Genomic DNA, 57138 nt, shown 5'->3' on the forward strand with positions numbered 1-57138 from the left:
CGTCGGCTGCAGCGATTTTCTCATCCTCGAACGCGCGGCCATCGAAGGCATGGGCATAGCGCTGCTGCCCGACCATATTTGCGAGCGCGCCTTCCGAACCGGCGCCCTCGTTCCGGTCCTGCCGGAGTGGACCTCCGGCAACGTCATGGTCCACCTCGTCTTCCCCTCGCGCCACGGCCTGCTGCCCGCGACCCGCGCCCTCATCGACTTTCTGGCGGAAAATCTGATCAAGGCGCTGGAGCGCTGCCGCGAGGTCGATCCGAGGCCAGCGGCATCGTTTGAGATTTGATGATGTTGCTTCGTACCTCCCGCCCGTATCCGCCTCGAAGCCAAGGCATTCTCAAGGCGCAGAGGGCGCCGGTGATCGGTATGGGGAGGCATTTGGGAAACCCGGAGACTTCAAGATGAGTAACGCGCTTGTGCCAGAGTTCGCTGTCTCCGATTGGCAGGCTTCCAAAGAATTCTACTGTAATATCCTCGGTTTCTCGTGCGACCACGAACGGCCGGAAGAGGGCTTTTGTTATCTAAGTCTGGACGGCGCGGAACTCATGATTGATCAGATCGGCACGGGGCGTACCTTCGAGGACGGCCACCTTCCGCAAAGTTATCCCTTTGGAAAGGGGCTGAACGTCCAAATTCGGGTTGCCTCAGCCGACGCCCTGGTCCGAGCATTGACCGACAGGGGAATCGCGCTCTACCTCCCCCTCGAAGAACGCTGGTATCGAAGGGGTGAGGAAGAGGTCGGCAATCGCCAGTTCGTGGTCGCGGATCCCGACGGATACTTGCTACGGTTCTATGAGCCTTTGGGGCGCCGCCCCCGAACTTCATGAGGCTGCTTCTCATCTTGGCCCGCTGAAGCGGAGTTCAGCAGGGCCATATGAGAGCCTGTTGGCCCTAGTACGCTGCCGAACCAGACAAATCGGCGAAACGATTTGCCGCATCTCCAATTCCGAGTGCGGGATCAACACCAAAACCGAAGCAAAAATAACCGCGAAAAAGAGATATGGTGCCCCCAGAGAGACTCGAACTCCCGACCTACTGATTACAAATCAGCCGCTCTACCAACTGAGCTATAAGGGCATATTAGCGCTGGGAGTTACCATATTCTCCCCCGGTGTAAAGCAAAAATGCAGCTTCTCCCAATTTTTCGGATGCGTTCGCGCCGAGGCCGTGCCAGAAAAAGCGACCGTGGCGTCTACAGCGCCGCCCGCCTAAATTGATGTGAAAACAAGCGGAAGCGCCCCGCCCCCGCAATGACAGACGGACTGAGTTCATGGCCCGCAAGTTCAACTCCCTTGCCTTCATCGCATCGCCGGCGGAGGAAGCGCAGAAGGCGGCCGAGGATCTCCGGGCCGTCTATGGGGATCATGATCCGGACAAGGCCGACGTGATCGTTGCGCTGGGCGGCGACGGCTTCATGCTGCACACGCTGCACAGGACGATGAATACCGGCAAGCTCGTCTACGGGATGAACCGCGGCTCGGTCGGGTTCCTGATGAACCGCTACAGCACCGAGAACCTGCATCAGCGAATCGCCAATGCCGACGAAAACGCATTTCATCCGCTCGAAATGCGCACAACGGACGTCAACGGCGATAAGTTCACCGCGCTTGCCATCAACGAGGTTTACCTTTTTCGCCAGTCCTACCAGGCCGCGAAGCTGAAGGTCATGGTGGACGGAAAGACGCGGCTCGACGAATTGACCTGCGACGGGCTGCTTCTGGCAACGCCTGCGGGCTCCACCGCCTATAATCTTTCTGCGCACGGGCCGATCCTGCCGTTGGAAGCGCCGCTTCTGGCGCTGACGCCCGTCAGCCCCTTCCGGCCGCGGCGCTGGCGCGGGGCGCTGTTGCCGAATCACGTAACAGTGGACATCGAAATCCTCGAGGCCGACAAGCGACCGGTCAACGCCGTGGCCGATCACCAGGAAGTCAAGTCCGTCGTGCATGTCCGCATCGCCGAATCGGAGAAGCTCACTGCGCGGATCCTTTCGGATCCGGACCATTCCTGGTCCGATCGAATCCTGGCCGAGCAGTTCTCCAATTGAAATCACACGTTGCACGAGCGATTTGGTATGATCACGGGCGGTAGCGTGCCTCGCGGTCCCGGCGTTCGGTTGCGAAGGATATCCACATGCACAAGGCCCTGCTGATAACGCTCTGCCTGACCCTGCCCGCAGGCGGGCTAGGCGCCCAGGAAAGCGACCTCCTGCCCCCGAATGTCATCTTCGTGACGAGCACGGGCTTTTGGGAGGAGAGCGGCGGCGCGCTGCAGCCGGACGAAAACAGCGACGGCGACAAGAGTGCGAAGTCTGCTGCGCCCGGGGGACGGCGCGGCTATTATAAACTGATTGCCATTCGACAGGAGGACGGCACCGCGCAGGTCCATCTGCAACAGATCGCCTCAACTCCGACCGGCCCCGAGGTGGTTTCCTCCGCGGAACTCGAGGAATTCACGGCGCTGAAACCCTATGTCACCGATATTCGCCCCGAAACCTCGACGGGGATCACGCCGCAGCCGGGCATGTTCGCGACGGTTTATCTGAAGACCGACGCTGGCGCGACCGAGCCCGAGTCCTGGACGGTCCTCATCGATGAGCTCGGCGACATCAAAGTCGAGCGGGCGACGAATTGAGGGTTAGATGTGAGCACCGAACTTCGCCCCTCATCCGCCTGCCGGCACCTTCTCCCCGCAAGCGGGGCGAAGGGACAAGCCGCAAAATCCCAGCCCCCTCTCCATCGTAGAAGGAGCATAGGACGGGCGTAGAAGGAGCACAGGGAGGAACCCGCATGTCCCTTCTCCCCGTCAGAACGCTACGGCATGCACATATCTCTTGCGCGCCGGTGCGGCGGATACTGCTCATGAAAGGGATCCCTCGCGAACCCAACCGCCTCAACCCCGCTCGGTCGGGATTGCCCCTCAACCGGCTGCCGCCACCTTCTCCCCGCAGGCGGGGAGAAGGGATATGCCGCGCCCACTCGCTCCCTCGGGCGGGCGGTGAATGCGGGGTTCAGTTGGCGCCGCTTGTCCCTTCTCCCCGCCTGCGGGGAGAAGGTGCCGGCAGGCGGATGAGGGGCGGCTTTCAGCGTAGGCCGCACGCCGCGCATGCCCCCTCAACACCGGAGCACTGGCAATCAGCTCAGGTCGTCGACGGCCGCATCCGCGCCGCCGCTGACGCGATGCGCAAGGGCTGCCTCCATGAATTCATTCAGTTCACCGTCGAGCACGTCGCCCGGGCTGCTGCTTTCGACTCCCGTCCTCAAATCCTTCACCAGCTGGTAGGGCTGCAGGACGTAGGAGCGGATCTGGTGACCCCAGCCGATATCGGTCTTCGATGCCGCCTCGGCGTTGGCCGCCTCCTCGCGCTTCTTCAGTTCGGCCTCGTAGAGCCGCGCGCGAAGCATGTCCCATGCCTTGGCGCGGTTCTTGTGCTGCGAGCGTTCCTGCTGGCACTGCACCACGATGCCGCTCGGCATATGCGTGATGCGCACGGCCGAATCGGTCGTATTGACGTGCTGACCGCCGGCGCCCGAGGAGCGGTAGGTATCGATCCGGCAATCGCTTTCGTTGATGTCGATCTGGATCGATTCGTCCACGACGGGATAGACCCAGATGGACGAAAAGGACGTATGACGGCGAGCGTTGCTGTCATACGGAGAAATGCGGACGAGGCGATGCACGCCCGATTCCGTCTTCAGCCAGCCATAGGCATTGTGCCCCTTGACGAGGAGCGTGGCCGATTTGATGCCCGCTTCTTCCCCGTCCTGGATTTCCATGAGCTCGACCTTGTAGCCCTGGCGTTCGGCCCATCGGGTATACATGCGAAGCAGCATGTTCGCCCAGTCCTGGCTTTCCGTGCCGCCGGCGCCCGAATGGACTTCGAGATATGTGTCGTTCTGGTCGGCCTCGCCCGAAAGCATGGCCTCGACCTGCTTTTTCGCCGCCTCGCCGCGCAGTTGGCGAAGCGCTTCCTCGGCCTCCGCGACGATCGCCGAATCGCCCTCCTCTTCACCGAGTTCGATGAGCTCGATGTTGTCGTTGAGCTGCTGCTCGAAGCGGCGCAGGCCATTGATGCCGTCATCGAGCTGCTGGCGCTCCCGCATCAGCTTCTGCGCCTCGGCCGCGTCGTTCCAGAGCGACGGGTCTTCCGCCTTGTTGTTCAACCAGTCCAGTCGTCTTACCGCCTGGTCCCAGTCAAAGATGCCTCCTCAGCAGGCTTATGGCCTGCTTGATTTCGTCGACGATGTTCTCGATTTCGCTGCGCATGATCCTGCTTCTTCAGGTGACTTTTCGAACGTGACGGTCAAATAGCGATGCCCGCCGCCGATGTAAAGGCGACGGGCATTGCGTGCAATGGAAAGGGTTCAGAACAGTCCGTTGGAGCCGGAGGTTACCGCCTGGTTGGCCTGCGGAGAGGTTCTCAATATCTCTTCCGGCGGCGCATATTCGTCAAGGTCGCCGATGACCGAGAAGGTGTCCGCAGGGCCGGTTCCCGGCTTGAAGGCTTCGATGATCGTGTCCGGCTCGCCCTCGACGGCCGCCATGCCGGTCTTGCGGTTGACGGGAATGAGGCTCATGCCTTCCGGCACCACGAACTTGCCGGGGCGGGTACCCTCCACGGCCTTCTGCATGAAGGCGTTGAAGATCGGCGCCGACAGGCCGCCGCCGGTCGCCCCGCGCCCGAGCGGTGCCGGATCGTCGAAGCCGAGATAGAGCCCCGCGACGAGGTCGGGAGTGTAACCCACGAACCAGGCGTCCTTCTCGTCATTGGTCGTGCCGGTCTTGCCGGCGACAGGGCGATCGAGCTTGATCTTGCCTGCCGCGGTCCCCCGCGCGACGACGCCTTCCATCATGGAGGTGATCTGATAGGAGGTCATCGGATCGAGGACCTGCTCACGATTGTCGATCAGCACCGGCTCTTCCTGCGCTTCCCAATCGTCGGCATTGCAATTCTCGCAGGCCCGGTCCTCGTGGCGGAAGATGGTCTTGCCGTAACGGTCCTGGATCCGGTCGATCAGCGACGGCTTGATCTGCTTGCCGCCATTGGCGATGACGGCATAGGCGGAAACGAGACGCAGCACCGTCGTTTCGCCGGAACCGAGCGACATCGCAAGAAGCGGTGCCATCTTGTCGTAGATCCCGAAACGTTCGGCATATTCGGCGACGATGTTCATGCCCAGGTCGTTGGCAAGCCGGACCGTCATCAGGTTGCGCGATTTTTCGATGCCGAGGCGGAGCGTCGACGGTCCGGCAGAGCCGCCGCCGTAGTTTTCGGGGCGCCAGACCTGACCGCCCGCGACGATCTCGATGGGCGCATCCAGGATGACCGATGCCGGCGTATAGCCGTTGTCGAGGGCGGCCGCGTAGACGAAGGGCTTGAAGGCGGAACCGGGCTGACGCATCGCCTGCGTCGCGCGGTTGAACTCGGACTGTCCGTAGGAGAACCCGCCGACCATCGCCAGCACGCGGCCGGTATGCGGGTCCATCGCGACCAATCCGCCCTGAACCTTCGGCGGCTGGCGCAGCCGATATTCGCCGGCCTCCTCCAACGGCTCGACATAGACGACGTCGCCCGGGCCGAAGACCTCTTCCGGCGACTTGGCGCTCTTGCGCTTGCCGCCGGCGGAGCGGTGGGCCCACTGCATGTTCTTGGCGGCAATGCGCCCGGTCACCCGTTCAGGAACGATCTTGCCCGAGACTTCCTTGTCCGGCTGGATGCCGATTTCGGCGCCTTCGCTGTCTACCGAGAGCACGACCGCCAGTTTCCATTCCGGCACGTCGCTGAGCATGGGGATCTTGCTCAGCGGCTCGCCCCAGTCGCCGCCGATCTCGATCGTTTTCACCGGTCCGTGGAAGCCCCGCCGCTCGTCGTAGCTCAAAAGCCCGTCCTGAAGCGCCTTGCGCGCCGCAATCTGCAGCCGCGGATCCAGCGAGGTACGCACGGAAAGCCCGCCCTCGTAAAGGGCCTTGTCGCCGTATTTCTGGATGATCTGGCGGCGCACTTCCTCGGCGAAGAAGTCGGAGGCGAAGAGGTGCGCGCCGCCGCGGCGCGGCTTGACGCCGAGCGGTTGCTGCTTTGCCTCCTCGCCGTCAGCCTTGGTGACGTAACCATTTTCGACCATCCGATCGATCACCCAGTTGCGGCGCTCGATCGCAGCCTCGACCTTGCGGAACGGGTGGTAATTGGCCGGCCCCTTGGGCAGGGCCGCAAGATAGGCGGTCTCGGCAATCGTCAGTTCCGTCACCGACTTGTCGAAATAGGTCAGCGCCGCCCCGGCGATGCCGTAGGAATTCAGCCCGAAGAAAATCTCGTTGAGATAGAGCTCGAGAATGCGGTCCTTGCTGTAGGCCTGTTCGATGCGGAAGGAGAGGATCGCTTCCTTGATCTTGCGATCGAGCGTCTGGTCGGAGCTCAGAAGGAAGTTCTTGGCGACCTGCTGGGTGATCGTCGAGGCGCCGACGGGGCGCCGACCGGAGCCGAAATTCTGCAGGTTGACGGCGATGGCGCGTGCAAGGCCCGTCACGTCGATGCCCGGATGCTGGTAGAAGTTCTTGTCTTCCGCCGAGATGAATGCGGCCTTGACGCGATCGGGTATTGCCTGAATGGGCAGATATAGCCGGCGCTCGCGCGCATATTCGGCCATCAGCGCGCCGTTACCCGCATGGAAGCGTGTCGTCACCGGCGGAGCATAATTGGCCAGAACCTCGTAATCGGGGAGGTCCTTCGTGATGGCGCCGAGATAGATCGCGACGGCCGCGGCTGTGCCAAGCAGCAGAAACGCACCAATGCCGAAAAAATATCCAATCAGTCTGATCATCAGTCAGGTACCGGTATCTAATTATCGTCCCATTGCGAGGTCGCCGAATGCCCGAACGCTCGTTTTCCGCGAAGGAAGCCGACCTCGCCAAACTCTTCCAAAGAAATCGTCTGGCATTTGCAGTTATACGCGTTTGGGCTCCCTCATATGGCCAGGAACCTGAAGCATCAACACCGTTTCCCAACAAATCGGGACGCCCTCCCCCTAAGGGGCCCGGATTGTGAGTAAAATAGGGCTGTTATCGGATTATACGGTGCGCATCTGCTGAAAAGCATATCGCTGTTACCGGGTCGACACAAATCACATCCCCACTCAGTGGCGTCGGGCAGGCGCGAAATCAAGGATCCCGGAACGCCCTGCGCATTCAACCGCCGTTTGCAACCGCGGAGTTCCGGTAGCGCTGCACGGCGTCCGCAAGCAGCGTGGATACCTTCTTCCTCCATTCCGCATCGAGCAGTTGCTTCTCATCTTCCTTGTTCGACAGGAAACCGAGCTCGAGCAGCACCGAGGGCACGTCCGGCGCCTGCAGGACGCGGAACCCCGCATGACGGTGGGGATTGTTGATCAGCTTGATCTGCCCTTCGAACGAGGAAATGACGCTCCGGGCGAGATTGACCGAGAAAGCCTGCGTTTCGCGGCGGGTGAGATCGATGAGGATATCCGCGACTTCGGCCGGCTCGCTTTCGAGCGGAATCCCGGCAATCTCGTCGGAGAGATTCTCGCGTGCGGCAAGATCGGCCGCGAGGTGGTCGGACGCCTTGTCGGAGATCGTGTAGACCGTGGCGCCCCGAATTTCCTTTTGCCGCAACGTGTCGGCGTGAACCGAAATGAACAGGTTGGAGCCTCGCTGGCGTGCGATCTGCACGCGTTGAGGCAGGGAGAGAAATTCGTCGCGCTCCCGCGTCAGAAACGCCTCGATGCCGGGTTCGTGATTGAGCCGTTCCACCAGCTCCTTCGCGAAGGCAAGGGTCACATGTTTCTCTTCGGTTTTCGTGACGCCGCCGATCGCACCGGTATCGATTCCGCCATGCCCGGCATCTATCGCAACCACGAAAACGCCGGCCTTCGGGGGCGGCGCGGCGGCCGGCCGGTCGGTCTTGGCGGAGGGCACCGTACCCGTCCACTGCTGCTCGGCCAGGAGCTTGTCGAAGCGGTCCTGGCCGATCCTCTCAGCATCGAGCACGAGGCGAAAGCCCTTCCCGTCCTCCACCGGCTTCACTTCCGCATGGGTCACCTCCGTCGGCCCGTTGGCGGAGAGCACGAGCCGCGAGGCCCCTGCCCCCATTCCGCCATAGCGGATGGCGTCGAACAAGCCGCGAGGCTGCAGGCTCTCCGGCTTCAGTCCGAACGACGTTTCCGGCAGGTCGACGATGACGCGAACGGGATTGGCGACGTAGTGGATGGAGAAGGCCGGCTCGCGATCGAACTCGATGACCAGGCGCGTGCGGGCATCGTCGCCGGCAATCCGCGCGGCATAGGCGAGGAGAGGCACCGGCTCGCCGGCGCGCACGACCGCCACGGGTGACAAGAGAAGCAAAACGGCACCAAAGGCAGCGACGAACATGCGCATGCCGCGATGACGCCCGATCGCCTCCATTGAACACAGCCTAGTCGCCGAACGCTTCACCTGAAACCCCGCATCCATCCAATCGATATACCGGCGAAGGTCTCCCCGGCTGCCCTTATCCGCCCCTCAACCAATGAACCCTCAGGGTTAACCAAAGCTTGACACGGGGGCCGCGGCACCGCCCCTCAGCCGGCGCAGTCTTCTCCTGAAGGTCCGGTTACACCCGCGCAAGCGAATCGATCAATATTGTGGCGGCAAAGGCTTTTCCCTTGCCAATGTGACATGGAAAACATAAAAGCGTCACAAGGAGAAAGTGTTGACGGGATAGAATCGTCGGCCGGGCAGCCGGAGCTTTTAGACGAGCTTGGCGCCAGGGAGTGATCGAGCCGGAACAACCGGTTGCAACCGTATCAAGCTTCCGCGGCCGCAGGAATTCATCCGCCGTCGCCGCATTTCCTCCTCCGTATACTGGTTCGCAAATTTCCGGCGGTGGCCGGAGTTCTTGATGGTGAATTTCACCGGATGCCCGCAAGCGGGCGCATTCATCGGGCCTCTTCCAGAGGTCCAGGACATTGGCATTCTTGTTTGGTCTTTGATGTGACTCAGCAGTATCGGTCAGAAGTAGAGCGGCCCCGGGACCTTAGCGTTCCGGCTGCCGTCTGGCTGCTGCACCATCGCTTGCGCCAAACAGGACCTTTTATATCCGGCGCAGCCTCCGACGTCTTCGACAGCCTTCTTGAAAAAGGCACTCTGTCTGTCGTCCCGCCGCGCCGAGGAGCACAGCTTAGATGGCAGAGAAAATGCTTATCGATGCGTCTCACTCAGAGGAGACGCGCGTCGTTGTCGTACGCGGAAACCGCATAGAAGAATTCGATTTCGAATCGGAACATAAGAAGCAGATCCGCGGCAATATCTACCTGGCGAAGGTAACCAGAGTGGAGCCGTCGCTCCAGGCGGCCTTCGTCGATTACGGCGGCAATCGCCACGGGTTTCTGGCCTTCGCCGAAATCCATCCCGACTACTACCAGATTCCCCTCGCCGATCGTCAGGCCCTGTTGAAGGCGGAAGCCGAAGAGGCTCGCCGCGACGATGACGAGCCGAACGACACCGTGGCGGAACAGAAATTCGCGCCGGCTGGCGATACGGTTGCCGAAGTCGTGGCACAGGCCGAAGCCGCCGAGGCAGCCGGAGAAGCCGCTGAGGCCGCTGCGGAGAAGCCGAAGGCCAAGGCCAAGCCGAAGCGTACCCGCCGCGCGAAGCCGAAGGCCGACGAAGAGGCCGTGGCGCCTGAAAGCGGCCCGTCGGAAGACGGCGAAGGCGACAAGAACGAAATGGCCGCGGTGGTCGATACCGACTCGATCTCCGAGGATATCGACGCGCGCCGTCAGCGTGACGACGACGATGACGACGACAATCACGACGGCGAAAAGGAAATCATCGAATCCGTCGGCGCCGAAGATGCCATGGAAGAGGTGGCGGATCGTCATATCCGCAAGCCGCGCAAGCAATACCGCATCCAGGAAGTGATCAAGCGCCGGCAGATCCTGCTGGTGCAGGTCGCAAAGGAAGAGCGCGGCAACAAGGGTGCGGCACTCACGACCTATCTTTCGCTCGCCGGCCGCTACTCCGTTCTCATGCCGAACACGGCGCGCGGCGGCGGTATTTCGCGCAAGATCACCAACCTGCAGGACCGCAAGCGTCTGAAGGAGATCGCCCGCGGTCTCGACGTGCCGCAGGGGATGGGTGTGATCCTGCGCACCGCCGGAGCCAATCGCACGAAAGTCGAGATCAAGCGCGACTTCGAATATCTCATGCGCCTGTGGGAGAACGTCCGCACGCTGACGCTGAACTCGACTGCCCCCTGCCTCGTCTACGAGGAGGGCAGCCTTATCAAGCGATCGATCCGCGACCTCTACAACAAGGACATCAGCGAGATCGTCGTTTCGGGCGAGGAAGGCTACAAGGAAGCCAAGGGCTTCATGAAGATGCTGATGCCGAGCCACGCAAAGGTCGTGCAGCCCTATCGCGACGTGCATCCGATCTTCTCCCGCTCCGGCATCGAAGCACAGCTCGATCGCATGCTGCAGCCGCAGGTGACGCTGAAGTCGGGCGGCTACATCATCATCAACCAGACCGAAGCTCTGGTTTCCATCGATGTGAACTCCGGTCGTTCGACGCGCGAGCACTCGATCGAGGATACGGCTCTCCAGACGAATCTCGAGGCAGCCGAGGAAGTAGCGCGGCAATTGCGCCTTCGCGACCTTGCCGGCCTGATCGTCATCGACTTCATCGACATGGAAGAGAAGCGGAACAACCGCTCCGTCGAGAAGAAGCTCAAGGATTGCCTGAAGAACGATCGTGCCCGTATCCAGGTCGGCCGCATCTCGCATTTCGGCCTGCTCGAAATGTCTCGCCAGCGCATCCGCGCCTCGGTGCTGGAAAGCACGATGCAGACCTGCCCGCACTGCAACGGCACGGGCCACATTCGCTCGCAATCCTCCGTTGCCCTGCATGTCCTGCGCGGCATCGAGGAACATCTGCTCAAGAACACCACGCACGACATCAGCGTGCGGACGACACCCGATATCGCGCTCTACCTGCTCAATCAGAAGCGCAGTTCGATCACGGACTACGAGCAGCGCTTCGGTGTCTCCATCTTCATCGAAGCGGACGCTCATGTCGGTGCGCAGCACTTCGCGATCGATCGCGGTGAACCGGTCGAAAATCCGGTGAGGATCGACCAGATCCTGCAGTTCGAGCCGGAGCCGGAAGACGAAGAAGAGGTCCTCATCGAGGAGGAGTCCGACGAAGAGGAAGTGGAAGAGATTGCTGCCGAGCGTCAGGACCAGAAAAAGGGGCAGACCGACGAACAAGGCGGCCGCAAGCGCAAGCGTCGTCGCCGCCGGCGCGGCAAGGGTGCGGGTCAGGGGGCGGACGAGGCCTTCGCTGACGCCGCCGACGCGGCTGAGGACGAGACCGGCGACGAAGCCGCCGTGGACGATGCCGAGGATGAAGTCGACGCTACGGATGCCCTGAATGGCGATAGCGAGCAGAAGCGCAAGCGTCGCCGCCGCGGCAAGCGTGGCGGCCGCCGCAGTCGTCAGGACGAACTGGCCGATGCCGAGGGCGAGACCGGCATGGCTGCAGACGCCGGCGAAGGAGCCGGCGACGACGCAGAGGCGGAAGTCGCCCCAGCCGCGGCAGCCGAGGAGACGTCACCGGATATCGCGGCAGCCGCTGCCGTCGAGGCAGCAGCGGAGGAGCCGAAACCGGCAAAACCCCGGCGCAGCCGCAAGAAAGCAGTCAAGGCCGAGGAGCCGGCCGAGAGTGTCGATGAAGTAGCCGAGAAGACCGTCGAGGCCCAACCCGAAGCAACCGAAGCCGCCCCCGAGGCCGTGGAGGAAGCTGTTGCCGATCTGGAAGGCGCAAAGCCCGCGCGCGCAAACCGGGATCTGTCGGCGATCGCTACCGAGCCGGTCGTGACGTCCAGCAAGGGCGAGGGCGAAGAGGAGCCGACAAAACCCAAAAAGGGCGGCTGGTGGCAGCGCCGCAGCTTCTTCTAAGAAGAATAGGAAAAAGCCCGGAGCGATCCGGGCTTTTTCATGCTGGGGCCGCGTGGCGGCTCAGTTGTGACCTGCCTCTTTGAAAACTCCGCACTTTCCGGACGGAAAGCGGCACACGCTTTTCCTTATCCCGCTCTATACTTTCCCGCAGGGAGGACGAGGCCATGCGCAAGTTCACAGTCATCGTTACGGAAGAGTTCGAAGCCGACACTGCCGAGGAGGCCGCCTTGCTCATGTATCAGCAACTGACCAACGGGCCGGCACCTCTGCATTATTCGGTCACGGATGAAACGAAGATTGCAACCAGCCTGATACTGGACCGGAAAAAGGCAGATGAATTTGCCAGTGTCGATCACACTGCAGACCCCGGCAATTGGTAAGCCACGCGTAACCGGCCGATGTGCGGATACCCATGTCTGGAGCAGAGCACTTCCACGCAAAGCATGACAGCTCTCCGTCCGGAGGTGCTTGGTCCAACGACCTAAGCGTTTCGCCGTCCAGTGAAACGTGAAGCGCTCTAAAGGCCTGTTGAGATCCGGGATACCCGCCGCGGCCTGTTTGATTTCCTCATCCCTGTGCTCGTCACAGGGATCCAGCCAGACCAAGTCCTTGGGCTGAAAAAACTCTTCCGCGCCGCAGACGCGGCGCTGCTGGATCTCTGTGACAAGCACAGAGACGAGGTGAGGAGAGATTGCAGTCCTCCGATAGGTTTCACAGGCCGGTTAGAGCCAGGCCATGCGCGCCGACAAAACAGCCCAGAGCTCCAACGCCATCACCCATCTCGCAGCAGCCGTCATAAACTCCGGATGAACCTCAACAGGCCTTAGAGCGGGATGAGGAAAAGTGTGTGCGGTTTTCCGCCCGCATCCCGCTCTAAACTATTGGAATCGATCACGTTCATGTTTTTAGGTCGACCCGACCTAAAAACATCGTGATCTAGGCCAGCCAGCGCGCGATGCGGTTCATCGCCTCCTCCATCTCGGTAGCCGCGCCCGCATAGGAAAAGCGCATGGTGCGATGCCCTTCGAGGGGATCGAAGTCGAAGCCGGGCGTTGCCGCAACGTCGATCTCGGCCAGCATCCGACGGGCGAAGGCCATGCTGTCATTGGTGAAGCGGCTGACATCCGCATAGGCGTAAAATGCGCCGTCCATCGGCGAGGCGATCGAAAAGCCGATCTGCGGCAGCCGTTCGAGCAGCAATGCGCGGTTCGCGGCATAGGCGCGCTTGTAGCCGTCGAGCTCCTCATGCGCGCCGAGGGCCGCCTCTGCGGCAATCTGTGATAGCTCCGGCGGCGAAATATAGAGGCTCTGCGCGATGCGCTCGAAGGCACGCACCCGCGCCTCGGGCAGAACCATCCAGCCGATGCGCCATCCGGTCATACAATAATATTTGGAGAAGGAGTTGATCACGACGGCGTCGTCGGCGACTTCAAGCGCCGTCGTCTCCTCCCCGGCGAAAGTAAGGCCGTGATAGATCTCATCGGAAATGAAGGCTATCGAGTGGTCCCGGCAATAGTCGGCGAGCGCCTTCAGCTGCGCCTTGCCGGTCACCGTTCCCGTCGGGTTCGCGGGGCTTGCGAGAAGCACGCCCTTCAGCGGTTTTCCGGCACGTGCCGCGGCGCGCTCGAGGCTGTCCGGGGTCAAAGTGAAGCCGGCCTCGGCATTGGCTTCGATCTCGACCACTTCGAGGCCGAGCGCAGCCATGATGTTGCGATAGGCGGGATAGCCTGGCCGGGCGATGGCCACGCGATCGCCCGGATCGAACAGGGCGAGAAAAGCGAGATTGAACCCGGCCGACGATCCGGTCGTCACCGCAATCCGCTGCGGATCGAGCGTGATGCCGTGCCGGCTGTGATAATGAGCGGCAATCGCCCTCTTCAGGGAGAGTGTGCCAAGAGCGTCCGTATAGCCGAGCCGACCGTGATCGAGCGCCCTCCTTGCCGCATCGAGTGCCGCTTTCGGCGCAGGATGCGCGGGCTGACCGACCGCCATGGATATGACCGGGTGGCCGCAATCGCGCCGCCGCGTGGCTTCGGCCAGCACGTCCATGGCGTGGAACGGCTCGACTGCGCTGCGTTTCGACATCTGTGCCAAATGACTGGTCCTCACGAGTTTCTCTATGCCCTTTGCCCCATCGCTTACGGCTTCACAAGTCCGCGAACGCCGCAATTCGGCCCATTTTGCCGTTTCGTTTGCCCGCGCCAGGTCCTATGGTTCAACCAATCGGCGCAAGCCGGGACTTGTCGTCGTCTTCAAACTGGCGCATTGACGCAAGCGTGCGGACTCTACGACCGACATAGAACAGCAGACCACGAGGAAAGAATGACGCTCAAGATGAAGATGATTGCCGCAGCATCCCTGATCGCGCTTGCTGCCGGCGTCGCCCTGCCCGGGCCGGCGGCGGCGCTCGATGCCAAGCAGAAGGAGGAATTCGGCGCCTTCATCAAGGAGTACCTGCTCGCCAATCCGGAGATCATGCTGGAAGTGCAGGAAGCGCTCACCTCCAAGCAGCGGGCCAAGCAGCAGGAAACCGCCCAGGCGGCAATCGCCGACAACAAGAAGGCGATCTTCAACTCTGACTACGACATAGCCCTCGGTAATCCGGATGGCGATGTGACGATCGTCGAATTCTTCGATTACAACTGCGGCTATTGCAAACGGGCCATGTCCGACATGGACGACATCCTCGCCAAGGACAAGAATGTCCGATTCGTTCTCAAGGAGCTCCCAATTCTCGGACCGGATTCGCTCGCGGCCCACAAGGTCAGCGCCGCCTTCCGCGTGATCGCACCGGAGAAATACGGCGATTTCCATCGCGCCCTGCTCGGGGCAGAGGAACGGGCGACGGAGGAAACCGCGATCGCCGTTGCGGCCAAGCTCGGGGTGACGGAAGCGCAGTTGCGCGAAAAGATGGATGACGGGCCGTATGATGCCTCGGTGCGCGAAGCCTATACGCTCGCCAACGAGCTCGGCATCACGGGAACGCCTTCCTATGTCGTCGGCAACGAGGCGGTCTTCGGCGCTGTCGGGGCGCCTGAGATCGAACAGAAAGTCGCCAACATGCGTGCGTGCGGCAAGACGGTCTGCTGACGGCCGGCCGGCACGCCGGCGGCTTTCGCCCTATCGGAACAGCACGACTTGTGGACAAATCCCGCGGGAACCCAGGGGGCTTTTCCTCGGGGAACCATCAGTCTATAGGTAACCCTCCATCACCGGACCGGAATCCTTTATGCCTTCGACTATCTTTGTGCTGAACGGCCCAAACCTGAACGCGCTCGGCAAACGTGAACCGGGTATCTATGGCGGCAAGACGCTTGCCGACATCGAAGCCATGTGCAAGGAGGAGGCCAAACTCCTGGGCTTCGACGTCGACTTCCGGCAGTCAAACCATGAGGGCACCTTGGTCGACTGGTTGCACGAGGCTGGCGAAAAGGCAGTCGGCATCGCCATCAATCCCGCCGCCTACGGACACACCTCCATCGCCATGCACGATGCCATTCGGGCGATCACCGTCCCCGTGGTGGAGCTGCATCTTTCCAATATTCATGCGCGCGAAGAATTCCGGCACAAGTCGATGATCGCGCCGGCCGTCAAAGGCGTTATCTGCGGTTTCGGCGCACAGAGTTACATTCTGGCGCTGCATGCGCTAAAGAACCTGACGGAAAAATCCAAATAAGAAGAACACGAGGCTCATATCCCATGGCTGAAAAGAAACCGGGTATCGATCAGGCGCTGATCCGTGATCTCGCCAATATCCTCAACGATACCGACCTGACCGAGATCGAAGTGGAACAGGACGATCTGCGCATCCGCGTTTCGCGGAACGGCACGCCTGTTGCCATGTCCATGCCGGCGATGCCCGCCTACCAGGTGCCGCCCGCCATCGCCGCCGGCCAGCCGGCTGGTGCGCCCCAGGGTGCCGCCGAAGGCGGTCACAATGCCAAGAACGCAGTGACGGCCCCCATGGTCGGCACCGCCTATCTCGCCCCGGCTCCGGGTTCCCGCCCCTTCATCGAAGTCGGTGCGGTGGTAAAGGAAGGTCAGACGATCCTGATCATCGAGGCAATGAAGACGATGAACCAGATTCCCGCCCCCCGCTCCGGCAAGGTGACGGAAATTCTCGTGCAGGACGCCGCTCCGGTCGAATATGGCGAACCCCTGATCGTGATCGAGTAGGGCACGGTGGCGATGATCTCGAAAATCCTCATTGCCAATCGCGGCGAAATTGCTCTGCGCGTCCTGCGCGCCTGCAAGGAGCTCGGCATCGCGACCGTAGCCGTGCACTCGACGGCGGACAGCGACGCCATGCATGTCCGGCTCGCCGACGAGAGCGTCTGCATCGGCCCGCCGCCTTCGCGCGAGAGCTATCTGAACATCCATCAGATCGTTGCCGCCTGTGAGATCACCGGTGCGGATGCGGTGCATCCGGGTTACGGCTTCCTCTCGGAGAACGCCAAGTTCGCCGATATCCTCGATGCGCACGGCATCACTTTCATCGGACCGACTGCCGAGCACATCCGCCTCATGGGCGACAAGATCACCGCCAAGAAGACGGCGGAAGAACTCGGCATTCCGGTCGTTCCGGGCTCCGATGGCGAAGTGAGGCCGGAGAATGCCCTGGAGATCGCCCGCCAGATCGGATTCCCCGTGCTGATCAAGGCGACGGCGGGTGGCGGTGGCCGCGGCATGAAGGTCGCCCGCACCGAGGAGGAACTCGAAAATGCGGTTGCGACGGCACGTTCCGAAGCCGCGGCCGCATTCGGCAACGACGCGGTCTACATGGAGAAGTTTCTCGGCAAGCCGCGCCATATCGAAATACAGGTCGTCGGGGACGGCGAAGGCAATGCGATCCATCTCGGTGAACGCGACTGCTCGCTGCAGCGCCGCCATCAGAAGGTATGGGAAGAAGCCAACTCCCCGGCCCTGAACGTCGAACAGCGCATGAAGATCGGTCAGGTCTGCGCCGACGCGATGAAGAAGTTGAAGTATCGCGGCGCCGGCACGATCGAATTCCTCTACGAGAACGGCGAGTTCTACTTCATCGAGATGAACACGCGCCTGCAGGTCGAACACCCGATTACCGAAGCGATCACCGGGATCGACCTCGTGCACGAGCAGATTCGCGTGGCGTCCGGAGCCGGCCTGTCCGCCAAGCAGGAGGATATCGTCTTCTCCGGTCACGCCATCGAATGCCGCATCAATGCCGAAGATCCGCGCACCTTCGTCCCTTCCCCGGGCACGATCACGCATTTCCACGCCCCGGGCGGCCTCGGTGTGCGCGTCGACAGCGGCGCCTATCAGGGTTACCGCATACCCCCCTACTATGACAGCCTGATCGGTAAGCTGATCGTCCACGGCCGGACGCGCGTCGAGTGCATGATGCGGCTGCGCCGCGTGCTTGACGAATTTGTCATCGACGGCATCAAGACGACTCTTCCCCTTTTTCAGGACCTGATCAACAATCAGGATATCGCAAACGGCGATTATGATATCCATTGGCTGGAGCACCATCTGGCCACAACATCCGCATAGGATACGACATTGAAGGAGACGCGCAGCAAACAACCGGATATCACGCCGGACATGTTGTTGCGCGCCTACTCGATCGGACTCTTCCCCATGGCCGACTCGGCCGACGATCCGGAACTTTTCTGGGTCGAGCCCGAGATTCGCGGCATCATTCCGCTGGACCGGTTTCACGTCTCGCGCAGCCTCGCCAAAGCGATCCGCAGGCGCCCCTTCGACATTCGCTTCGATACGGCCTTCGCTGAAGTCATGGAGGGGTGCGCGCAGCCCGCACCGGACAGGCCGACGACGTGGATCAACGACACGATCCGCTCCCTCTATGCGGCCCTGCACAATATGGGTCATGCGCACAGCGTCGAGGCCTGGGAGGGAGATGCGCTCGTCGGCGGCCTCTACGGCGTTTCACTCGGCGCAGCCTTTTTCGGCGAGAGCATGTTCTCGCGCCGCACCGGCGCATCCAAGATCTGCCTCGTCCATCTGGTCGAGCGATTGAGGTCGAAGGGGTTTCAGCTCCTCGACACGCAGTTCACGACCGAACACCTGAAGTCCTTCGGCGCAGTCGACGTGCCGAAGGCTCAGTACGAAGTTCTGCTCGCGAAAGCGATCGCCTCGCCAAATCTCGAATTTTGAGGATTATGCCTTCTCAAAGGGAAGGCTTACGCTTTGCGTCGCTCCAGTGACACGCACAGGGAGAACGATCGCAGAAGGCGCCTTGTCAAGTGCTCTATTGCTTTGCCGCAGTGTCGGGCGGCGGAACTTCGGAGGTGGACTTGCAGGATTGCAGCCAAACGTCATAGACGGGGTGCTCGACGGCGTTGAGCCCCGGGCTGTCGGCAAACATCCAGCCGGTAAAGATGCGGCGGATCTTCCGGTCGAGCGTGATTTCGTCCACCTCCACAAAGGTGGTCGTCTTCGGCGCTTCCGTTTCGTCGCGGCTGTGGCAAACGCGCGGAGTTACCTGCAACGCACCGAATTGCACCGTTTCGCCGATATAGACGTCAAAGCTGGTGATGCGGCCGGTGATCTTGTCGATGCCGGAGAAGACCGCCACGGCGTTGGAAAGGCGTGCCGCCTGCGCGGTTTCGACGGCAGACGTCACCGGAGCGGCAAGGAGAAGGGCAATGGCCGCAAACCGCCCTCCCCGGCCAATCAAATCCCGCAGACAGAAACCCGCCATTACCGCCAATCCCCCGCACATTGCTGTTAGTCCCGGATGGACTTCAGGCGCTAAACCCGAAATGTGGCTGCGCCGTGATCGTCCCGCAAGTCGCGGGACGATGCCCGAGAAGCCCGGCTCAGGAGCGCGGCGTCCAGGCGTCGTAGTCGCCGGTCACACGCGGGCGCTTGCCGGCACCGGCAATCGACCCTTTCGGCCGGTAGGCATTGGGCGTACCGGTCGGGTTGGCGCGGTGCGGCTTCTGCCATTCGCGGACCGCATATTTCTCGTCGGCGGGGGAGACGTCGGTGCGATGATGCATCCAGCCATGCCAGCCCGGCGGGATCGCAGACGCCTCGGCGGGACCGTTGTAGATCACCCAACGCCGCGTCCGTCCCTCGGAGTCCGTGCCGCCCTGATAGTAGACGTTGCCGAATTCGTCTTCCCCGACGCGCTGGCCATGGCGCCAGGTGTGAAACCGGGTACCGATCGTCTGTCCATTCCACCAGGTGAAAATCTGCAGCAGGAGCTTCATATGCATCGTCCTTTACCGGCCGATGGGAGCCGGCCGGATATCAAAATCTCGCCCCCGCTTATGCCGCGCCGCTTTCGCCTTGTCCAGTGATTCCGCTCCCGGCTCGGGTCTTTCACCCGCATCTCGAGGCCGAAGCGCCTGTGTTCGCATCGATGCGGCGTGAAAGGTCAGGAAAGGCGCTTTTCCAGGATGAGCGCCGGTATGCCGGACTGCTCGTCGCCGCAACTGGATGTTTTTGCGACTTCCACAAATCCGTGCGCGCGATAAAAGGCGAGCGCGTGCAGGTTCTGCGGCTCCACCTCCACCCGCATGCGTTCCGCATCCGGGAAGCAGGTCTCGAGCTCCGCGAACATGTCGCGGCCGACGCCATGGCGTTGATGCTTCGGCAGCACATAGAGCTGGTGCAGCACGGCTGTCTTTTCCAGCGACTCGGACATGGCGGCATAACCCATGCCGGCAAGCTCGCTGCCGTTGTCGGCGACGACAAACTCGGAATGCTTGCGCTGCAGGCGCGCGCGAAGGGCCTCGATCGAATGCCACTTCGCCGTCAGTTCATTGACCTTTTCGGCACCGTAGAACGTATCGTAGGTCGCGTGCCACGTCTCGGCGAGCAGAGCGCGAACCTTCTCGAGGTCACGCTCGCTCGCGGTTCGGACGAAGAACATCGTCACTCCTCGATGCCGAGTTTGGATTTTACCAGGGCCTGCACCGCCTGCGGATTGGCCTTGCCGCCGGTCGCCTTCATCACCTGCCCGACGAACCAGCCGGCGAGCGACGGCTTCGCCTTGGCCTTTTCCACCTGGTCGGGATTGGCGGCGATGATCTCGTCGACCGCCTTCTCGATCGCACCGGTGTCGGTGACCTGCTTCATACCGCGGCTCTCGACGATTTCGGCCGGATCGCCTCCCTCGTTCCAAAGGATTTCGAAGACGTCCTTTGCGAGCTTGCCGGAAATGGTGCCATCCTTGATGAGATCGATGATGCCGCCGAGCTGCGCCGGCGAGACCGGCGTTTCCTCGATGGTCTTGCCGGCCTTGTTCAGCGCGCCGAGAAGATCGTTGATCACCCAGTTCGCCGCCGCCTTGCCGTCACGGCCTTCGGCCACGGCTTCGAAGTAATCGGCAATCGCCTTTTCCGAGACGAGAACGGACGCATCGTAAACGGACAGGCCGAGATCGCGAACGAAGCGTTCCTTCTTGTCGTCCGGCAATTCGGGAAGGTCGGCCTTGAGCGCTTCCACGAAGGCATCGTCAAACTCGAGCGGCAGGAGATCCGGATCGGGGAAGTAGCGGTAGTCGTGCGCCTCTTCCTTCGAACGCATGGAGCGGGTCTCGCCCTTGTTGGCATCGAAGAGCCGGGTCTCCTGGTCGATCGCGCCGCCGTCTTCAAGGATCGCGATCTGGCGACGGGCCTCGTACTCGATCGACTGGCCGACGAAGCGGATCGAGTTGACGTTCTTGATTTCGCAGCGCGTGCCGAAAGCTTCGCCCGGACGGCGAACCGAGACGTTGACGTCCGCGCGCATCGAGCCCTCGTCCATATTGCCGTCGCAGGTGCCGAGATAACGCAGGATCGAGCGAAGCTTGGTGAGATAGGCTTTCGCCTCGTCCGACGAACGCAGGTCCGGCTTCGAGACGATCTCCATCAGCGCGACGCCCGACCGGTTGAGGTCGACATAGGACATGGCGGGATGCTGGTCGTGCATCGACTTGCCGGCATCCTGCTCCAGATGCAGGCGCTCGATGCCGATCTCGACGTCTTCGAACTGCCCCTGGCGGTCCGGACCGACGGAAATGATGATCTTGCCCTCGCCGACGATCGGGTCCTTGTATTGCGAGATCTGGTAGCCCTGCGGCAGGTCCGGATAGAAATAGTTCTTCCGGTCGAAGATCGAGCGATTGTTGATCTTTGCCTTCAAGCCCAGGCCGGTGCGCACGGCCTGCTTGACGCATTCCTCGTTGATGACCGGAAGCATGCCCGGCATTGCGGCATCGACGAGCGAAACATTGGCATTCGGCTCCGATCCGAACTCGGTCGACGCACTGGAGAACAGCTTCGAATTGCTCAGCACCTGCGCATGGACCTCCATGCCGATGATGACCTCCCAGTCGCCGGTGGCGCCTGGAATGAAGCGTTTCGGATCAGGAGTGCGGACGTCGACGATGCTCATGTCATGCTCTTCTTTGAAGCCTGAATTCGTGGTTTCTCGGTAGAGCAATTGATCCCACGGTGCAAGCTTGTAAGGCGCGGCCGCACACATGGGGCACTGGACAATGCCGGCTCTGGCAGCCGGTCTTTGCAACCTTGACGATTGCGCGACGATCTCCTAGAAAGCGCGAGATCCGACAGGAGTATTTATGTTCCATCAGTCTGAGTCCCGGTAAGGGCCCTGCCCGCTTCCACTGAAAAGCGTGCATGGGCCGGAAACGTGAACCCCGCTCTTCTCACGAAGAACGGAACGTTTTCCTGCGTTCTGATGAACGCTATTCCGGAATACTCTAACGATGGACATTTCGCGCGCCGAACAGCGCATTCTTCACCATTTGGCCCAGGGCGGCCGCATTGAAATCACCCGCGAAGGCAAGGCGATCGCGGAAATTCGCTGCTTTACGAGAGACGGCTGGGTCTATCCCGGCGTAGATCTCGAGCTTTTCCGTAAGCTGAAACGGAAGAGAGCGATCAAGTCATCCGCCGGTAAGCCGTATCGCATTACCGAACGCGGACTGCATCTGGTCAGATCGGAGCTCAACAACCGCTGAGCGCCGGCGATCCGCATCGCATCGATACCGGAGATATCGTCTCCGGTGTTCGATGCGGTCGGTATCGCCGCGATTTCCGGCAGCTTGCGGTCTCTTTACGCCGTCACCACCATTTGGACGCCGTGAAGCGGCCGGCTGCCTGTTCGATGACATGGGCCGTCTTGAACAGCGTTTCTTCCTCGAAGGGCTTGCCGATGAGCTGCAGACCGAGCGGCAGCCCCTTGCGGTCGAGCCCGCCCGGCACCGCAATGCCCGGAAGGCCGGCCATGTTCACCGTCACGGTGAAGATGTCGTTCAGGTACATCTTCACCGGATCGGATGCGAGGTCCTCGTCGGCAATGCCGAAGGCAGAGGACGGCGTGGCCGGCGTCAGGATCGCATCGACGCCCGCCTGAAATGCGAGCTCGAAGTCGCGCTTGATCAAAGTCCGGACCTTCTGCGCGCGCAGGTAATAGGCGTCGTAATAGCCGGCGGAAAGCACATAGGTGCCGATCATGATGCGACGCTTTACCTCCTGGCCGAAGCCGGCGGCGCGCGTCTTCTCATACATGTCGATGATGTCCTTGCCGTCGACGCGCAGGCCGTAGCGAACGCCGTCGTAACGCGCGAGGTTGGACGACGCTTCGGCCGGAGCGACGATGTAGTAGGCGGGCAGCGCGTATTTCGTATGCGGCAGCGAGATATCGACGATTTCGGCGCCGGCGTCCCTAAGCCAGACGATACCCTGCTGCCAGAGCGCCTCGATATCCTCCGGCATGCCGTCGACGCGGTATTCCTTGGGAATGCCGATCCGCATGCCCTTGATCGACTGGCCGATCGCGGCTTCGTAGTCCGGCACCGGCAGATCGACGGACGTCGTGTCCTTCGGATCGATGCTCGCCATCGACTTCAACAGGATCGCCGCATCGCGCACGTCGCGGGCGATCGGGCCCGCCTGGTCGAGCGACGAGGCGAAGGCGACGACGCCCCAGCGCGAGCAGCGGCCATAGGTCGGCTTGATGCCGACGGTGCCGGTGAACGCCGCCGGCTGGCGAATCGAGCCACCGGTATCGGTCGCGGTGGCGCCGGCGCAAAGACGCGCCGCGACCGCGGCCGCCGATCCGCCGGAAGAGCCGCCCGGAACCAGGTCCAGATTCGAGCCCTTAGCGCGCCACGGGTTCTTGACCGGTCCGTAATAGGAGGTCTCGTTAGACGAGCCCATGGCGAACTCGTCCATGTTAAGCTTGCCGAGCATGACGGCGCCGTCGTTCCACAGGTTCTGGGTCACGGTCGACTCGTAGCGCGGCTCGAATCCGTCGAGTATGTGGCTGCATGCCTGCGTGTGGATGCCCTCCGTGCCGAAGAGATCCTTGATACCGAGCGGGATACCCTCGAGCGCGCCGGCCTTACCGCCTGCGATGCGGGCGTCCGAGGCCTTCGCCATCTCGCGCGCCTTTTCCTGCGTAACGGCGACATAGGCGTTGATCGTCTCGTTGGCTGCCTCGATCGCGCCAAGATAGGCGTCGGTCAACTCGACCGCGGTGATTTCCTTGGCGGAAAGCTTCGCGCGGGCTTCGGCGATCGTGAGGCTCGTAAGGTCGGTCATGGTGCAATCGGACTTTCGCATTCGGAACGGCTGGACGGGCGGCGGTGGTTACTCGACCACCTTCGGAACGAGGAAGAAGTTGCGATCCGAGTTCGGCGCATTGGCGACAATGTCGTCCGCCTTGTCACCATCCGCGACGATGTCGTCGCGCTTTTTCATCTTCATCGGCATCACCGACGTCATCGGCTCGACTCCGTCGACATCCACTTCGGAGAGCTGCTCGACGAAGCCCAGGATACCGTTGAGTTCGCCGGTCATCCGCTCGGCTTCCTCATCGCTGACGGCGATGCGGGCAAGGCGCGCGACGCGCTTCACGGTGGCAAGGTCTACGGACATGATCATCTCCGGTATCGCAAAGTTTCCCCCGCTATAAAGGCGAGTTGCACAACGTGCAACTCGCGAATGGCGCCGACCGGCTTCGGGCGGGGCTGCGCCCTTCTTTATAGGGTTACCGCGCCGCCGACCTCGGGGGTGGCGACCAATGTCGAGGCGCCGTCCATGCCGGCAATGAAGGTCTCCGGCGTCTGGTCGATGATCGGGAAGGAGCCATAGTGGCAAGGGATCGCCGTGTTGAACTTGAAGTAACGCTGGCACGCGAGCGCGGCCACGGCACCGCCCATGGTGAAACGGTCGCCGATCGGCACGATGCCGATTTCCGGCTCGTGCAGTTCCTGCACGAGCGCCATGTCGGAGAAGATGTCCGTGTCGCCCATGTGATAGAGCGTCGGCTCGTCGTCGAAATGGAGAACGAGGCCATTGGCATTGCCGAGCGAATGCGAAACGCCGTCGTCGGTGATCTGCGCCGATGAATGCAGCGCGTTGACGAATGTGGCGGTGAAGCTCCCGAGCTGGATGGTTCCGCCCGTATTGCCCGGCTCCAGCTTCGAAATGCCCTGCCGGCCGAGCCACATGCAGAGGTCGAAATTGGCAAGGACCGTCGCGCCGGTTTCCTTGGCTATGGCAACGGTGTCGCCGACATGGTCGCCGTGGCCGTGGGTCAGCAGAATGTGGGTCAGTCCCGCCGTTGCGGCCTTGCGCTCCTCATCCCGAAAGGCCGGATTGCCGGTGAAGAACGGATCTATCAGTATTTTGGCTTTCGCCGTTTCGATATGGAAGGCGGAATGTCCCAGCCATTTGATGTTCATGATGTTCTCCTCAGATCGCGCGCGGCACCCCAGGCGAGTCGGGCGATAAAATTGATCGATTTATGTCTAGGACAAGCATATGGATCAGACCAGCGCACTGGAAAGATCGAATCGGTAAATCCCATGGCAATTCTCACGATGGAGGAACTCGCGGAGCGGCTGCCGCCCTATCAGTCGGTGGCAGGCCTGGACCTCGGGACGAAAACGATCGGCATTTCGGTTTCCGATCTGGGGCGGCGCTTTGCGACGCCGCGCGAGGTGATCCGCCGCGTCAAGTTCGGCGCCGACGCGCAGGCGCTCCTGTCTTTTGCGGAGAAGGAAAAAATCGCCGCCTTCATCATCGGCTTGCCGGTGAATATGGACGGATCGGAAGGGCCGCGCTGCCAGGCGACGCGGGCCTTCGTGCGCACTATGGGAGAAAAGACCGATATCCCCTTCGTCCTCTGGGACGAACGCCTGTCCACGGTGGCAGCCGAGCGGGTACTGATCGAAATGGACGTATCGCGGAAAAAGCGGGCCGAACGCATCGATTCGGCCGCCGCTTCCTTCATCCTTCAGGGAGCGCTGGATAGATTGGCATCGCTGGCGAGAGGCGCTTCCGGCGATCGGGACGCGCCGTAACGGCGCCGATACCAGGCCGCGATCTGCCTCCGCTTCCTGAGCGCGACAAGGCCGAACACGATCAGGCTGTCGACGATCATGGCCCGGGCGACGAGCGGCGGAATGGTTTCCGGCGGGATTCCCAGGATACTCCCGTAAACCCGGAAGACGAGCTCATGCGCCTCTCGCGTCAGCATGAAGACGCCGAAGCTCATGTCATAGTAGGAGAGCCCGTACCAGCCCGTAAGCAGCATCACGGGACCGCCCCAGAAGATCAGCAACCACTTCATGAAGCGCCCCTCTCCGGCTGGTGACCGCTAAGAAGCGGAAAGATTGCACGATCAAGCAGGACGAACGTGGTCAGGACGGCCGCGAGGCTCGCTATGTCGAGCGCCAAGCCGGCGAAAAAGATCACCATGATGATCAGCAAGGCAGCTCTCACCGGCCGCTCCGTTCCATCCTTAAAAAATCACACCGCCAGTATCTCCGCCTCGGAGGCAGAAGCGCAACGTAAACCATTTGTTAAGGTTAATATTCACAGTGAAAGCCGGCTTGCGGCCGCCTGTCCAGCGCTCTACAGCGAGTTCTGCGCACCTCATAGGGCGCGCGGCGCTGCGTGCGTGAACCTCCGTCTGCCTGGAGCCCTGATGACCATCGTCTTCGAAAGCATTCTGCCGGTCTTCCTGCTCGTGATCCTTGGTGTCGCGCTCCGGCGCTCGACGCTTGTCGACCAGGGGCTATGGATCGGGCTCGAGCAGTTCGGCTATTATTTTCTCTTTCCCGCTCTGCTCTTCTCGACGCTGGCGAAGGCGGACCTGGCCGGCCTCGAGGCTGATGAGACGGCCGTCGCTACGGTCGGCAGCGTCACATTGATGTCGGCCGCCCTCCTCTCGGCCTGGCCTCTGCTGCGCCGAGGCGGCATTTCCGGCCCCACCTTTACATCGGTGTTCCAGACGGCCACGCGATGGAATGCCTTCATTGCACTGGCGGTCGCTGAAAAACTATTCGGCACGGCTGGACTCAGCCTGACGGCTCTCGTCATGGCACTGCTCATCATCCCGATCAATTTCTACAATATCGCCGTTCTGACCTGGTTCGGCGGCGGCAGCCGTGGCATCGGTTTTTTCTTTTTGAAGATCATCACCAATCCGCTGATCATCTCGTCGGCGCTCGGGATATTGTTCAACTTGACGGGCATCGAACTGTATGGGCCCGTGATGACGGCGGTCGACATGCTGGCGAGCGCTTCGCTCGGGCTTGGGCTGATCCTGGTCGGGGCCGGCCTCAAGATCGCCGACGCCTTGAACCCGAGCATCCCGGTCCTGTTCGCGGTCGTGCTCAAGCTGATCGTCATGCCGGTGTTCATGGTGGGCAGCAGCGCGCTTCTCGGCATCCGGGGGGATGCCCTGCTCGTCATCGCCGTGGGTGCGGCCGTCCCGACCGCCATGAACGGCTATCTTCTGGCCAAGCAGATGGGGGGTGACGCGGAGCTTTACGCGTCCGTCGCCACGATCCAGACGGCGGCCTCGTTCCTGACGATACCGCTCGTGCTCTTCGTTACGGGCTATGTTGCGGCCGGGTAGAGCAAATCGAGGACATAGGCCGAATCGAAGCGCGAATCGAGCATGCCGTAAGTCGAGCGCCAGCCGGCGGCCAGGCGCGATTCCAGGAACGCATCGGCGATGCGCCCGGCCCCGAGCCTGTAGAGTTCGGCAGCAGCCGCCGCCAGCGCCAGTTGCTCGACCAGCATGCGTGCCGCGCCCTCGTCGCGCTCGCAGAGCGACATGGCGGCACGCAGAACCTCGATCGTCTTGCGCCCGGCGGGGCCGAGATCGCGGCCGATCGTTGCGAAGAGCTGTTCGAACAGTTCCTTCCGGCGCCCGAGCACCCGCAGGACGTCGAGCGCCATAACGTTGCCGGAGCCTTCCCAGATCGCATTGACCGGGGCTTCGCGGTAGTGGCGCGCAAGCGCCCGCTCCTCGACATAGCCGTTGCCGCCCATGCACTCCATCGCCTCATAGATCAGCGCGGGGGCGATCTTGCAGCACCAGTATTTCGCGACCGGCGTCATGATACGGGCGTAGGCGGCATCCTCCGCGCTGCTATGGGCATTATCGAAGGCTTCGGCCAGGCGGAACGACAGTGCGCTTGCGGCCGCGACATCCAGGGCCATATCGGCGAGCACCCTGGTCATCATCGGCTGGCTGACAAGCGCCTTGCCGAAGACCTTGCGGCCGCGGGTATGATGCACGGCTTCGGCGAGCGATGCGCGCATCATCCCGGCCGAGGCCAGCGCGCAGTCGAGCCGGGTCAGCGTCACCATGTCCAGGATCGTGCGGATACCGGCATCCGGCGTACCGAGCAGGAAACCGAAAGTGTCGGAAAACTCGACCTCGGAGGAAGCATTGGAACGGTTGCCCAGCTTGTCCTTCAGGCGCTGGAAACGCAGACCGTTGGCCCCGCCGTCCTCCAGCAGCCGCGGGACCAGGAAGCAGCCGAGCCCCTCCCGGGTCTGTGCCAGCATGACGAAAGCGTCGCTCATCGGCGCGGACATGAACCATTTGTGTCCGGTGAGGCGATAAATGCCCTCCCCCACCCGTTCGGCCGTGGAGGTATTGGCGCGCACGTCGGTGCCGCCCTGCTTCTCGGTCATGCCCATGCCGATCGTGACCGCGGACTTCTGCATCCACGGCCGATTGGACGAATCATATTTGCGCGAGAGGATCTTCGGCGCCCATTCCTTCTGGACGGCGGGGGAAGCGGTAATCGCCGCGACCGAGGCACTGGTCATCGTCAGCGGGCAGAGATGGCCGCATTCGAGCTGCGCGGTCAGATAGAAGCGGATCGCCCTTACCTTGTGCGAGCGGCCGCGCTCATCGGGCAGGTTCTCCCAGGCGGAAGAATGCAGACCGGTCGTCATGGAGCGGCGCATCAGCGCATGCCAGGCGGGATGGAACTCGACGACGTCGAGGCGCTCGCCGCGCGGCCCGTGCGTCTTCAGCTTCGGCACGCCTTCATTGGCCATCCGGGCCAGTTCCTGTGCCTCGGGCGAAGTCACATAGCGCCCAAGCCCATCGAACTCGTCGCGCAGCGTCTTCGGCATGCTGGACGTGATGTCGACCACCAGCGGGTCGGAGCGAAAGGCGTTGACACCGGACCAGGGCTTGGGCTGGTTCAGTTCTGCAAGTTTTTGTTCTGTCCGGTTCATCTGATTCATGGGCCGGTTTTAGAGCCTTTCCTGTCCAAATGGAAACAATTCTGTTGGCCCAAGTTTTCTTCGGAACGGGCGGCGCGCCGCTTGCCGCGCCGGGGTCCACGTTCTATAGAGCGACCGAATTCCAGAAATGCAAGGGCGGCTCATGATCACCTTCCCGCATCGCCACCTGCTCGGCATCAAGGGGCTGACGGAACAGGATATCACGCTCCTGCTCGATCGCGCCGACGAGGCCGTCAAGATCTCTCGACAGAGGGAAAAGAAGACCTCCTCGCTGCGCGGGCTCACGCAGATCAATCTGTTCTTTGAAGCCTCGACCCGTACCCAGTCCTCATTCGAGCTCGCCGGAAAGCGGCTCGGCGCCGACGTCATGAACATGTCCGTCGGCAATTCCTCGGTGAAGAAAGGCGAGACGCTGATCGATACGGCGATGACGCTGAACGCCATGCACCCGGACGTGCTGGTCGTTCGCCACTCGTCGGCGGGGGCTGCCTCGCTGCTTGCCCAGAAGGTCTCCTGCTCGGTCGTCAACGCCGGCGACGGCCAGCACGAGCACCCGACGCAGGCGCTGCTCGACGCGCTGACGATCCGGCGCGCCAAGGGCAAGCTCTCGCGGATCATCGTGGCGATCTGCGGCGACGTTCTCCACTCGCGCGTCGCCCGCTCCAATATCCTGCTTTTGAACCAGATGGGCGCCCGTGTGCGGGTCGTCGCGCCGGCGACGCTGCTTCCCGCCGGCATCGCCGAGATGGGCGCCGAGGTCTACCACTCCATGGCCGAGGGCCTCAAGGATGCGGACGTGGTGATGATGCTGAGACTCCAGCGCGAGCGCATGGCCGGCTCCTTCGTGCCTTCGGTGCGCGAGTACTTCCATTACTACGGCCTGGATGCCGAGAAGCTCAAGGTCGCGAAGGACGACGCGCTCGTCATGCATCCGGGGCCGATGAACCGCGGCGTCGAGATCGCCTCGGAGATCGCAGACGGGCCGCAAAGCGTGATCGAACAGCAGGTCGAGATGGGCGTCGCCGTGCGCATGGCGGTGATGGAAACATTGCTTCTCTCCCAGAACCAGGGGCCGCGCCTATGACCAGACCACTCGTTCTGCAGAACCTCCGCATCGTCGATCCCTCGCGGAAACTGGACGAAATCGGCACCATCATCGTCGGGGACGACGGCCGTATCCTCGCGGCCGGGAAGGATGCGCAGAACCAGGGCGTACCTGCGGACGCCTTCGTCAAGGACTGCGCCGGCCTCACCGCCGTCCCGGGATTGGTCGATGCGCGCGTCTTCGTCGGCGAACCGGGCAGCGAACATCGCGAGACGATCGAGTCGGCCTCGCGTGCAGCGGCAACCGGCGGCGTCACTTCTTTCATCGCCATGCCGGACACCGATCCGGTGATCGACGATATCGCGCTTGTCGAATTCGTGCAGAAGACCGCGCGCGACAAGGCGCTCGTCAACGTCCATCCGGCGGCGGCCCTGACCAAGGGACTGCTCGGCCAAGAGATGACCGAGATCGGGCTGCTTCGCGATGCGGGCGCCGTCTGCTTCACCAACGGGCGACAGCCGGTGCACGATACGCTCGTGCTTCGCCGCGCGATGACCTACGCGCGCGAGTTCGGTGCCGTCGTCGCGCTCGGGACGCGCGACAAGTATCTCGGCGCCAACGGCGTCATGAATGAAGGGCTGCTTGCGAGTTGGCTCGGCCTTCCCGGCGTGCCGCGCGAAGCCGAGATCATTCCGCTCGAACGCGACCTGCGCATCGCCGGCCTGACGCGTGCGGCCTATCACGCGGCTGAAATTTCCGTTCCCGAATCGGCCGAGACCATTCGCATCGCCCGCGAGCGCGGCACCAACGTCACCTGCGGCATCTCGATCAACCACTTGACCCTGAACGAGAACGACATCGGCGAGTACAGGACTTTCTTCAAACTCTCGCCGCCCTTGCGCACCGAGGACGATCGCGTCGCGATGGTCGAGGCGCTGGCCGACGGAACGATCGATATCATTGTCTCGTCTCATGATCCGCAGGACGTCGACACCAAGCGCCTGCCCTTCGCGGATGCCGCGGACGGGGCGATCGGCCTCGAAACACTGGCGGCAGCGGCGCTGCGGCTCTATCACAGCGGCGAAGTGCCGCTGATGCGGCTGATCGATGCTCTGTCCACCCGCCCGTCCGCGATCTTCGGCCTGGATGCCGGCACGCTGAAGCCCGGCGCCCGAGCCGACATCGCCGTCATCGACCTTGACGAGCCTTGGGTTCTCCACAAGGAGACGCTCGTCTCACGCTCCAAGAACACGCCTTTCGAAAATGCACGCTTTACCGGACGGGTCGTCCAAACCTATGTTGCTGGCGAACTCGTGCATTCGGCATAACCGGCGCGGGTCAGCGGAAGGGGGGACCGGTGGACATGTTTTCCTGGCAGTTGGGGCTGCCTTCGACTCTCGCATGCCTTGTTTTCGGTTATCTGCTGGGCTCGATCCCGTTCGGCCTCATTCTGACGCGGATGGCCGGCCTCGGTGACGTACGCAAGATCGGCTCCGGCAATATCGGCGCGACGAATGTGCTCAGAACCGGCAACAGGAAGCTTGCCGCCGCCACGCTGCTGCTCGATGCCCTGAAGGGCACGGCTGCCGCAGCGATCGCATCCTACTGGGGTGTCGAAGCGGGCATTGCCGCCGGTTTTGCCGCCTTTCTCGGACACCTTTTTCCCGTCTGGCTTTCCTTCAGGGGCGGCAAGGGCGTTGCGACCTATATCGGCGTACTGCTCGGCCTCATGCCGGTAATGGTGCTCCTTTTCGCAGCCATCTGGCTGGCGATGGCAAAGATCACCCGCTACTCCTCTCTTTCGGCACTCGTCGCGACCGCCGCCGTCCCCATCGCGCTCTATGCAGCCGGCAACGGCAAGGTGGCCGGGCTCTTTGCGGTCATGACGGCCATCGCCTGGATCAAGCACCGCGCCAACATCCAGCGACTCCTGAGCGGCACCGAAAGCCGGATCGGAGAAAAGGGCTGATGCCGCCGGGCGGCGCTCGACGGACCGGGACCGCGCTCAGCGAACGGCAGAAGATCGCATGGTTGCGGCTCATCCGAAGCGACAATGTCGGCCCGGCAACCTTCCGCGATCTGATCAGCCATTTCGGCAACGCAGAGGCGGCGCTCGAGGCGCTGCCGGAACTTTCGCGTCGTGGCGGGGCGGACCGGTCCTTCCGCATTGCCACGGTGGACGAAGCCGAGCGAGAACTCGAGGCCGCACACCGGTTCGGTGCCGTGTTCGTGGGCATCGGCGAACCCGATTATCCGGACGCGCTCAGACAGATCGACGGCGCCCCGCCGCTTCTCGCGACGAAGGGCAATTTGAACGCGACGGCCCGTCCCTCGCTTGGGATCGTCGGCTCACGCAATGCCTCGGTCAGCGGCGCGAAGTTCGCGGCGATGATCGCCCGCGACGCCGGAGCTGCCGGCTATGTCATCACATCAGGGCTCGCCCGCGGCATCGACACCGCCGCGCACCGCGCCAGTCTGCGGACAGGCACGATCGCCGTGCTCGCCGGTGGCCTCGACCGCCCCTACCCGCCGGAGAATCTCGGCCTCCTGCAGGAAATCGTCTCCGGCGAGGGGCTGGCGGTCAGCGAGATGCCCTTTGGCTGGGAACCGCGCGCCCGGGATTTCCCGAGACGAAACCGGCTCGTCGCGGGCATCAGCCTCGGTGTTGCGATCGTCGAAGCCGCGAACCGTTCAGGGTCACTGATCACTGCGCGCTATGCCGCCGATTTCGGCCGGCTGGTCTTTGCCGTTCCCGGGTCGCCTCTCGATCCGCGCTGTCATGGCACGAACGATCTCCTGAAACAGGGGGCGACCGTCACGACCTCTTCGGCGGACGTGATCGAGGCGCTGGCGCCTCTCAGCCGCGACGACCTTTTCTCGCGGCTGGAAGCCAACGAGCCAAGCGCCGAGGAGCCGCGGCCGATGCCGCAGCCGCCGGACGACACAGATCGCTCGCGCGTCGTCGAGGCTCTCGGGCCGACGCCGGTCGAGATCGACGATCTCATCCGATATACCGGCCTTGCCGCACCGCAGATCCATATGGTGCTCGTCGAACTGGATCTTGCCGGTCAGCTCTGCCGTCACGGAGGCAATCTCGTATCCCTCGCGACGGCCGAATGACGGCCAGGACCTGTCGCTCCGCCGCGTCGAAGACAACGGCAAGAATGACGACCAGTGGTTGAGCCGATTCGAATGTTGCCGCTTGGTTGCGGTCGAGCGTGATATAGCTATTTTCGATCAAACCCCTTGACCGCGCCCGAATCCCTGTCCATGTCGTGGCGTCGGATTGGCGCGCAGGGTCGCCAAACAAGTTGTTTCAGAGAATGTCGATGAATGTTGTAGTGGTGGAATCGCCTTCCAAGGCCAAGACGATCAACAAGTACCTGGGCCCAGGCTACAAGGTGCTTGCCTCGTTCGGCCACGTGCGTGACCTGCCTGCCAAGGACGGATCGGTTCGCCCCGACGAAGACTTCGAGATGTCCTGGGAGGTCGACGGCGCTTCCGCCAAGCGGATGAAGGACATTGCCGACGCGGTGAAATCGTCCGACGGACTCATTCTGGCAACCGACCCCGACCGCGAGGGCGAGGCGATTTCCTGGCATGTGCTCGACCTTCTCAGGAAGAAGAAGGTCATCGGCGACAAGCCGGTCAAGCGAGTCGTCTTCAATGCGATCACCAAGAAGGCCGTGCTCGATGCGATGGCCGAACCCCGCGACATCGATGCCTCTCTGGTCGACGCATATCTCGCACGCCGCGCTCTCGACTACCTCGTCGGCTTCAATCTTTCGCCCGTGCTCTGGCGCAAGCTGCCGGGCGCACGCTCGGCGGGCCGCGTGCAATCGGTGGCGCTGCGCCTCGTCTGCGACCGCGAGGCGGAGATCGAGCGCTTCGTCACCGAAGAATACTGGAACATCTCGGCGCTTCTGAAGACACCGCGCGGCGACGAATTCGAAGCGCGCCTCGTTTCGGCCGACGGCAAGCGGCTGCCGCCGAAGGCGATCGGCAATGGCGAGGAAGCCAATCGGTTGAAGTCCCTGCTCGACGGCGCGAGCTACGTCGTCGAGAGCGTCGAGGCCAAGCCGGTCAAACGCAATCCCTCCCCGCCCTTCACCACTTCGACGCTGCAGCAGGCCGCCTCCTCGAAGCTCGGCTTCTCGGCATCGCGCACCATGCAGGTGGCGCAGAAGCTCTATGAAGGCGTCGATATCGGCGGAGAAACCGTAGGTCTCATCACCTATATGCGAACGGACGGCGTGCAGATGGCGCCGGAAGCGATCGAGGCCGCGCGCCAGGCCATCGGCAGCCAGTTCGGAGAGCGTTATCTTCCGGAAAAGCCGCGCTTCTATTCCACCAAGGCAAAGAATGCCCAGGAAGCGCACGAGGCCATTCGCCCGACCGATTTCGACCGCACGCCCGACCAGGTCCGGCGCTTCCTCGACGGCGACATGCTGAGACTGTACGATCTTGTCTGGAAGCGCGGCATCGCGAGCCAGATGGCGTCTGCGGAGATCGAGCGCACCACCGCCGAGATCGTTGCCGACAATGCCGGCAAGAAGGCGGGCCTCAGGGCAACCGGCTCGGTCATCCGCTTCGACGGCTTCATCGCTGCCTATACCGACATGAAGGAAGACGGCGAGCAGGCGGATGACGGCGACGAGGACGGCCGCCTTCCGGAAATCAACGCACGCGAAAATCTTGCCAAGCAGAAGATCAACGCCAGCCAGCACTTCACCGAGCCGCCGCCGCGCTATTCGGAAGCGACGCTCATCAAGAAGATGGAAGAACTTGGCATCGGCCGCCCGTCCACCTATGCGGCGACCGTCACGACCCTCATCGACCGTGACTATGTGGAGATCGACAAGCGCAAGCTGGTGCCGCAGGCGAAAGGCCGTCTGGTCACTGCGTTCCTCGAAAGCTTCTTCACCCGCTATGTAGAATATGATTTCACCGCGTCGCTCGAGGAGAAACTCGACCAGATTTCGGCAGGCGAACTCAATTGGAAGGACGTGCTGCGCGACTTCTGGAAGGACTTCTTCTCCCAGATCGAGGACACCAAGGAACTGCGCGTCACCAACGTGCTCGATGCGCTCAACGAGGAACTGGCTCCGCTCGTCTTCCCGAAGCGGGAAGATGGCGGCGACCCGCGCATTTGTCAGGTCTGCGGCACCGGCAAGCTGTCCCTGAAGCTCGGCAAATACGGCGCTTTCGTCGGATGCTCCAATTACCCGGAATGCAACTACACGCGCCAACTCTCCTCCGACAGCAACGGTGACGCCGAAGCAGCTGCAGCGAACGAGCCGCAAAGCCTCGGCAAGGATCCGCATACCGGCGAGGAAATCACGCTGCGCAACGGCCGCTTCGGCCCCTATGTCCAGCGCGGCGACGGCAAGGAGGCGAAACGCGCCAGCCTGCCGAAGGGTTGGACGCCGGCGGCGATCGATCACGAGAAGGCCCTCGCCCTGCTCTCCCTGCCGCGCGATATCGGGCCGCATCCGGAAAGCGGCAAGATGATCTCCACCGGCATCGGCCGCTATGGCCCCTTCGTGCTTCACAACGGCACCTATGCCAATCTGGAATCCGTCGAGGACGTCTTCTCTATCGGTCTGAACCGCGCGATTTCCGTCCTTGCCGACAAGCAGTCCAAAGGGGCTGGCGGCGGACGCGCTAGCGCGGCGGCCCTCAAGGAGCTTGGGGAACATCCGGACGGCGGCGCGATTACTGTTCGCGACGGACGCTTCGGGCCCTACGTCAACTGGGGCAAGGTGAATGCCACGCTGCCGAGGGGTAAGGACCCGCAATCGGTCACGGTCGAGGAAGCGCTTGCGCTCATCGCCGAGCGCGAAGCGAAAGGCGGCGTGACCAAGGGCAAGGCGGCAAAGGGAAAGCCGACCGGGGGAAAATCGGCCGGAACGAAGTCTGCCAAGGCTGCATCGGCCGGAACTGCGAAAGCGGAGAAGCCGAAATCAGCAGCGAAGACGAAAACGAAAGCGGCCGCGAAGGCCAAGAAGGACTGACCTTGACCAGGATTCCGCGCGACCCGACCGAAACGCCCGCAAAGGGCGCAGGCAAGAAGAACGGCCGCGCGGCCAAGACGGCACCGGCCGGAGAAAAGGAGACGATCGTTCATGGCGTCGTTCCTTCCCGCGAGGTGCTGATGCGCTTCATCGCCGAGAACCCGCAACACGCCTCGAAGCGCGAGATCGCCAAGGCGTTCGGCCTGAAGGGCGAGGCACGGGTAGAGCTCAAGGGACTGCTGCGATCGCTCGAGGAGGACGGGCTCGTCGAGAAGAAGCGCAAGTCGCTCGTTCGCCCCGGCGGGCTCCCGCCCGTCACCGTTCTTGACATTACCATTCGCGACGTCGATGGCGACCTGATCGGCCGGCCGGCCGAGTGGCTCGACGACGACGGCGTCGCGCCCGCAGTCCTGATCAAGCAATCAAGCGTCGCCAGGGCCAAGGGCAAGACGCCGGTAGGCGGTCTCGGCGACCGGGTGCTCGCGAAGATTTTCCCGGCCAAGGAACGCGGCGGCCCTGCCTATACCGCGCGTATCATCAAGGTGCTCGACAAGCGCAAGGACGCGGTCCTCGGCGTCTTCCGCGCCACGCCCGGCGGCGGCGGCCGGCTGATGCCGATCGACAAGCGCGGCGAGGAGCTCCTCATCGATCCGGAGTTCATCGGCGACGCCAAGGAAGGCGATCTCGTCGAAGCGCATCTTTCGCGGATCGGCCGCTACGGCCTGCCGCGGGCGCAGGTGCAGAACGTCATCGGCTCGGTCGCGTCCGAAAAGGCGATCTCGATGATCGCCATCCATGCCCATGGTATCCCGCACGTCTTTCCGGAGAGGGTGCTGCAGGAGGCGGAAGCCGCGCGTCCTGCAACCATGGCGCATCGCGAGGACTGGCGCACCCTGCCGCTCATCACCATAGACCCGGCGGACGCCAAGGATCACGACGACGCCGTCTACGCGGAGCCGGATTCGTCGCCGGACAATCCGGGCGGCGTCATCGTCACCGTCGCGATCGCCGACGTCTCCTGGTACGTCAGGGCACGCTCGGCACTCGATCTCGAGGCGTTGAAACGCGGCAATTCCGTCTATTTTCCCGACCGGGTCGTACCGATGCTGCCCGAGCGCATATCCAACGACCTCTGCTCCCTGAAGGAAGGCGTCGACCGCCCGGCGCTTGCGGTCCGGATGCGCTTTTCCAAGGAAGGCCGCAAGGCCGGGCATACGTTTCACCGCATCATGATGCGAAGCGCCGCCAAGCTCTCGTACCAACAGGCGCAGACCGCGATCGACGGTGCTCCCGACGACAAGACCGGCCCCATACTGGATACGATCCTCAAGCCGCTCTGGGAAGCCTATCGTACCCTCACCCGCGGAAGGGAGCGCCGTCAGCCGCTCGAACTCGACGTGCCGGAGCGCAAGATCATCCTGAAGCCGGACGGCACGGTCGATCGGGTCTTCGTGCCGGAACGCCTCGATGCGCACAAGCTCATCGAAGAGATGATGATCCAGGCGAATGTCGCCGCTGCCGAGACGCTGGAACAGAAACGTCAGGTTCTGATCTATCGTGTCCACGACCAACCCTCGCTCGCCAAGCAGGAGAGCCTTCGCGAATTCCTGGCGACGCTCGACATCGCGCTCGCCAAAGGCGGCAACATGCGGGCGAACCATTTCAACGGCATTCTCGCCAAGGCCGACGGAAAGCCTTACGAGACGATCGTGAACCAGATGGTGCTTCGTTCGCAAAGCCAGGCGATCTACAGCCCGGAAAATATCGGTCATTTCGGCCTGAACCTGTTGCGCTACGCCCACTTCACCTCGCCGATCCGGCGCTATGCGGATCTGATCGTGCACCGCGCGCTCGTTTCCGCGCTCGGGCTCGGCGAAGGCGGCATAATGCCCGAGGAAGAAGCAGCGCTCGACGATATCGCCGCCGAAATCTCGACCTTCGAGCGGCGCGCCATGGCGGCTGAACGCGATACGATCGATCGGCTGATCGCCCACCATCTGAACGGCCGCGTCGGCGAAGAGTTCGACGGACGGGTTTCCGGCGTCACCAAGGCGGGACTTTTTGTCACCCTCCCCGCCTATGGCGCCGACGGCTTCATCCCTATATCTACGCTCGGGCGCGACTATTTCATCTATGATGAGGCGCATCAGGCCCTTTCCGGCGAGAAATCCGGACTGGGTTACCGTCTCGGGGACCCGGTGCAGGTCAAGCTTGTAGAAGCGGTGCCGTTGGCCGGTGCACTCCGTTTCGAAATGCTGAGCGAGGGACGAAAGATGCCGACGGCAATGCGCTCCTTCCACAAGGCCGGCCGCCGCGACCGGACGGGTGCGCGCAAACGCCCGGGAACGCGACCGCCCCGCGGCAGGCACTGACAGCCGGACGCGCGACGTCCGGCACGAGGATTGGACATGAAGGCAACGGCGACAGACATGCTTCAGCTCGGCGGAGCGGAGGGCGACAAAAGGCCTGTCGGCCGCTCGATCAAGCGTGGCCTTTTCGGGACCTGTCCGGCCTGCGGCCGCGGCCGGTTGTTCCGCGCCTTCCTCAAATCGGTGGACGCCTGCGACGCCTGCGGCGAACGCATGGATCACCACCGCGCCGACGACTTCCCGCCCTATATCGTCGTCACGATCGTCGGCCATGTCGTGCTCGGCGGTTATATGATGACCGATCTCGTGCTGCCGCTTACGACATGGCAGCATCTCGCGATCTGGGCGCCGGTTACGCTTGCCAGTTCGCTCGCCCTGATGCAGCCGGTCAAGGGCGCGGTCATCGGCCTGCAATGGGCGTTGAGAATGCACGGCTTCGGCGGTCACGACGATCTGCCTGAAGACGTCCTCCCGCCGCGAGATCCTTCGGCATGACCCCGGAGCCGCTTGGCGGCCGCGCTTTCGCACTCGAGGCCGAAGCGGCGAGTTCTCCTACGGTCAGGACGCGCGATGCGGCCTCCATCATGCTTCTCGACAGATCCGGCAAGGACATTCGCGTGTTGATGGGCAAACGCCACAGCGCCCACGTCTTCATGCCGGACCTTTACGTCTTTCCGGGTGGCCGCCGCGATCCCGGCGACCATCGCCTGAGATTTGACGGCGATCTTCATCCGGCGGTTCTGCGATCTCTCAGGGCAGGCGACGGGCGGGCGATCACCGAGGCTCGCGCACGGGCGCTAGCACTTGCGGCCGCGAGGGAACTTTACGAAGAAGCCGGGGTAAGCCTCGGCCGGACACGCGAGCGCCAAGGCGCGGTGCTTCCGTTTCTTCCCGATCTTTCGAACTTGCGCTATATGGCGCGGGCCATTACTCCTCCGGGACTGCCGAGGCGGTTTGACACACGGTTCTTTGCCGTTTTCGCGGACGAGGCCGAGATCGATCCCTCACTGGTGGCGGAAAGCCGGGAGCTTCAGGATTTGCAGTGGATCGATGTCAACGACTTTTCCGCGCTTCGCGTGCCGGAGATCACCGCAATCATCCTCTCGGATCTGAGAAACGATCTCATGTCGGATCCTTCGCTTCCGCCTGAAAGAACCGTTCCATTTTATTTTACGCGCCATGGGCGCTTTCACCGCACGCTTCTCTGAGGGCCCTATCGCATGTCGAAGCCGCCGCCCGGTACGTCAGGACCGGTTGACGAAATCCACTGGCCTTCATTGATCGCCGCGCTCGCGTCGATCACTGCCGTCGGCATCGCGATCGGCCTGGGGCTCCCGCTGCTCAGCGTCATCATGGAAAAGCGGGGCATCGCGCCCACCCTGAACGGGCTGAATGCGGCAATGGCCGGCCTCGCATCGATGGCCGCCGCCCCGTTCACGATGAAATTCGCCCATCGTCACGGCGTCGCTCCGACCATGCTGCTGGCGATAATGTTTGCGGCCACGAGCTCGCTCGGTTTCTACTACCTCACGAATTTCTGGCTCTGGTTTCCCCTGCGCATCGTCTTTCACGGCGCAATCACCGTCCTCTTCATCCTTTCGGAGTTCTGGATCAACGCCACCGCGCCCCCCAACAGGCGCGGCTTCGTGCTCGGGATTTACGGCACGGTACTCTCGCTCGGCTTCGCGAGCGGTCCCCTGCTCTTCTCCATCCTGGGCAGCGAAGGCTTCCTGCCCTTCGCTGTCGGCGCGGGCGTCATCCTGCTTTCCGCGATCCCGATCTTTCTCGCGCGCAATGAAAGCCCGGTGCTGGACGAAAAGCCGAAGCGCCATTTCATGCGTTATGTCTTCCTGGTGCCGACCGCGACGGCCGCCGTCTTTATCTTCGGCGCAGTGGAATATGGCGGGCTTTCCCTGTTTCCCATCTTCGGGACCCGCGCGGGTTTCAGCGAATCGCAGGCAGCGCTGCTGCTGACGGTCATGGGCGTCGGCAATTTCATCTTCCAGATCCCCCTCGGCATGCTTTCCGACCGCGTGAAGGACCGCCGTACGATCCTGTCGGCGCTGACCCTGATCGGGCTCGTAGGCGCCCTGTTCCTGCCTATGCTGGTTGAAAACTGGTTCCTGATGGCGCTTGTTCTTCTGTTCTGGGGCGGATGCGTCTCCGGTCTCTATACGGTCGGCCTCAGCCACCTCGGTTCCCGTCTTCAGGGAGCGGACCTTGCGGCCGCCAACGCCGCCTTCGTGTTCTCCTACGCCGTCGGCACGGTAGCGGGTCCGCAGGTGATCGGGGCGGCCATGGATGTGACGGGCAATGACGGCTTTGCCTGGGCAATCGCCGGCTTCTTCGGGCTTTATGTCGTACTTTCCCTGGTCCGCATCGTTTTGAAACCAAAACGGCCTTGACTTTTCGGTCGTGATTTGTAGTTTCGCGGCAACTTGACCGTGGCCCGCAATCGGTTGTCCACGGCTTTCAATTTTTCATAAAGGCAGGACGACCATGGCGAAAGCTACCACCATCAAGATCAAGCTGCTGTCGACGGCCGACACCGGTTACTTCTACGTCACCACCAAGAACAGCCGCACGATGACGGACAAGATGACGAAGACGAAATACGATCCGGTCGCGAAGAAGCACGTCGAATTCAAGGAAGCCAAGATCAAGTAAGATCGCCGCTTTCTTCGATCGAGGAGCGCCGCCCGCAGGGCCGGCGCTTTTTCTTTACGCTTTTCCGTTCTTTGCGCTTTTCCGCTGCTTGAACCTGAAAAGGATGGACGAGACGAAAACGCCGCCTCTTTCGAAGCGGCGTTTCGAATGGGGGTCGACTGGTCCGGTTGCAGCACGAGGAATCCGCAAGTCCGAGGCCAGCCGACCGACCCCACGACCCAGGAGATGCGGCGGACCTGAGCATCATGGGGTAACCGAATGCTGTGGAAGTTTCCTTCCTCGCTTATCAGCATTGCCTGAAACTAAAAAAAAATCAATGCATTCTTAATCGCCGAAGAGGGGTTGCTCGGCGTTTGGTTAATTCTGTTTCAGAATCGGACAGTGTCGCCTGCAGATGTGCTTACCCCGGCACGGGCCACGCGAAGAAAAACGGAACCTGAAGGAACCCGCGCGCGAGGCCCTGAAAAGCTCAGCATGTGCGGCGGATCAGGCAGCGGCAGCGACGACGCGGTTCCGTCCGCCGTTCTTCGCCTGATAGAGCGCCATGTCGGCCCGCTTCAGCAAAGCCTCGGCCGTATCGCCATGCGGCCTCAGGGTTGCAATGCCGAGCGACGCCGTTACGTTCAGGACCGTCGCGGCCTGCGGAATGTCGAAGCCACGGCTCTCGACCGCCAGTCGAAGCCTCTCCGCAACGATTGCAGCCATTTCGGGCGTCGTATCCGGCATGACGACCACGAACTCCTCCCCGCCGAAACGGCAGGCAAGATCCGCGCCGCGCACCGTGGCGCGAACACGGTTGGCAAATTCGCGCAGTACATCGTCACCGGCATCATGGCCGTGAGTGTCGTTCACACGCTTGAAGCGATCGATATCCGTGATGCAGATCGACAGCGGACGCCCCCTTGTGGTCGCGCGATCGATCAGCAGCTTCAGGTGGTTTTCCAGATAACGCCTGTTGTGGAGGCCGGTGAGATCATCGGTCACGGCCAATTCGATCGTCTGCTGGACACTTGCGCGCAGGCGATCGTTGCAATGCTTGCGCCGGATCTGCGTGAGGGAGCGGGCGACAAGTTCGTTCGGATCGACGGGTCGCATGATGTAGTCCGTCACGCCCAGTTCGAGTGCGCGGACGATTCTCTCATCGTTTCCTTGCTCGGTTACCAGCAGGATCGGAATGAAGCGGGTCCGCTCGAGCGAGCGCAATTGCGAACACAGACGCAAGGGATCGTAATCGTCGAAATTCGCGTTGACGATGATCAGGTCGAAACTGCTTTCGGCGGCCTCGAACAGAGCGGCCTGCGGGTCCGATATGACGGCGACATCGGCGATCGGCTTCAGGGCACGGGTGAGCCGTTCCTGTGAAGAAGCGCGGCCATCGACCAGTAGCACGCTGCCGGGCTCGTCCGGCCGATCGACACGGGCCAGTTCCTGCAGCCCGATCGTTTGCGCCGTCTGGGCTCTGAGACGCAGCTCGTCGCTGACGTTCTTCAGGCGTACGAGGCTTTTCACGCGCGACATGAGCTGCAGATCGTTCACGGGCTTGGTCAGGAAGTCGTCGGCGCCGGCCTTCAGCCCGCGCACACGATCGGACGGCTGATCGAGCGCCGTTATCATCACGACCGGAATATGCGCGGTCCGGCTGTTCGCCTTCAGTCTTTCGCAGACCTCGAAACCGTCCATCCCCGGCATCATGATATCGAGCAGGACGAGATCCACCGGCGTCTTTTCGCATGTCGCCAATGCGGCGTGCCCGTCCCCGGCCGTAAGCACGTCGAAATATTCGGCCACGAGCCGCGCTTCCAGGAGCTTCACATTGGCTGGTACGTCATCAACGACGAGGATGCGCGCAGTCATATCGATCTTTCCGGCAGTCAGGCATCGCCCAGATATGTTTTGATCGTCTCAATGAATTTTGGAACGGAAATCGGCTTGGAGACATAGGCCTCGCATCCCCCTTGGCGGATGCGTTCCTCGTCGCCCTTCATGGCAAAAGCGGTTACGGCAATGACCGGAATCACGTGAAGCTCATCATCTTCCTTGAGCCATTTCGTGACCTCGAGGCCGGAGACCTCCGGCAACTGGATGTCCATCAGAATCAGGTCGGGACGATGCTTGCGCGCGAGTTCCAGGGCTTCCATGCCGTTGCGCGTCTGGATCGTCGCGTAGCCCGAAGCCTCAATCAGGTCGCGGAAGAGCTTCATATTCAGCTCGTTATCCTCAACAATCATTACCTGTTTGGGCATGTCGATCCCTTGCTGTCTGCCGCCGCCTTGCAAGTCTCCGGGAGAGATTTAAGTTGCAACAACGGCGACTCGACCCATTTCGTCGATCGCCAGGCTAGCGCGATTTGGTTGAAAAATAGGTAATTGCGGCCGCCAAACGAGAAGAGAGCGCATATCATGAAGAACGCTGACGATACGGCGATCGCCATCCTCACCTGGCTCGCGAACGAGCCTGAGCTGATGTCGCGCTTTCTGGCGCTTACCGGCACCGATCCCGCCTCCCTGCGCAGCGCCATCGGCGAGCCGGGCTTCATGGGCGGACTCGTTGCGTTCCTGATGGAGCACGAACCGACGCTGATGGCCTTCTGCAACGAAACGCAAACCTCGCCGGAAGAGGTCGTCCGGGCGCACCATGTCCTCTCCGGCCCACGTGACTTCGAGGACTGAATGGTGCCGATACGCGATGTGCGCGGCGCGGTACACCGCCCGACGCCGAATGCGCCCTGACGACCAAACAGTGCCCCGAAGTCCGGCCGGCGATCGGCCCGCACCATCTCAAATTTAACAGCGATATCCAAAACAGCCTCCAGCCGCCGCCTTGAGACTCAGCAGCGTAGAGCGTAAAGTCGCCGCGTTCAACATTTGTTCCGGATATGATCGACAGCGCCGCCCCACCCTCCGGCTTCTGCCGTGATTGCCTCAAGGAGCAAGCCGCCCAATCACGGCGGTGCCTCGCCTGCGGCAGTCCGCGGCTCCTCCGGCACTCCGAACTCTACCGGTTGACCCTCGCGCATATCGACTGCGATGCCTTCTATGCCTCGGTCGAGAAGCGCGACAATCCGGAGCTCGCCGACAAGCCCGTGATCATCGGCGGCGGTAAGCGTGGCGTCGTCTCCACGGCCTGTTACATTGCCCGCATCCATGGCGTGCGCTCCGCCATGCCTATGTTCAAAGCCCTCGAAGCCTGCCCGCAGGCCGTGGTGATCAAGCCCGACATGGAGAAATATGTGCGCGTCGGGCGCGAGGTCAGAGCGATGATGCAGGAGCTGACGCCTCTCGTGCAGCCGCTGTCGATAGATGAGGCCTTTCTCGATCTGAGCGGCACCGAGCGGCTTCACCACGATCCGCCCGCCCGAACGCTTGCCCGCTTCGCCAAGCGTGTAGAGCAGGAAATCGGCATCACCGTTTCCGTCGGGCTTTCCTACTGCAAATTCCTGGCCAAGGTCGCCTCGGACCTTCAGAAGCCCCGCGGCTTTTCGGTCATCGGCCAGGCCGAAGCCGCCGACTTCCTGAAAGCCAAGCCCGTTACCCTCATCTGGGGCGTCGGCAAGGCCTTCGCCGCCACGCTCGAAAGGGACGGAATCCGCGCGATCGGGCAGCTCCAGACGATGGAAGAGGCGGACCTCATGCGCCGCTACGGCACGATGGGCCGGCGGCTCTACCGGCTTTCGCGCGGCCTGGACGAAAGGTCCGTGGAGATCGACGGAGAAGCGAAGAGCGTCTCCTCCGAGACGACCTTCAACGACGACCTGGCGCGCCAGGAGGACCTCGTAGCGCATCTGAGGGGCCTCAGCGAACAAGTGGCATTCCGCTTGCGAAAATCCGCGCTGGCAGGGCAGACGGTGGTGCTGAAGCTCAAGACCGCGGACTTCAAGACCCGAACGCGCAACCGCCGGTTGGAAAGCCCGACCCGCCTGGCCGACCGCATCTTCCGCACCGGCCTGCAGCTGCTCGAGAAGGAGGTAGACGGGACGAAATACCGGCTGATCGGCATCGGCGTCAGTGATCTGGTCGATCCCGATCTCGCCGATCCGCCGGATCTTGTCGATCCGCAGGCCTCCCGGCGTGCCGCCGCCGAGGACGCGATCAACAGGCTGCGCGACAAGTTCGGAAAGACAAGCGTCGAGACCGGCTACACATTCGGCAAGGGGCGGCGCGGACAATAGCCGTTACGGTTGCCCGACCGGACGGCTCCCGCATCGTATGGGGCAATTCCTTAAAGATTGAACGGTAGCCTGCTTCCACGGCTCCGTCGTCCGTCTTGCGGTGCCGCCACTGTCTGAACGAGGGTAGGTGTTGCGTTTCGCTCTCCGGATGGGATTCGCGGTTTTCGTCATGGCGTCGCCGTCCGCGCTTGCGGCCGGCGCCAAGACGCCGTTGCAGGTCGTCGTATCGAGGGATCAGCAGTCCCTCGTCGTCTATGACGGCGACACGGTGGTCGCCACGTCGAAAGTGTCCACAGGAAAGGCCGGGCACGCAACGCCGACGGGCATTTTCTCGATCCTGGAGAAGCGCCGACGTCACGAGTCGAACATCTATTCGAATGCGCCGATGCCGTTCATGCAGCGGCTTACCTGGTCCGGCATTGCGCTGCACGGCTCAAACCATGTACCGGATTATCCGGCTTCGCACGGTTGCGTGCGGCTGCCGGGCAAATTCGCGGCGAGCCTGTTCAAGATGACGGGCTACGGCATGCATGTGGTCATATCGGATCGGCAGATCGCCCCGGTCGAGGTCGCGAGCGAAATGCTGTTCCAGCCAAGCGAGTCGCGACCGAAGGGACCTGCCCTGTCGGACGTCCCCCTGCGGCCGGCGATCGGGGAGTTCAACCAGAGCGCAGTTGAAGTCGCCATGACCGACAAACGCCCCTCGCCCGTCGCATCCGACGAGGAGAAGGTCCCGATACGCATTCTGATTACCCGGCGCGGTACGCAAGAGAGCGTGCGCGACCTCCAGACGCTCCTTAATACGCTCGGCTACGATGCGGGCCTGCCGGATGGCTTCAGCGGTCCGGCGACGGCCGCCGCTATCGAAGCGTTCCAGAGGGCCGAAGGGCTGCCCGTCGAAGGCAAGATAACGCCGGAGTTGATCGAAGCCGTCTTCCGCAAGGCGGGCCACAGCGCACCGCTGAATGGCGTATTGCGGGTGCGCCGGCAATTCCAGCCGGTTTTCGAGGCCGAGGTCGCCATCGCAGAACCGGAAATGGCCCTCGGAACACATTTACTGCAGTTCCAGGATCTCGACACGAACACCGGACAGGGCAAGTGGTTCGGCATGTCGCTCGAGAACAGGCTGCCGAAAACGACCAAGAAGCGACTTGGCATCACAGCGGAAGGCGAGCCAGACCGGCCCGGCGCACTGGAGCGAACGTTGAGCCGCATCACCGTACCCAAAGACGCTCGCGAACGCCTCGCCGGCCTCCTTGCAAACGGCTCGTCACTCTCGATCACCGATACCGAATCGGGGCTGGAGACCGGCGAGGGAACGGATTTCATCACCGTGACGAGGGAGCGGCGCGGGTGAGGAATGGGGTGATTTCCGCACCCTGGTTTGCCCCTCATCCCCCTGCCGGGACCTTCTCCCCGCAAGCGGGGCGAAGGGACAAGCGGCAAGCGCCCGCTTTCGACGGAGTGATTTAAGGGCTGTTGAGATTCGGGATACCCGCCGCGGCTTATTTGATCTCCTCATTCCTGTGCTCGTCACAGGAATCCAGCCAGCCCAAGTCCTTGGGCTGGAAGAACTCTTCCCCGCGCCGCAGACGCGACGCTGCTGCATCTCTGTGACAAGCACAGAGAACAGACCTTAAACCAGCTCGACGTCCACCACTCCGGGAGCGGAGCGAAGGGCGGCGGCGATCTCGGGTGAGATCCGGTATTTCTCGTTGAGCTCGACTTCGATCTCCCGCTGTCCGTTGTCCTTGATGACGATAAAGGAAACCAGGCCGTCCCCCTTGGCGTTCAGATGCGAGGCGATGGAGCGCAGCGGTCCGCAGTCGCGCACATAGACGCGCAAGGCCTTCTGCATCTGCAGCGATTCCTCCTCGAGCGAACGCAGGGTTCGGATACGAAGGCCGATCCCTTCCGGCCGCTCTTCGGCGTCGACCGTCATCACCAGCGATTTGCCGGGCTCCAGAAGATCGCGATACTGGTTCAGCATTTCGGAGAAGAGCACGGCCTCGAACTGGCCCGAAGCGTCCGAGAAGGCGACGATCCCCATCTTGTTGCCGGTGCGCGTCTTGCGTTCCTGCTTCGACGTCACCGTACCGGCGAGGCGGCCCGCCGCCGCTCCCTTTTTCACGGCTGCCGAGAAATCCGCAAATGTCTGCACGCGCATCTTCGCGAGCAGATTATTGTAGGTGTCGAGCGGATGGGCGGAGAGATAGAAGCCCAAGACCTGGAACTCGCGATGCAGCTTCTCCGAGGCGAGCCACGGCGTATAGGGCGGGAGCGCTATCTTCTCGGGCCCCGTCGCGGCCCCCGCGCCGAACATGTCGCTCTGGCCGCTCACCTTGTTTTCCTGGGCGCGCTGCGCGAAACCGAGGATGCGATCGAGCCCGCCGATGAGCTCCGCCCGGTCGTAGCCGAAGCAGTCGAAAGCACCGGCGGCGATCAGACTTTCGAAAACCCGTCGGTTCAAGAGCTTCGGATCGATCCTCAGGCAGAAGTCTTCGAGACTTGCGAAGGGTCGATCGCCACGCACGGCGACGATGTGGTCGACGGCAGACTCGCCGACGCCCTTTAGGGCGGCGAGCGAGTAATAGATGCGGTTGTCGCCGGTTTCGAAGTGGCGGTGGGAGGTCTGCACGGACGGCGCGACCACCTGAATGCCGAGGCGCATCGCGTCCTGACGGAAATCGTTGATCTTGTCCGTGTTCGACATGTCGAGCGTCATCGACGCTGCGAGGAACTCGACCGGATAATGCGCCTTCATGTAGGCGGTCTGGTAGGAGACGATGGCGTAGGCGGCGGCATGCGACTTGTTGAAGCCGTAATTGGCGAACTTGGCAAGAAGGTCGAAGATCAGGTCGGCCTGCGGCTTCGAGACGCCATTCTTGACGGCGCCATCGACGAAGCGGGCGCGTTGCTTGTCCATCTCCGCCTTGATCTTCTTGCCCATGGCGCGGCGCAGGAGGTCAGCCTCGCCGAGCGAATAGCCCGAGAGCACCTGAGCGATCTGCATCACCTGCTCCTGGTAGACGATGACGCCCTGCGTCTCCTTGAGCAGGTAATCGATCTTCGGATGGATCGATTCGATCTCCTCCTCGCCGTGCTTGCGGGCGTTGTAGACCGGGATGTTCTCCATCGGACCCGGGCGATAGAGCGCCACGAGCGCGATGATGTCCTCGATGCAGTCCGGGCGCATGCCGATCAGCGCCTTGCGCATGCCGGCGCTTTCCACCTGGAACACGCCGACCGTCTCGCCACGCGAAAGGGTCTCGTAGGTCTTCGGATCGTCGAGCGGAATGCTTGCGAGGTCGATATGGATGCCGCGCTTGCCGACGAAGTCGATGGCGGTCTTCAGAACGGTCAGCGTCTTCAGGCCAAGGAAGTCGAACTTCACGAGACCCGCCTGCTCGACCCATTTCATGTTGAACTGGGTCACCGGCATGTCGGAGCGCGGATCGCGGTACATCGGCACGAGCTGCGAGAGCGGCCTGTCGCCGATGACGATGCCGGCCGCGTGCGTCGAGGCGTGGCGGTAAAGCCCCTCGATCTTCTGGGCAATGTCGAGGAGACGGGCAACGACCGGCTCCTTCTCCGCCTCTTCCCGCAGGCGCGGTTCCTCCTCGATCGCCTTGGAAAGCGGCGTCGGGTTGGCGGGATTGTTCGGCACCAGCTTGCAGATCTTGTCGACCTGGCCATAGGGCATTTCCAGCACGCGGCCGACGTCGCGCAGTGCTGCACGCGCCTGCAGCGATCCGAAGGTGATGATCTGCGCCACCTGCTCGCGGCCGTATTTCTGCTGCACGTAGCGGATGACCTCCTCGCGCCGGTCCTGGCAGAAATCGATGTCGAAGTCGGGCATCGACACGCGTTCGGGGTTGAGGAAGCGCTCGAAAAGCAGCGAGAAGCGCATCGGATCGACATCGGTGATCGTCAGGGCATAGGCGACCAGCGAGCCGGCACCCGAGCCGCGGCCCGGCCCGACCGGAATGTCATGCTGCTTGGCCCATTTGATGAAGTCCGCAACGATGAGGAAGTAGCCCGGAAACTTCATCCGCTGGATAACGCCGAGTTCGAAGGCCAGCCGCTCCCGATAGTCCTCTTCCTTGTAGCCGGGCGCCATGCCGAGCTTGGCAAGGCGTTCCTCCAGCCCCTCCTCCGCCTGCCGGCGCAGTTCCGCTACCTCCGCGCGTTCAGCCTCCTCCGGATCATCCGAAGCGCCGGTAAAGCGCGGCAGGATCGGTCCGCGGGTCTTCAACATGAAGGAGCACCGCCGCGCCACCTCGATCGTATTCTCCAATGCCTCGGGCAGATCCGCAAAGAGCGCCGCCATCTCCTTGCGGCTCTTCAGGTAATGATCCGGGGTCAGACGGAAACGGCTGTCGTCGGACACCATCGCATTGTGAGCGACGGCCATCAGCGCATCGTGGGCATCATAGTCGGACGGCGACGGGAAAAACGCCTCGTTGGTGGCGACGAGCGGAATGTCGAGCCGATAGGCGAGATCGATCATGCGGTTCTCGTGACGCCGGTCGTAATTCCCGTGCCGCTGCAGTTCGACATAGAGGCGATCGCCGAAAAGCTCGATCAAGGCTTTTAGGCGCGCCTCGGCCAGAGCCGGCGAACCCGACTTCAGCGCCATATCGACCGGGCCGGCTCCCGCACCGGTGAGCGCGATCAGGCCGGTCGTGCCGCCAGCCGCAAGCCAGGAGCGGCTTATTCGCGTTTGCTGGTGACCCTCACCTTCGAGATAGGCGCGGCTCACGAGCTCGACGAGGCGGGCGTAACCGTCCTCGGTCGCCGCGATCAGCACGATCGCGGGAAGTTTGACGAACTGATGGGCGTGTCCGCGCCGCTCGCCTTCCGCCTCGTCTTCCATATCGATCGAGAGCTGGCAGCCGATGATCGGCTGCAATCCGTCGTCGGCGGCCTTCTGCGAGAATTCGAGTGCCGCGAAGAGATTATTGGTGTCGGCGATGCCGATCGCCGGCTGATCGTCGGCGACCGCCTTGCCGATGATCTTCTTCAGCGGCAAGGCGCCTTCCAGCAACGAATAGGCGGAATGCACCCGCAGGTGAACGAACTGCGGATCGGCCGCAGCCCCTGTGCCGTGCCCGATACCCTGCCCGATACCCTGGTTGCCTGTCATCGCCGCACTCCGATTCTTGTCCGGCGTCGAGGATATCCTGTTTCCCGTCCCAACTGTCCAGTCTCAAGGACGGGCCGCCGGGGTTTTTGCCCGGCTGTGGTGTTTACTGCGTGTTCGACAGGACGCGGAGCACGCTGGATAAATCCCGGTCACAGGCCGAGAGCGATTACCGAGATGCTCACGATGAAAAGGCTCATCGAGGCGAAGGCAGCAAGATCACGTACGAAATCAGCCATAACTTGTCTCCTTTCCGCTACTGTTCCCTTTTTGTTCTATTTCCGTTCGATAGTCAAGGAAGTCTGCATGGAAGACCCGCTATTCAGTGGCTATGGTTAATGTGCACCGACGGCCCCCATTCGCGCATGCGTTCCGAGGAGCGACACGCCTCGAACGGAACATGCAAGGAGCGCCAAGCGGTGACCGCGCCTCGAGCGAGATCGGGGCTGAATACGCGCGGCGGCGGCCGGACTATTTCAGTTCGACCACCTTGCCGTCCTCGATCGTCACGCGGCGATCCATGAGCGAAGCGAGTTCGTGATTGTGGGTGGCGATCAGCGCCGCGAGCCCGGACTGGCGCGCCAGGGCTTCCAGCGCCTCGAATACATAGCCGGCCGTCTCGGGGTCGAGGTTGCCGGTCGGCTCGTCCGCCAAAAGGATGAGCGGCGCATTGGCGACCGCCCTGGCGATGGCGACGCGCTGCTGCTCGCCGCCGGAAAGCTCGGTCGGGCGGTGGCTGCCGCGATGGCCGATGCGCATATAGTCCAGAAGGGCCGATGCCCGCTCCGCCGCCTCGGCCTTGGGCAATCCGGCGATCAGTTGCGGCATCATGATGTTCTCCAGCGCCGAGAATTCCGGCAGGAGATGGTGGAACTGATAGACGAAGCCGATCTCGTTGCGGCGGATTGCCGTTCGCCGGTCGTCGCTGAGTCCGTTGCATGAGGTGCCGTTCACGAGCACCTCGCCCTCATCCGGGTGTTCGAGCAGCCCGGCGATATGAAGCAATGTCGACTTTCCGGTACCGGACGGTGCCACGAGGGCGACTGTCTCGCCGCTTCGCAACGTCAGGTCGGCTCCCTTGAGGATCGGCAGAAACGTGTCGCCCTCGCCATAATGCCGCTCGATGCCGGAGAGCTGCAGTGCCACGCGCGCATTCATTTAAGCTGTTGTCCTTGTTATTCGTACCGCAGGGCCTGCACCGGATCGAGGCGCGAGGCGCGCCAGGCCGGGAAGATCGTGGCAAGGAAGGAAAGCGCAAGCGCCATGACGACGACGGTGACGGTCTCGTCGGCATTCATGTCGGCCGGAAGCTGGCTGAGGAAATAGAGCTCCGGATCGAAGAGCGTGGCGCCGGACACCCAGGAGAAGAACTGGCGGATCGACTCGATGTTGAGGCAGACGACCACCCCGAGGGCGACGCCGGCGATGGTTCCCGTAACCCCGATTGCGGCGCCGGTCATGAAGAAGATGCGCATCACCGAACCGGAGGTCGCGCCCATCGTCCTGAGGATCGCGATATCGCTGCCCTTGTCCTTCACCAGCATGATCAGACCGGAGATGATGTTCAGCGCTGCGACCAGCACGATCAGCGTCAGGATCATGAACATCACGTTCCGTTCCACCTCGAGCGCGGAAAAGAACGTCCTGTTGCGTTCGCGCCAGTCGGTAATGAATATCTGCCGGCCGGCGGCGTCCTCCACCGGCTTGCGAAGCTCGTCGACCGCGTCCGGATGCTCGGCGAATATCTCGATCGACTGAACGAGGCCTTCGGCGTTGAAATAGAGCTGCGCTTCCTCGAGCGGCATGAAGATGATGGTCGCGTCGTATTCCGACATGCCCATCTCGAAGATGGCCGAGACGGTATAGGCCTTGACCCTCGGATTCATGCCCATCGGCGTGACGTCGCCGTTCGGCGAGGTGAGCGTGATCGTCCCGCCCACCCGGATGCCCAGCTGCTCGGCCATGCGCGAGCCGATGGCGACGCCGCTGCCCGACGCGAAGCCGACGAGGTCGCCGGACTGAATATGCTCGGAGATCGACTTCAGCTTGGTGAGGTCGTCGGCGCGTATCCCGCGAACGAGCGCACCCGTCGACGCATCGCCCAGGCCTTGCGCGAGAACCTGGCCCTCGACGATCGGAATGGCCATGGTCACGCCCGGAACGGCGGAGAATCTGGTGGCTAGATCGGCGTAATTGGTGAGCGGGCCGTCCAGGGGCTGGACGATCATATGGCCGTTCATGCCGAGAATGCGCGAAATGAGCTCGGTTCGGAAGCCGTTCATCACCGCCATGACGATGATCAGCGTTCCCACCCCGAGCATGATCCCTATGAAGGAGAAGCCGGCGATGACCGAGATGAACGCTTCCTTCCGCCGCGAACGCAGGTAGCGCCAGGCGACCATACGCTCGAAGGCGGAGAAGGGACGGCTGGAAGATATGCTGGATGGAGCGGCAGCTTGCACTTGCTCATCCGTCGCCGCGGTCATCATCGATCCCTTCGTCTCTGTTATCTCGCCGCGACCAGTTTGTTGATCGCCGCTTCGACGGTCATCGTCTCCCGCGCGCCGGTCTTGCGGTCCTTCACTTCGACTTCGCCGTTCGCGATCGAACGCGGTCCGACGATCACCTGCACCGGCACGCCGATGAGGTCGGCGGTCGCGAACTTCCCGCCGGCGCGCTCGTCGGTGTCGTCAAGAAGAACATCGAATCCAGCCTTGCCGAGATCGGAGTAGACCTTGCCGCAAGCCGCATCGCAAGCTTCATCGCCCGTTTTCATGTTGATGACGACGACGTCGAACGGGGCGATGCCCTTCGGCCAGATGATGCCGTTGTCGTCATGCGAAGCTTCGATGATCGCCGGCACCAGGCGGGTCGGACCGATGCCGTAGGAGCCCATATGCACGGTGTGTTCCTTGCCGTCCGGCCCAAGCACCTTCGCACCCATCGCCTCGGAATATTTGGTGCCGAAATAGAAGATGTGACCCACCTCGATGCCGCGCGCGGACAGGCGCTCGCCTTCGGCGATGGCGCCGAAGGCGGCCTCATCATGCATTTCCGAGGTCGCCGCATAACGCGACGTCCATTTGTCGAAGATCGTCTTCAGGCCGGCGACGTCGTCGAAATTCGTATCCTCGCCCGGAATGTCGAAGCCGAGGAAGTCCTTGTGGCAGAACACCTCGGACTCGCCGGTGTCGGCAAGGATGATGAACTCGTGGCTCAGGTTTCCGCCAATGGGACCCGTGTCGGCACGCATCGGTATGGCGCGCAGGCCCATCCGGTCGAAGGTGCGCAGATAGGCGGCGAACATCTTGTTATAGGCGTGCTCCGCCCCTGCCCGGTCGAGATCGAACGAATAGGCGTCCTTCATCAGAAACTCGCGCGAGCGCATGGTGCCGAAGCGCGGGCGGATCTCGTCGCGGAACTTCAGCTGGATATGATAGAGGTTCAGCGGCAGATTGCGGTAGGACTTGACGTAGGAGCGGAAGATGTCGGTGATCATCTCCTCGTTCGTCGGCCCGTAGAGCATCGGCCGGTCCTGCCGGTCCTTGATGCGCAGCATCTCCTTGCCATAGGCGTCATAGCGCCCGCTCTCCTGCCAGAGCTCCGCCGACTGCAGCGTCGGCATCAGCAGTTCGATGGCGCCGGAACGGTTCTGCTCCTCGCGAATGATCGCATTGACCTTGTCCAGCACGCGCTTGCCGAGCGGCAGCCATGTGTAGATGCCGGCGGACTGCTGGCGGACCATGCCCGTCCTCAGCATCAGTCGATGGGAAACGATTTCCGCTTCCTTCGGATTTTCCTTCAAGATGGGCATGAAAAAGCGGGACAGGCGCATGACAGGTTCCAGAACTGGTGAATTCGCACTATCGACGGATTCAGGCGAAATGACGTTGTGCTTCGGCCGCCCCTTCGCCTGAGATCAGGGTAGGCAGCTGTTGCCATTCTAACAGGGCTCTTGATTTTCCCGGCGACGCATCGACGGGAACCTTTCGAGTTCAGCGTTCATAGCCGCTTCGCGCACGGAAGGGAACCCTGCCGTAGGGGTGGCGGGACGCTGCATCGACACATATCCCGGATGAGAAACACCAGGCCCGGCCTGCGGCAAAAGAGCACGCTAGTAACAGGACGAAGACAGTTGGTGTCAACGGAAAAATTTTGCCCGACTGTAGCAAAAATGCAAAAAAAGCAGATGACAGCGCCCAAGGTTTGAGCTAATTTCGGCTCACAAAACAGGCAGGAAGACCAAATTCTTGCCGAAATTCGCGGTCAAGTCTTGGGAGGATAAGATCTTAGGCGCGCTTGTTCGCTGCCGCCGGAAACGGATTAAAGATCACGCGACACTTAAAAACAAGGCTTCGGCCTTGTTTTTTTTTGGTTTTTTCAACTCACACATTACGGCGAAGCAGTTCAACAGTGTCTTTTTGTTGACTGTCAAGGGCTTCACCCGGCCGATGGCCTGGGATGCTTCGACGGAATGAGGCGATCTCTTCCCTTCCGGCGCCCACTAGCATACGATATACATAGTGCATATCATTGGAGGACACGATGCGAGCCTTGATCGATATGAACGATACCCAGGTCGAAGCCCTAGATACCCTCGCCAAGCGGGTGCGCCGGTCCCGTGCGGCTCTGATCCGCGAAGCGATCGACGACTATCTCAACCGTCATCATCGCGAGCAGATCGAAGATGGCTTCGGTTTGTGGGGCAAGCGCAAAGTTGACGGTCTGGCTTATCAGGAGAAGGTGCGCGGCGAATGGTAGGCGCACTGTTCGATACCAATATCCTTATCGATCATCTGAATGCGGTGCCTCAGGCGCACAAGGAACTTGACCGTTTCGAAAACCGGGCCATCAGCATCATCACCTGGATGGAGGTGATGGTTGGAGCGGACGCCGAACTGGTTGAGCCGACCCGGCGCTTCCTCGACGGTTTCGAAACGATCGCCTTGAACGATGAGATCGCCAACCGTGCGGTGACATTGCGCAGGGCGCACCGCATCAAGCTACCCGACGCGGTGATCTGGGCAACGGCGCAGACTGCCGGTCGTCTGCTCGTGACGCGCAATACCAAGGACTTTCCAGCCGACGACCCGGGGATACGCGAACCCTACGCCGTGTAGCCGATCACATCGCGAGCTTCGTCACCTAAACTTAGTGATCAACCATCCCAAAGAGCACACCATTCGTGATTGCGGCCCGCAATCGCTCAGTAGAATTTCGGCGCGAAGCGGGGAATGGCGTCGATGTCGTAGCCGAGCTTCACGGAAAGGACGTACCAGCCGAGATGGATGACCGCGGCGATCACCGTCGTGAGCAGCACGACCCTCAAGGCGCGGAAGCGTGCAGGAGCACTCTCGACGGTTCCGGGGACGACGTCGTTCTCCTCGGCCTGCGTGCGCACCCCCAGCGGCAGCACGACGAAGAGCGTGATCCACCAGATGATGAAATAGATTGCGAAGGTCGAAAAGAAGGACATCGAAAATCTCTGGAGCACTTCCACGAAAAACGTGTAGCGGATTTCCGTGCGGAAGTGCGTAGCTTCAGGAGTTGGAGCGTTCGCCTGCCTTATAACGCCGAGCGGCCAATGCGGCAAACCTCTTCCCCGCGCCCGACTGTCACACCTCTTCGAGCTCGATCAAGGTGCCCTGAAAGTCCTTGGGGTGAAGAAACAGGACCGGCTTGCCATGCGCGCCGATCTTCGGATTGCCATCGCCGAGGATACGGGCGCCGGCCTGCCTCAGCCGGTCGCGCGCGGCGATGATGTCTTCCACCTCATAGCAGATATGGTGCATGCCGCCGGCCGGGTTTTTCTCGAGGAAGGCGGAGATCGGCGATCCCTCGCCGAGCGGCTCGAGCAATTCGACCTTGGTGTTGGGCAGCATCACGAAGACGACGGTCACGCCGTGTTCAGGCAGGGCCTGCGGTTCCGTAACCGATGCACCGAGGGTGGAGCGATAGCTTTCGACTGCGGCCGAAAGGTCCGGGACCGCAATCGCCACATGATTCACTTTTCCCAGCATCGAACACTCCACTCCTTGCCCTGCAGCTGACGCCCACGGCGGGCGTCGCGCACGGAAGTCAGACCTTCGTGATGAAAACCGTCACGACCGGCTTCTTGCCCCAGACCTGGTTCGTGGTGCTGCGCACGGCGCGGCGAACGGCTTCCTGCAGCATCGCGAGGTCCTTCCGCTTTGCCCGCGGGATGCTTTCCACGGCGCCGAGCACCGCATCATAGAGCGTGTCCTCCATAGCCTCGCCTTCGTCGTCGAATTCCGGAAGGCCGATCGGCACGACGTCCGGGTCACCCAGAAAGTCGTAGCGGCTGTCGAGTACGACACTGACGGAGACGTGGCCGGCAAAGGAAAGCTTGCGGCGTTCGCCTATCCCCATCTCTTCGAAATCGCCGATGAGGGTGCCGTCCTTGTAGATGCGGCCGTGCGGCGCCTCGTCGATGACTTCCGCGGGGCCCGGCGCAAGTCGTAGCATTTCGCCATTGCGCAGCCGCGGCACGCTCGGGATGCCCGATTGCAGCCCGAGCTCCGCATGTGCCGTCAGATGCGCCGCCTCGCCATGCACCGGCACGAGGATCTGCGGCTTCACCCATTGGTACATCTGCTGGAGCTCGGTGCGCCGCGGATGGCCGGAAACATGCACCAGCGCCTCGCTATCCGTGATGATGTGGATGCCTTGCTCGATAAGCCCGTTCTTGATGTCGTTGATCGCTTTTTCGTTGCCGGGGATGGTGCGCGACGAAAATACGATCGTGTCGCCGGCCGAAAACGCCACGTTGCGCATCTCGTCGCGAGCGATCTTGGCAAGGGCCGCGCGCGGCTCGCCCTGGCTGCCCGTCAGGATGACCACGACCTTGTCGCGCGGGATGTAGCCGAACTCGTCCTCTGCGAGGAACGGCTTCACGCCTTCCATGAGCCCGACATCGCGCGCAACGTCGACGACGCGCTTCATCGAACTGCCGAGTAGAAGCACCTCCCGCCCCGCAGCCTCCGCCGCTTCCGCAACAGAGCGGATGCGCCCGACATTGGAGGAGAAGGTGGTGATCCCGACGCGGCCCTCGGCATCGGCAATGATCTTGGCGAGACTTTCGGAGACTTGCCGTTCGGACGGCGACACGCCTTCGCGCAAGGCATTGGTCGAATCGCAGACGAGCGCGAGGACGCCTTCCTCCCCGATCTGGCGAAACCGCGACTCGTCGGTCAGGGGCCCCAGCGAAGGCTCGAGATCGATCTTCCAGTCGCCCGTGTGC

53 protein-coding genes and 1 tRNA gene (2 of these 54 running past the window's edge) are annotated in these 57138 nt (G+C 62.3%); 30 read left to right on the forward strand and 24 right to left on the reverse strand.

Annotation, left to right across the window (positions count from 1 at the left end):
* Positions 1 to 289: the 3' end of a LysR family transcriptional regulator gene (locus JOH52_RS18180; RefSeq protein ID WP_003533095.1), read on the forward strand. It extends 653 nt beyond the left edge of the window; the window shows 289 of its 942 coding nt (coding positions 654–942); its start codon lies off the left edge, out of view; the stop codon is at positions 287 to 289.
* Between the two features lie 115 nt (positions 290 to 404).
* Positions 405 to 830, forward strand: coding sequence for a bleomycin resistance protein (locus JOH52_RS18185; protein WP_014529708.1), 426 nt, complete (start codon positions 405 to 407; stop codon positions 828 to 830).
* 174 nt (positions 831 to 1004) lie between these two features.
* Here the strand turns inward: JOH52_RS18185 and JOH52_RS18190 are convergent.
* A tRNA-Thr gene (locus tag JOH52_RS18190) sits at positions 1005 to 1080 on the reverse strand.
* A 193-nt stretch (positions 1081 to 1273) separates the two neighbouring features.
* Between JOH52_RS18190 and JOH52_RS18195 the strand changes: the two genes are divergently transcribed.
* A complete protein-coding gene (locus JOH52_RS18195; RefSeq protein ID WP_003533093.1) occupies positions 1274 to 2047 on the forward strand; it encodes an NAD kinase in 774 nt (257 codons plus the stop codon).
* A gap of 86 nt (positions 2048 to 2133) precedes the next feature.
* Positions 2134 to 2634: a hypothetical protein gene (locus JOH52_RS18200; RefSeq protein ID WP_014529709.1), complete on the forward strand. Its 501-nt coding sequence runs from the start codon at positions 2134 to 2136 to the stop codon at positions 2632 to 2634.
* Positions 2635 to 3134: 500 nt separating this feature from the next.
* Here JOH52_RS18200 and prfB read toward each other — a convergent pair.
* From prfB to JOH52_RS18215, 3 genes are all read right to left on the reverse strand, one after another.
* Positions 3135 to 4266, reverse strand: a protein-coding gene (gene prfB, locus JOH52_RS18205) for a peptide chain release factor 2 (protein ID WP_013844294.1) whose coding sequence is annotated in 2 segments (ribosomal slippage) — positions 3135 to 4196 and positions 4198 to 4266 — 1131 coding nt in all. Because the reading frame shifts where the segments join, the coding sequence is not laid out codon by codon here.
* Between the two features lie 98 nt (positions 4267 to 4364).
* Entirely contained in the window at positions 4365 to 6818 is a 2454-nt protein-coding gene (locus JOH52_RS18210; RefSeq protein ID WP_010969182.1) for a penicillin-binding protein 1A, read from the reverse strand.
* 364 nt (positions 6819 to 7182) lie between these two features.
* Complete coding sequence (locus JOH52_RS18215; RefSeq protein ID WP_003533086.1) at positions 7183 to 8415, reverse strand: N-acetylmuramoyl-L-alanine amidase; 1233 nt, start codon at positions 8413 to 8415, stop codon at positions 7183 to 7185.
* Between the two features lie 758 nt (positions 8416 to 9173).
* Here JOH52_RS18215 and JOH52_RS18220 point away from each other — a divergent pair.
* Together JOH52_RS18220 and JOH52_RS18225 are read left to right on the forward strand one after the other, a co-directional pair.
* A complete protein-coding gene (locus JOH52_RS18220; RefSeq protein ID WP_107010476.1) occupies positions 9174 to 11948 on the forward strand; it encodes an Rne/Rng family ribonuclease in 2775 nt (924 codons plus the stop codon).
* 164 nt (positions 11949 to 12112) lie between these two features.
* A complete protein-coding gene (locus JOH52_RS18225; RefSeq protein WP_014529712.1) occupies positions 12113 to 12328 on the forward strand; it encodes a hypothetical protein in 216 nt (71 codons plus the stop codon).
* Positions 12329 to 12884: 556 nt separating this feature from the next.
* Here JOH52_RS18225 and JOH52_RS18230 read toward each other — a convergent pair.
* A complete protein-coding gene (locus JOH52_RS18230; RefSeq protein WP_003533080.1) occupies positions 12885 to 14042 on the reverse strand; it encodes a pyridoxal phosphate-dependent aminotransferase in 1158 nt (385 codons plus the stop codon).
* Positions 14043 to 14270: 228 nt separating this feature from the next.
* On the opposite strand from JOH52_RS18230, the gene JOH52_RS18235 reads away from it, so the two are divergent.
* The 5 genes from JOH52_RS18235 to aat all read left to right on the forward strand — a co-directional run bounded on the left by JOH52_RS18235 (position 14271) and on the right by aat (position 18104).
* Entirely contained in the window at positions 14271 to 15038 is a 768-nt protein-coding gene (locus JOH52_RS18235; RefSeq protein ID WP_003533078.1) for a DsbA family protein, read from the forward strand.
* A 139-nt stretch (positions 15039 to 15177) separates the two neighbouring features.
* The gene (gene aroQ / locus JOH52_RS18240; RefSeq protein WP_003533076.1) at positions 15178 to 15624 is read left to right on the forward strand and encodes a type II 3-dehydroquinate dehydratase; all 447 of its coding nucleotides are present in this window, start codon (positions 15178 to 15180) and stop codon (positions 15622 to 15624) included.
* Positions 15625 to 15647: 23 nt separating this feature from the next.
* A complete protein-coding gene (gene accB, locus JOH52_RS18245; RefSeq protein WP_003533074.1) occupies positions 15648 to 16124 on the forward strand; it encodes an acetyl-CoA carboxylase biotin carboxyl carrier protein in 477 nt (158 codons plus the stop codon).
* Between the two features lie 12 nt (positions 16125 to 16136).
* Complete coding sequence (accC, locus tag JOH52_RS18250) at positions 16137 to 17480, forward strand: acetyl-CoA carboxylase biotin carboxylase subunit (RefSeq protein WP_003533072.1); 1344 nt, start codon at positions 16137 to 16139, stop codon at positions 17478 to 17480.
* A gap of 9 nt (positions 17481 to 17489) precedes the next feature.
* On the forward strand, positions 17490 to 18104 hold the full coding sequence (gene aat, locus JOH52_RS18255) for a leucyl/phenylalanyl-tRNA--protein transferase (RefSeq protein WP_003533070.1): 615 nt from the start codon (positions 17490 to 17492) through the stop codon (positions 18102 to 18104).
* A gap of 94 nt (positions 18105 to 18198) precedes the next feature.
* On the opposite strand, the gene JOH52_RS18260 is transcribed toward aat, so the two are convergent.
* From JOH52_RS18260 to gatB, 4 genes are all read right to left on the reverse strand, one after another.
* A complete protein-coding gene (locus JOH52_RS18260) occupies positions 18199 to 18651 on the reverse strand; it encodes a DUF2155 domain-containing protein (protein ID WP_003533068.1) in 453 nt (150 codons plus the stop codon).
* Between the two features lie 118 nt (positions 18652 to 18769).
* Positions 18770 to 19165 (reverse strand): NADH:ubiquinone oxidoreductase subunit NDUFA12, encoded by a 396-nt coding sequence (locus tag JOH52_RS18265; protein WP_003533066.1) that lies wholly within the window; start codon positions 19163 to 19165, stop codon positions 18770 to 18772.
* 167 nt (positions 19166 to 19332) lie between these two features.
* The gene (locus JOH52_RS18270; RefSeq protein WP_014529713.1) at positions 19333 to 19830 is read right to left on the reverse strand and encodes a GNAT family N-acetyltransferase; all 498 of its coding nucleotides are present in this window, start codon (positions 19828 to 19830) and stop codon (positions 19333 to 19335) included.
* Positions 19831 to 19832: 2 nt separating this feature from the next.
* Complete coding sequence (gatB, locus tag JOH52_RS18275; RefSeq protein WP_003533056.1) at positions 19833 to 21335, reverse strand: Asp-tRNA(Asn)/Glu-tRNA(Gln) amidotransferase subunit GatB; 1503 nt, start codon at positions 21333 to 21335, stop codon at positions 19833 to 19835.
* 334 nt (positions 21336 to 21669) lie between these two features.
* Between gatB and JOH52_RS18280 the strand changes: the two genes are divergently transcribed.
* Positions 21670 to 21924, forward strand: coding sequence for a YjhX family toxin (locus JOH52_RS18280; protein WP_003533053.1), 255 nt, complete (start codon positions 21670 to 21672; stop codon positions 21922 to 21924).
* 103 nt (positions 21925 to 22027) lie between these two features.
* On the opposite strand, the gene gatA is transcribed toward JOH52_RS18280, so the two are convergent.
* From gatA to JOH52_RS18295, 3 genes are all read right to left on the reverse strand, one after another.
* Positions 22028 to 23509 carry an Asp-tRNA(Asn)/Glu-tRNA(Gln) amidotransferase subunit GatA gene (gatA, locus tag JOH52_RS18285; protein WP_026030318.1) on the reverse strand — a complete coding sequence of 494 codons (1482 nt, stop codon included), beginning with the start codon at positions 23507 to 23509 and terminating at the stop codon, positions 22028 to 22030.
* A gap of 48 nt (positions 23510 to 23557) precedes the next feature.
* Positions 23558 to 23845, reverse strand: coding sequence for an Asp-tRNA(Asn)/Glu-tRNA(Gln) amidotransferase subunit GatC (gene gatC / locus JOH52_RS18290; RefSeq protein ID WP_003533050.1), 288 nt, complete (start codon positions 23843 to 23845; stop codon positions 23558 to 23560).
* A 104-nt stretch (positions 23846 to 23949) separates the two neighbouring features.
* Positions 23950 to 24654 (reverse strand): metal-dependent hydrolase, encoded by a 705-nt coding sequence (locus JOH52_RS18295; RefSeq protein ID WP_003533048.1) that lies wholly within the window; start codon positions 24652 to 24654, stop codon positions 23950 to 23952.
* Positions 24655 to 24777: 123 nt separating this feature from the next.
* On the opposite strand from JOH52_RS18295, the gene ruvX reads away from it, so the two are divergent.
* Positions 24778 to 25275, forward strand: coding sequence for a Holliday junction resolvase RuvX (gene ruvX / locus JOH52_RS18300; protein WP_003533046.1), 498 nt, complete (start codon positions 24778 to 24780; stop codon positions 25273 to 25275).
* Here the strand turns inward: ruvX and JOH52_RS18305 are convergent.
* On the reverse strand, positions 25209 to 25544 hold the full coding sequence (locus JOH52_RS18305) for a DUF6105 family protein (protein ID WP_003533044.1): 336 nt from the start codon (positions 25542 to 25544) through the stop codon (positions 25209 to 25211). The two genes, ruvX and JOH52_RS18305, sit on opposite strands and share 67 nt — an antisense overlap.
* Entirely contained in the window at positions 25541 to 25696 is a 156-nt protein-coding gene (locus tag JOH52_RS18310; protein WP_010969169.1) for a hypothetical protein, read from the reverse strand. Before JOH52_RS18310 ends, JOH52_RS18305 begins: the two co-directional genes overlap by 4 nt.
* Positions 25697 to 25901: 205 nt before the next feature.
* Between JOH52_RS18310 and JOH52_RS18315 the strand changes: the two genes are divergently transcribed.
* Positions 25902 to 26837, forward strand: a complete 936-nt coding sequence (locus JOH52_RS18315; RefSeq protein ID WP_026030830.1) for an AEC family transporter — start codon at positions 25902 to 25904, stop codon at positions 26835 to 26837.
* On the opposite strand, the gene JOH52_RS18320 is transcribed toward JOH52_RS18315, so the two are convergent.
* Positions 26819 to 28471, reverse strand: coding sequence for an acyl-CoA dehydrogenase family protein (locus JOH52_RS18320; RefSeq protein WP_003533037.1), 1653 nt, complete (start codon positions 28469 to 28471; stop codon positions 26819 to 26821). The genes JOH52_RS18315 and JOH52_RS18320 overlap by 19 nt on opposite strands.
* A 142-nt stretch (positions 28472 to 28613) precedes the next feature.
* Between JOH52_RS18320 and JOH52_RS18325 the strand changes: the two genes are divergently transcribed.
* The 10 genes from JOH52_RS18325 to rpmG all read left to right on the forward strand — a co-directional run bounded on the left by JOH52_RS18325 (position 28614) and on the right by rpmG (position 40566).
* A complete protein-coding gene (locus JOH52_RS18325) occupies positions 28614 to 29555 on the forward strand; it encodes an aspartate carbamoyltransferase catalytic subunit (protein WP_003533035.1) in 942 nt (313 codons plus the stop codon).
* On the forward strand, positions 29552 to 30844 hold the full coding sequence (locus JOH52_RS18330) for a dihydroorotase (protein ID WP_010969167.1): 1293 nt from the start codon (positions 29552 to 29554) through the stop codon (positions 30842 to 30844). Before JOH52_RS18325 ends, JOH52_RS18330 begins: the two co-directional genes overlap by 4 nt.
* A 35-nt stretch (positions 30845 to 30879) precedes the next feature.
* The gene (gene plsY, locus JOH52_RS18335) at positions 30880 to 31485 is read left to right on the forward strand and encodes a glycerol-3-phosphate 1-O-acyltransferase PlsY (protein ID WP_014529718.1); all 606 of its coding nucleotides are present in this window, start codon (positions 30880 to 30882) and stop codon (positions 31483 to 31485) included.
* Positions 31485 to 32636: a DNA-processing protein DprA gene (dprA, locus tag JOH52_RS18340; RefSeq protein ID WP_014529719.1), complete on the forward strand. Its 1152-nt coding sequence runs from the start codon at positions 31485 to 31487 to the stop codon at positions 32634 to 32636. The genes plsY and dprA overlap by 1 nt, the downstream gene beginning before the upstream one ends.
* A gap of 209 nt (positions 32637 to 32845) precedes the next feature.
* On the forward strand, positions 32846 to 35530 hold the full coding sequence (gene topA / locus JOH52_RS18345) for a type I DNA topoisomerase (protein WP_003533027.1): 2685 nt from the start codon (positions 32846 to 32848) through the stop codon (positions 35528 to 35530).
* A gap of 2 nt (positions 35531 to 35532) precedes the next feature.
* Positions 35533 to 37902, forward strand: a complete 2370-nt coding sequence (gene rnr / locus JOH52_RS18350; protein WP_014529720.1) for a ribonuclease R — start codon at positions 35533 to 35535, stop codon at positions 37900 to 37902.
* 36 nt (positions 37903 to 37938) lie between these two features.
* Entirely contained in the window at positions 37939 to 38394 is a 456-nt protein-coding gene (locus JOH52_RS18355) for a DUF983 domain-containing protein (RefSeq protein ID WP_010969162.1), read from the forward strand.
* The gene (locus tag JOH52_RS18360) at positions 38391 to 39107 is read left to right on the forward strand and encodes an NUDIX hydrolase (protein WP_010969161.1); all 717 of its coding nucleotides are present in this window, start codon (positions 38391 to 38393) and stop codon (positions 39105 to 39107) included. The genes JOH52_RS18355 and JOH52_RS18360 overlap by 4 nt, the downstream gene beginning before the upstream one ends.
* Positions 39108 to 39119: 12 nt before the next feature.
* Complete coding sequence (locus JOH52_RS18365; RefSeq protein WP_014529721.1) at positions 39120 to 40304, forward strand: MFS transporter; 1185 nt, start codon at positions 39120 to 39122, stop codon at positions 40302 to 40304.
* A 94-nt stretch (positions 40305 to 40398) separates the two neighbouring features.
* Positions 40399 to 40566, forward strand: coding sequence for a 50S ribosomal protein L33 (gene rpmG / locus JOH52_RS18370; RefSeq protein ID WP_003537640.1), 168 nt, complete (start codon positions 40399 to 40401; stop codon positions 40564 to 40566).
* Between the two features lie 486 nt (positions 40567 to 41052).
* Here rpmG and JOH52_RS18375 read toward each other — a convergent pair whose 3' ends face one another.
* Positions 41053 to 42420: a PleD family two-component system response regulator gene (locus JOH52_RS18375; RefSeq protein WP_003537641.1), complete on the reverse strand. Its 1368-nt coding sequence runs from the start codon at positions 42418 to 42420 to the stop codon at positions 41053 to 41055.
* A gap of 17 nt (positions 42421 to 42437) precedes the next feature.
* Positions 42438 to 42809 (reverse strand): response regulator, encoded by a 372-nt coding sequence (locus tag JOH52_RS18380; protein WP_003537642.1) that lies wholly within the window; start codon positions 42807 to 42809, stop codon positions 42438 to 42440.
* A 156-nt stretch (positions 42810 to 42965) separates the two neighbouring features.
* On the opposite strand from JOH52_RS18380, the gene JOH52_RS18385 reads away from it, so the two are divergent.
* From JOH52_RS18385 to JOH52_RS18395, 3 genes are all read left to right on the forward strand, one after another.
* Complete coding sequence (locus tag JOH52_RS18385) at positions 42966 to 43235, forward strand: DUF3572 domain-containing protein (RefSeq protein ID WP_003537643.1); 270 nt, start codon at positions 42966 to 42968, stop codon at positions 43233 to 43235.
* Positions 43236 to 43441: 206 nt separating this feature from the next.
* On the forward strand, positions 43442 to 44734 hold the full coding sequence (locus JOH52_RS18390) for a DNA polymerase IV (RefSeq protein WP_107010475.1): 1293 nt from the start codon (positions 43442 to 43444) through the stop codon (positions 44732 to 44734).
* Between the two features lie 130 nt (positions 44735 to 44864).
* Positions 44865 to 46091: a L,D-transpeptidase family protein gene (locus JOH52_RS18395; RefSeq protein WP_010969159.1), complete on the forward strand. Its 1227-nt coding sequence runs from the start codon at positions 44865 to 44867 to the stop codon at positions 46089 to 46091.
* Between the two features lie 279 nt (positions 46092 to 46370).
* Here JOH52_RS18395 and dnaE read toward each other — a convergent pair whose 3' ends face one another.
* The 4 genes from dnaE to proS all read right to left on the reverse strand — a co-directional run bounded on the left by dnaE (position 46371) and on the right by proS (position 53712).
* Complete coding sequence (gene dnaE, locus JOH52_RS18400; RefSeq protein ID WP_010969158.1) at positions 46371 to 49880, reverse strand: DNA polymerase III subunit alpha; 3510 nt, start codon at positions 49878 to 49880, stop codon at positions 46371 to 46373.
* A gap of 468 nt (positions 49881 to 50348) precedes the next feature.
* Positions 50349 to 51035, reverse strand: a complete 687-nt coding sequence (locus JOH52_RS18405) for an ABC transporter ATP-binding protein (RefSeq protein WP_010969157.1) — start codon at positions 51033 to 51035, stop codon at positions 50349 to 50351.
* Positions 51036 to 51052: 17 nt separating this feature from the next.
* Complete coding sequence (locus JOH52_RS18410) at positions 51053 to 52366, reverse strand: lipoprotein-releasing ABC transporter permease subunit (RefSeq protein WP_003531874.1); 1314 nt, start codon at positions 52364 to 52366, stop codon at positions 51053 to 51055.
* A 17-nt stretch (positions 52367 to 52383) separates the two neighbouring features.
* The gene (proS, locus tag JOH52_RS18415; RefSeq protein ID WP_003531873.1) at positions 52384 to 53712 is read right to left on the reverse strand and encodes a proline--tRNA ligase; all 1329 of its coding nucleotides are present in this window, start codon (positions 53710 to 53712) and stop codon (positions 52384 to 52386) included.
* Between the two features lie 415 nt (positions 53713 to 54127).
* Between proS and JOH52_RS18420 the strand changes: the two genes are divergently transcribed.
* The 3 genes from JOH52_RS18420 (at position 54128) to JOH52_RS18430 (ending at position 54997) form a co-directional block, all read left to right on the forward strand.
* Positions 54128 to 54355, forward strand: a complete 228-nt coding sequence (locus JOH52_RS18420; RefSeq protein ID WP_107010474.1) for a hypothetical protein — start codon at positions 54128 to 54130, stop codon at positions 54353 to 54355.
* Between the two features lie 67 nt (positions 54356 to 54422).
* Positions 54423 to 54638: a CopG family ribbon-helix-helix protein gene (locus JOH52_RS18425; protein ID WP_010969155.1), complete on the forward strand. Its 216-nt coding sequence runs from the start codon at positions 54423 to 54425 to the stop codon at positions 54636 to 54638.
* Entirely contained in the window at positions 54632 to 54997 is a 366-nt protein-coding gene (locus tag JOH52_RS18430; RefSeq protein WP_010969154.1) for a type II toxin-antitoxin system VapC family toxin, read from the forward strand. The genes JOH52_RS18425 and JOH52_RS18430 overlap by 7 nt, the downstream gene beginning before the upstream one ends.
* 86 nt (positions 54998 to 55083) lie before the next feature.
* Here JOH52_RS18430 and JOH52_RS18435 read toward each other — a convergent pair whose 3' ends face one another.
* The 3 genes from JOH52_RS18435 to JOH52_RS18445 all read right to left on the reverse strand — a co-directional run.
* Positions 55084 to 55353, reverse strand: a complete 270-nt coding sequence (locus JOH52_RS18435) for a DUF1467 family protein (RefSeq protein ID WP_014526683.1) — start codon at positions 55351 to 55353, stop codon at positions 55084 to 55086.
* A 139-nt stretch (positions 55354 to 55492) separates the two neighbouring features.
* The gene (mce, locus tag JOH52_RS18440; RefSeq protein ID WP_010969152.1) at positions 55493 to 55897 is read right to left on the reverse strand and encodes a methylmalonyl-CoA epimerase; all 405 of its coding nucleotides are present in this window, start codon (positions 55895 to 55897) and stop codon (positions 55493 to 55495) included.
* 58 nt (positions 55898 to 55955) lie between these two features.
* Positions 55956 to 57138: the 3' portion of a ribonuclease J gene (locus JOH52_RS18445; RefSeq protein ID WP_010969151.1), read on the reverse strand. Its footprint extends 485 nt past the window's final position; the window shows 1183 of its 1668 coding nt (coding positions 486–1668); its start codon lies off the right edge, out of view; it ends in the stop codon at positions 55956 to 55958.

The sequence above is a fragment of the Sinorhizobium meliloti genome, assembly GCF_017876815.1.
Lineage (GTDB): Bacteria > Pseudomonadota > Alphaproteobacteria > Rhizobiales > Rhizobiaceae > Sinorhizobium > Sinorhizobium meliloti.

Coding starts and splice junctions, on each gene's coding strand:
- JOH52_RS18315 (WP_026030830.1), top strand. CDS start 25,902: ATGACCATCGTCTTCGAAAGCATTCTGCCGGTCTTCCTGCTCGTGATC.
- proS (WP_003531873.1), bottom strand. CDS start 53,712: ATGCGCCTGTCCCGCTTTTTCATGCCCATCTTGAAGGAAAATCCGAAG.
- JOH52_RS18320 (WP_003533037.1), bottom strand. CDS start 28,471: ATGAATCAGATGAACCGGACAGAACAAAAACTTGCAGAACTGAACCAG.
- gatC (WP_003533050.1), bottom strand. CDS start 23,845: ATGTCCGTAGACCTTGCCACCGTGAAGCGCGTCGCGCGCCTTGCCCGC.
- JOH52_RS18435 (WP_014526683.1), bottom strand. CDS start 55,353: ATGTCCTTCTTTTCGACCTTCGCAATCTATTTCATCATCTGGTGGATC.
- accB (WP_003533074.1), top strand. CDS start 15,648: ATGGCTGAAAAGAAACCGGGTATCGATCAGGCGCTGATCCGTGATCTC.
- JOH52_RS18380 (WP_003537642.1), bottom strand. CDS start 42,809: ATGCCCAAACAGGTAATGATTGTTGAGGATAACGAGCTGAATATGAAG.
- aroQ (WP_003533076.1), top strand. CDS start 15,178: ATGCCTTCGACTATCTTTGTGCTGAACGGCCCAAACCTGAACGCGCTC.
- JOH52_RS18330 (WP_010969167.1), top strand. CDS start 29,552: ATGACCAGACCACTCGTTCTGCAGAACCTCCGCATCGTCGATCCCTCG.
- JOH52_RS18235 (WP_003533078.1), top strand. CDS start 14,271: ATGACGCTCAAGATGAAGATGATTGCCGCAGCATCCCTGATCGCGCTT.
- dnaE (WP_010969158.1), bottom strand. CDS start 49,880: ATGACAGGCAACCAGGGTATCGGGCAGGGTATCGGGCACGGCACAGGG.
- JOH52_RS18385 (WP_003537643.1), top strand. CDS start 42,966: ATGAAGAACGCTGACGATACGGCGATCGCCATCCTCACCTGGCTCGCG.
- JOH52_RS18270 (WP_014529713.1), bottom strand. CDS start 19,830: ATGTTCTTCGTCCGAACCGCGAGCGAGCGTGACCTCGAGAAGGTTCGC.
- JOH52_RS18390 (WP_107010475.1), top strand. CDS start 43,442: ATGATCGACAGCGCCGCCCCACCCTCCGGCTTCTGCCGTGATTGCCTC.
- JOH52_RS18425 (WP_010969155.1), top strand. CDS start 54,423: ATGCGAGCCTTGATCGATATGAACGATACCCAGGTCGAAGCCCTAGAT.
- mce (WP_010969152.1), bottom strand. CDS start 55,897: ATGCTGGGAAAAGTGAATCATGTGGCGATTGCGGTCCCGGACCTTTCG.
- dprA (WP_014529719.1), top strand. CDS start 31,485: ATGCCGCCGGGCGGCGCTCGACGGACCGGGACCGCGCTCAGCGAACGG.
- JOH52_RS18375 (WP_003537641.1), bottom strand. CDS start 42,420: ATGACTGCGCGCATCCTCGTCGTTGATGACGTACCAGCCAATGTGAAG.
- JOH52_RS18260 (WP_003533068.1), bottom strand. CDS start 18,651: ATGGCGGGTTTCTGTCTGCGGGATTTGATTGGCCGGGGAGGGCGGTTT.
- gatA (WP_026030318.1), bottom strand. CDS start 23,509: ATGACCGACCTTACGAGCCTCACGATCGCCGAAGCCCGCGCGAAGCTT.
- rpmG (WP_003537640.1), top strand. CDS start 40,399: ATGGCGAAAGCTACCACCATCAAGATCAAGCTGCTGTCGACGGCCGAC.
- JOH52_RS18295 (WP_003533048.1), bottom strand. CDS start 24,654: ATGAACATCAAATGGCTGGGACATTCCGCCTTCCATATCGAAACGGCG.
- JOH52_RS18280 (WP_003533053.1), top strand. CDS start 21,670: ATGGACATTTCGCGCGCCGAACAGCGCATTCTTCACCATTTGGCCCAG.
- ruvX (WP_003533046.1), top strand. CDS start 24,778: ATGGCAATTCTCACGATGGAGGAACTCGCGGAGCGGCTGCCGCCCTAT.
- gatB (WP_003533056.1), bottom strand. CDS start 21,335: ATGAGCATCGTCGACGTCCGCACTCCTGATCCGAAACGCTTCATTCCA.
- JOH52_RS18405 (WP_010969157.1), bottom strand. CDS start 51,035: ATGAATGCGCGCGTGGCACTGCAGCTCTCCGGCATCGAGCGGCATTAT.
- plsY (WP_014529718.1), top strand. CDS start 30,880: ATGTTTTCCTGGCAGTTGGGGCTGCCTTCGACTCTCGCATGCCTTGTT.
- JOH52_RS18410 (WP_003531874.1), bottom strand. CDS start 52,366: ATGATGACCGCGGCGACGGATGAGCAAGTGCAAGCTGCCGCTCCATCC.
- JOH52_RS18360 (WP_010969161.1), top strand. CDS start 38,391: ATGACCCCGGAGCCGCTTGGCGGCCGCGCTTTCGCACTCGAGGCCGAA.
- JOH52_RS18365 (WP_014529721.1), top strand. CDS start 39,120: ATGTCGAAGCCGCCGCCCGGTACGTCAGGACCGGTTGACGAAATCCAC.
- JOH52_RS18220 (WP_107010476.1), top strand. CDS start 9,174: ATGGCAGAGAAAATGCTTATCGATGCGTCTCACTCAGAGGAGACGCGC.
- JOH52_RS18195 (WP_003533093.1), top strand. CDS start 1,274: ATGGCCCGCAAGTTCAACTCCCTTGCCTTCATCGCATCGCCGGCGGAG.
- JOH52_RS18215 (WP_003533086.1), bottom strand. CDS start 8,415: ATGGAGGCGATCGGGCGTCATCGCGGCATGCGCATGTTCGTCGCTGCC.
- topA (WP_003533027.1), top strand. CDS start 32,846: ATGAATGTTGTAGTGGTGGAATCGCCTTCCAAGGCCAAGACGATCAAC.
- JOH52_RS18305 (WP_003533044.1), bottom strand. CDS start 25,544: ATGAAGTGGTTGCTGATCTTCTGGGGCGGTCCCGTGATGCTGCTTACG.
- JOH52_RS18200 (WP_014529709.1), top strand. CDS start 2,134: ATGCACAAGGCCCTGCTGATAACGCTCTGCCTGACCCTGCCCGCAGGC.
- JOH52_RS18185 (WP_014529708.1), top strand. CDS start 405: ATGAGTAACGCGCTTGTGCCAGAGTTCGCTGTCTCCGATTGGCAGGCT.
- JOH52_RS18430 (WP_010969154.1), top strand. CDS start 54,632: ATGGTAGGCGCACTGTTCGATACCAATATCCTTATCGATCATCTGAAT.
- JOH52_RS18265 (WP_003533066.1), bottom strand. CDS start 19,165: ATGAAGCTCCTGCTGCAGATTTTCACCTGGTGGAATGGACAGACGATC.
- JOH52_RS18325 (WP_003533035.1), top strand. CDS start 28,614: ATGATCACCTTCCCGCATCGCCACCTGCTCGGCATCAAGGGGCTGACG.
- JOH52_RS18355 (WP_010969162.1), top strand. CDS start 37,939: ATGAAGGCAACGGCGACAGACATGCTTCAGCTCGGCGGAGCGGAGGGC.
- JOH52_RS18225 (WP_014529712.1), top strand. CDS start 12,113: ATGCGCAAGTTCACAGTCATCGTTACGGAAGAGTTCGAAGCCGACACT.
- JOH52_RS18210 (WP_010969182.1), bottom strand. CDS start 6,818: ATGATCAGACTGATTGGATATTTTTTCGGCATTGGTGCGTTTCTGCTG.
- accC (WP_003533072.1), top strand. CDS start 16,137: ATGATCTCGAAAATCCTCATTGCCAATCGCGGCGAAATTGCTCTGCGC.